Origin of the sequence: Scandinavium tedordense (assembly GCF_024764965.1) — a bacterium.
In the GTDB taxonomy this organism is placed as follows: domain Bacteria; phylum Pseudomonadota; class Gammaproteobacteria; order Enterobacterales; family Enterobacteriaceae; genus Scandinavium; species Scandinavium tedordense.
The window spans coordinates 1-55,416 of sequence record NZ_JALIGG010000046.1 but is presented as its reverse complement, the minus strand read 5'-3'; the positions used below and the strand labels follow the sequence as shown (position 1 = coordinate 55,416).

General features: G+C 53.2%; 62 protein-coding genes and 1 pseudogene (1 of these 63 only partly in view). 23 read left to right on the top strand and 40 right to left on the bottom strand.

What is annotated here, in order from left to right; translation table 11 throughout:
- The 11 genes from MUU46_RS02035 to MUU46_RS01985 form a co-directional block, all read right to left on the bottom strand.
- On the bottom strand, positions 1-1,318 hold the 5' portion of the coding sequence (locus MUU46_RS02035) for a phage tail tape measure protein (protein WP_258964626.1). 1,124 nt of this gene lie to the left of the window's left edge; only the first 1,318 of its 2,442 coding nucleotides appear in the window; the start codon lies at positions 1,316-1,318; its stop codon lies beyond the left edge, outside the window.
- On the bottom strand, positions 1,311-1,430 hold the full coding sequence (locus MUU46_RS02030; protein WP_258964625.1) for a GpE family phage tail protein: 120 nt from the start codon (positions 1,428-1,430) through the stop codon (positions 1,311-1,313). The genes MUU46_RS02035 and MUU46_RS02030 overlap by 8 nt, the downstream gene beginning before the upstream one ends.
- 32 nt (positions 1,431-1,462) lie before the next feature.
- Complete coding sequence (locus tag MUU46_RS02025) at positions 1,463-1,747, bottom strand: phage tail assembly protein (RefSeq protein ID WP_258964624.1); 285 nt, start codon at positions 1,745-1,747, stop codon at positions 1,463-1,465.
- Positions 1,748-1,808: 61 nt separating this feature from the next.
- On the bottom strand, positions 1,809-2,327 hold the full coding sequence (locus MUU46_RS02020) for a phage major tail tube protein (RefSeq protein WP_258964623.1): 519 nt from the start codon (positions 2,325-2,327) through the stop codon (positions 1,809-1,811).
- A gap of 12 nt (positions 2,328-2,339) precedes the next feature.
- Positions 2,340-3,530, bottom strand: coding sequence for a phage tail sheath protein (locus MUU46_RS02015; RefSeq protein ID WP_258964622.1), 1,191 nt, complete (start codon positions 3,528-3,530; stop codon positions 2,340-2,342).
- Between the two features lie 124 nt (positions 3,531-3,654).
- On the bottom strand, positions 3,655-4,074 hold the full coding sequence (locus MUU46_RS02010) for a tail fiber assembly protein (protein WP_258964621.1): 420 nt from the start codon (positions 4,072-4,074) through the stop codon (positions 3,655-3,657).
- A 1-nt stretch (position 4,075) separates the two neighbouring features.
- Positions 4,076-5,989 carry a phage tail-collar fiber domain-containing protein gene (locus tag MUU46_RS02005; RefSeq protein WP_258964620.1) on the bottom strand — a complete coding sequence of 638 codons (1,914 nt, stop codon included), beginning with the start codon at positions 5,987-5,989 and terminating at the stop codon, positions 4,076-4,078.
- Between the two features lie 11 nt (positions 5,990-6,000).
- Positions 6,001-6,531 carry a phage tail protein I gene (locus tag MUU46_RS02000; RefSeq protein ID WP_258964619.1) on the bottom strand — a complete coding sequence of 177 codons (531 nt, stop codon included), beginning with the start codon at positions 6,529-6,531 and terminating at the stop codon, positions 6,001-6,003.
- Positions 6,524-7,432, bottom strand: a complete 909-nt coding sequence (locus tag MUU46_RS01995; protein ID WP_258964618.1) for a baseplate assembly protein — start codon at positions 7,430-7,432, stop codon at positions 6,524-6,526. The genes MUU46_RS02000 and MUU46_RS01995 overlap by 8 nt, the downstream gene beginning before the upstream one ends.
- 4 nt (positions 7,433-7,436) lie before the next feature.
- A complete protein-coding gene (locus tag MUU46_RS01990; RefSeq protein ID WP_258964617.1) occupies positions 7,437-7,784 on the bottom strand; it encodes a GPW/gp25 family protein in 348 nt (115 codons plus the stop codon).
- The gene (locus MUU46_RS01985; RefSeq protein ID WP_258964645.1) at positions 7,781-8,422 is read right to left on the bottom strand and encodes a phage baseplate assembly protein V; all 642 of its coding nucleotides are present in this window, start codon (positions 8,420-8,422) and stop codon (positions 7,781-7,783) included. Before MUU46_RS01985 ends, MUU46_RS01990 begins: the two co-directional genes overlap by 4 nt.
- A 132-nt stretch (positions 8,423-8,554) precedes the next feature.
- Here MUU46_RS01985 and MUU46_RS01980 point away from each other — a divergent pair, with 132 nt between their 5' ends.
- The gene (locus tag MUU46_RS01980) at positions 8,555-9,319 is read left to right on the top strand and encodes a hypothetical protein (RefSeq protein ID WP_258964616.1); all 765 of its coding nucleotides are present in this window, start codon (positions 8,555-8,557) and stop codon (positions 9,317-9,319) included.
- Between the two features lie 98 nt (positions 9,320-9,417).
- On the opposite strand, the gene MUU46_RS01975 is transcribed toward MUU46_RS01980, so the two are convergent.
- The 12 genes from MUU46_RS01975 to MUU46_RS01920 form a co-directional block, all read right to left on the bottom strand.
- Positions 9,418-10,764, bottom strand: coding sequence for a DUF4062 domain-containing protein (locus MUU46_RS01975; RefSeq protein WP_258964615.1), 1,347 nt, complete (start codon positions 10,762-10,764; stop codon positions 9,418-9,420).
- 58 nt (positions 10,765-10,822) lie between these two features.
- On the bottom strand, positions 10,823-11,269 hold the full coding sequence (locus tag MUU46_RS01970; protein WP_258964614.1) for a phage virion morphogenesis protein: 447 nt from the start codon (positions 11,267-11,269) through the stop codon (positions 10,823-10,825).
- Positions 11,262-11,729: a phage tail protein gene (locus tag MUU46_RS01965; RefSeq protein WP_258964613.1), complete on the bottom strand. Its 468-nt coding sequence runs from the start codon at positions 11,727-11,729 to the stop codon at positions 11,262-11,264. Before MUU46_RS01965 ends, MUU46_RS01970 begins: the two co-directional genes overlap by 8 nt.
- The gene (gene lysC / locus MUU46_RS01960; protein ID WP_258964644.1) at positions 11,692-11,934 is read right to left on the bottom strand and encodes an Rz1-like lysis system protein LysC; all 243 of its coding nucleotides are present in this window, start codon (positions 11,932-11,934) and stop codon (positions 11,692-11,694) included. Before lysC ends, MUU46_RS01965 begins: the two co-directional genes overlap by 38 nt.
- Positions 11,837-12,250, bottom strand: a complete 414-nt coding sequence (gene lysB / locus MUU46_RS01955; RefSeq protein WP_258964612.1) for an Rz-like lysis system protein LysB — start codon at positions 12,248-12,250, stop codon at positions 11,837-11,839. The genes lysC and lysB overlap by 98 nt, the downstream gene beginning before the upstream one ends.
- Positions 12,247-12,756, bottom strand: a complete 510-nt coding sequence (locus tag MUU46_RS01950; protein WP_258964611.1) for a lysozyme — start codon at positions 12,754-12,756, stop codon at positions 12,247-12,249. Before MUU46_RS01950 ends, lysB begins: the two co-directional genes overlap by 4 nt.
- Positions 12,740-12,961 (bottom strand): phage holin family protein, encoded by a 222-nt coding sequence (locus MUU46_RS01945; protein ID WP_258964610.1) that lies wholly within the window; start codon positions 12,959-12,961, stop codon positions 12,740-12,742. Before MUU46_RS01945 ends, MUU46_RS01950 begins: the two co-directional genes overlap by 17 nt.
- The gene (locus MUU46_RS01940; RefSeq protein WP_258964609.1) at positions 12,952-13,155 is read right to left on the bottom strand and encodes a tail protein X; all 204 of its coding nucleotides are present in this window, start codon (positions 13,153-13,155) and stop codon (positions 12,952-12,954) included. The genes MUU46_RS01945 and MUU46_RS01940 overlap by 10 nt, the downstream gene beginning before the upstream one ends.
- Positions 13,155-13,655 (bottom strand): head completion/stabilization protein, encoded by a 501-nt coding sequence (locus MUU46_RS01935; protein WP_159757868.1) that lies wholly within the window; start codon positions 13,653-13,655, stop codon positions 13,155-13,157. The genes MUU46_RS01940 and MUU46_RS01935 overlap by 1 nt, the downstream gene beginning before the upstream one ends.
- A gap of 96 nt (positions 13,656-13,751) precedes the next feature.
- The gene (locus MUU46_RS01930) at positions 13,752-14,513 is read right to left on the bottom strand and encodes a phage terminase small subunit (RefSeq protein WP_258964608.1); all 762 of its coding nucleotides are present in this window, start codon (positions 14,511-14,513) and stop codon (positions 13,752-13,754) included.
- 3 nt (positions 14,514-14,516) lie between these two features.
- On the bottom strand, positions 14,517-15,698 hold the full coding sequence (locus MUU46_RS01925) for a phage major capsid protein, P2 family (RefSeq protein WP_258964607.1): 1,182 nt from the start codon (positions 15,696-15,698) through the stop codon (positions 14,517-14,519).
- Between the two features lie 29 nt (positions 15,699-15,727).
- Positions 15,728-16,594, bottom strand: a complete 867-nt coding sequence (locus MUU46_RS01920) for a GPO family capsid scaffolding protein (RefSeq protein WP_258964606.1) — start codon at positions 16,592-16,594, stop codon at positions 15,728-15,730.
- Between the two features lie 166 nt (positions 16,595-16,760).
- On the opposite strand from MUU46_RS01920, the gene MUU46_RS01915 reads away from it, so the two are divergent.
- The 3 genes from MUU46_RS01915 to MUU46_RS01905 all read left to right on the top strand — a co-directional run bounded on the left by MUU46_RS01915 (position 16,761) and on the right by MUU46_RS01905 (position 22,432).
- Positions 16,761-18,530: a terminase ATPase subunit family protein gene (locus MUU46_RS01915; protein WP_258964605.1), complete on the top strand. Its 1,770-nt coding sequence runs from the start codon at positions 16,761-16,763 to the stop codon at positions 18,528-18,530.
- Positions 18,530-19,576, top strand: coding sequence for a phage portal protein (locus MUU46_RS01910; protein WP_258964604.1), 1,047 nt, complete (start codon positions 18,530-18,532; stop codon positions 19,574-19,576). Before MUU46_RS01915 ends, MUU46_RS01910 begins: the two co-directional genes overlap by 1 nt.
- A 372-nt stretch (positions 19,577-19,948) precedes the next feature.
- Positions 19,949-22,432, top strand: coding sequence for a DEAD/DEAH box helicase family protein (locus MUU46_RS01905; protein WP_258964603.1), 2,484 nt, complete (start codon positions 19,949-19,951; stop codon positions 22,430-22,432).
- A gap of 63 nt (positions 22,433-22,495) precedes the next feature.
- On the opposite strand, the gene MUU46_RS01900 is transcribed toward MUU46_RS01905, so the two are convergent.
- The 10 genes from MUU46_RS01900 to MUU46_RS01855 form a co-directional block, all read right to left on the bottom strand.
- Positions 22,496-23,068, bottom strand: a complete 573-nt coding sequence (locus MUU46_RS01900; RefSeq protein ID WP_258964602.1) for a DUF2975 domain-containing protein — start codon at positions 23,066-23,068, stop codon at positions 22,496-22,498.
- A 41-nt stretch (positions 23,069-23,109) separates the two neighbouring features.
- Positions 23,110-23,580, bottom strand: coding sequence for a Panacea domain-containing protein (locus MUU46_RS01895; RefSeq protein WP_258964601.1), 471 nt, complete (start codon positions 23,578-23,580; stop codon positions 23,110-23,112).
- A 263-nt stretch (positions 23,581-23,843) separates the two neighbouring features.
- Positions 23,844-26,114 (bottom strand): replication endonuclease, encoded by a 2,271-nt coding sequence (locus MUU46_RS01890; RefSeq protein WP_374684981.1) that lies wholly within the window; start codon positions 26,112-26,114, stop codon positions 23,844-23,846.
- On the bottom strand, positions 26,104-26,379 hold the full coding sequence (locus MUU46_RS01885) for a DUF5405 family protein (protein WP_258964600.1): 276 nt from the start codon (positions 26,377-26,379) through the stop codon (positions 26,104-26,106). Before MUU46_RS01885 ends, MUU46_RS01890 begins: the two co-directional genes overlap by 11 nt.
- Positions 26,376-26,600, bottom strand: coding sequence for a TraR/DksA C4-type zinc finger protein (locus tag MUU46_RS01880; RefSeq protein WP_258964599.1), 225 nt, complete (start codon positions 26,598-26,600; stop codon positions 26,376-26,378). Before MUU46_RS01880 ends, MUU46_RS01885 begins: the two co-directional genes overlap by 4 nt.
- A 13-nt stretch (positions 26,601-26,613) precedes the next feature.
- Positions 26,614-26,901: a DUF5405 family protein gene (locus tag MUU46_RS01875; RefSeq protein ID WP_258964598.1), complete on the bottom strand. Its 288-nt coding sequence runs from the start codon at positions 26,899-26,901 to the stop codon at positions 26,614-26,616.
- A complete protein-coding gene (locus MUU46_RS01870) occupies positions 26,901-27,122 on the bottom strand; it encodes a DUF2732 family protein (protein WP_258964597.1) in 222 nt (73 codons plus the stop codon). Before MUU46_RS01870 ends, MUU46_RS01875 begins: the two co-directional genes overlap by 1 nt.
- Positions 27,123-27,187: 65 nt before the next feature.
- Positions 27,188-27,688, bottom strand: coding sequence for a phage replication protein B (gene repB, locus MUU46_RS01865; protein WP_258964596.1), 501 nt, complete (start codon positions 27,686-27,688; stop codon positions 27,188-27,190).
- Entirely contained in the window at positions 27,679-27,858 is a 180-nt protein-coding gene (locus tag MUU46_RS01860; protein ID WP_258964595.1) for a hypothetical protein, read from the bottom strand. Before MUU46_RS01860 ends, repB begins: the two co-directional genes overlap by 10 nt.
- A 2-nt stretch (positions 27,859-27,860) precedes the next feature.
- Entirely contained in the window at positions 27,861-28,133 is a 273-nt protein-coding gene (locus MUU46_RS01855) for a Cox family DNA-binding protein (protein WP_258964594.1), read from the bottom strand.
- A gap of 181 nt (positions 28,134-28,314) precedes the next feature.
- Here MUU46_RS01855 and MUU46_RS01850 point away from each other — a divergent pair, with 181 nt between their 5' ends.
- Both MUU46_RS01850 and MUU46_RS01845 read left to right on the top strand, forming a co-directional pair.
- Complete coding sequence (locus MUU46_RS01850) at positions 28,315-28,608, top strand: helix-turn-helix domain-containing protein (RefSeq protein ID WP_258964593.1); 294 nt, start codon at positions 28,315-28,317, stop codon at positions 28,606-28,608.
- Positions 28,609-28,677: 69 nt separating this feature from the next.
- Positions 28,678-29,658, top strand: a complete 981-nt coding sequence (locus MUU46_RS01845; RefSeq protein WP_258964592.1) for a phage integrase — start codon at positions 28,678-28,680, stop codon at positions 29,656-29,658.
- A gap of 190 nt (positions 29,659-29,848) precedes the next feature.
- On the opposite strand, the gene cpxP is transcribed toward MUU46_RS01845, so the two are convergent.
- Entirely contained in the window at positions 29,849-30,355 is a 507-nt protein-coding gene (gene cpxP / locus MUU46_RS01840; protein ID WP_159761584.1) for a cell-envelope stress modulator CpxP, read from the bottom strand.
- Between the two features lie 150 nt (positions 30,356-30,505).
- Here cpxP and cpxR point away from each other — a divergent pair, with 150 nt between their 5' ends.
- Positions 30,506-31,204 (top strand): envelope stress response regulator transcription factor CpxR, encoded by a 699-nt coding sequence (gene cpxR, locus MUU46_RS01835; RefSeq protein ID WP_159761585.1) that lies wholly within the window; start codon positions 30,506-30,508, stop codon positions 31,202-31,204.
- Complete coding sequence (gene cpxA / locus MUU46_RS01830; protein ID WP_159761586.1) at positions 31,201-32,574, top strand: envelope stress sensor histidine kinase CpxA; 1,374 nt, start codon at positions 31,201-31,203, stop codon at positions 32,572-32,574. Before cpxR ends, cpxA begins: the two co-directional genes overlap by 4 nt.
- A 47-nt stretch (positions 32,575-32,621) precedes the next feature.
- On the opposite strand, the gene yiiM is transcribed toward cpxA, so the two are convergent.
- Positions 32,622-33,296, bottom strand: a complete 675-nt coding sequence (yiiM, locus tag MUU46_RS01825) for a 6-hydroxyaminopurine reductase (RefSeq protein ID WP_258964591.1) — start codon at positions 33,294-33,296, stop codon at positions 32,622-32,624.
- A 145-nt stretch (positions 33,297-33,441) separates the two neighbouring features.
- Between yiiM and MUU46_RS01820 the strand changes: the two genes are divergently transcribed.
- The gene (locus MUU46_RS01820) at positions 33,442-34,335 is read left to right on the top strand and encodes a dihydrodipicolinate synthase family protein (RefSeq protein WP_258964590.1); all 894 of its coding nucleotides are present in this window, start codon (positions 33,442-33,444) and stop codon (positions 34,333-34,335) included.
- Between the two features lie 70 nt (positions 34,336-34,405).
- Here the strand turns inward: MUU46_RS01820 and kdgT are convergent, their stop codons facing one another.
- The gene (kdgT, locus tag MUU46_RS01815) at positions 34,406-35,389 is read right to left on the bottom strand and encodes a 2-keto-3-deoxygluconate transporter (protein ID WP_159761589.1); all 984 of its coding nucleotides are present in this window, start codon (positions 35,387-35,389) and stop codon (positions 34,406-34,408) included.
- A gap of 263 nt (positions 35,390-35,652) precedes the next feature.
- Entirely contained in the window at positions 35,653-36,273 is a 621-nt protein-coding gene (gene sodA / locus MUU46_RS01810) for a superoxide dismutase [Mn] (RefSeq protein WP_159761590.1), read from the bottom strand.
- A 288-nt stretch (positions 36,274-36,561) separates the two neighbouring features.
- Here sodA and rhaT point away from each other — a divergent pair, with 288 nt between their 5' ends.
- Positions 36,562-37,596 carry an L-rhamnose/proton symporter RhaT gene (rhaT, locus tag MUU46_RS01805; protein ID WP_258964589.1) on the top strand — a complete coding sequence of 345 codons (1,035 nt, stop codon included), beginning with the start codon at positions 36,562-36,564 and terminating at the stop codon, positions 37,594-37,596.
- Here rhaT and rhaR read toward each other — a convergent pair whose 3' ends face one another.
- Entirely contained in the window at positions 37,597-38,445 is an 849-nt protein-coding gene (rhaR, locus tag MUU46_RS01800) for an HTH-type transcriptional activator RhaR (protein ID WP_159761592.1), read from the bottom strand.
- Between the two features lie 74 nt (positions 38,446-38,519).
- Complete coding sequence (rhaS, locus tag MUU46_RS01795) at positions 38,520-39,356, bottom strand: HTH-type transcriptional activator RhaS (RefSeq protein ID WP_258964588.1); 837 nt, start codon at positions 39,354-39,356, stop codon at positions 38,520-38,522.
- A 300-nt stretch (positions 39,357-39,656) separates the two neighbouring features.
- Here rhaS (MUU46_RS01795) and rhaB point away from each other — a divergent pair, with 300 nt between their 5' ends.
- The 12 genes from rhaB (at position 39,657) to MUU46_RS01735 (ending at position 53,753) form a co-directional block, all read left to right on the top strand.
- Positions 39,657-41,123, top strand: a complete 1,467-nt coding sequence (rhaB, locus tag MUU46_RS01790; protein WP_258964587.1) for a rhamnulokinase — start codon at positions 39,657-39,659, stop codon at positions 41,121-41,123.
- Positions 41,120-42,379 carry an L-rhamnose isomerase gene (rhaA, locus tag MUU46_RS01785; protein WP_258964586.1) on the top strand — a complete coding sequence of 420 codons (1,260 nt, stop codon included), beginning with the start codon at positions 41,120-41,122 and terminating at the stop codon, positions 42,377-42,379. Before rhaB ends, rhaA begins: the two co-directional genes overlap by 4 nt.
- A gap of 99 nt (positions 42,380-42,478) precedes the next feature.
- Complete coding sequence (rhaD, locus tag MUU46_RS01780; RefSeq protein ID WP_159761596.1) at positions 42,479-43,309, top strand: rhamnulose-1-phosphate aldolase; 831 nt, start codon at positions 42,479-42,481, stop codon at positions 43,307-43,309.
- A gap of 217 nt (positions 43,310-43,526) precedes the next feature.
- Positions 43,527-44,513 (top strand): rhamnose ABC transporter substrate-binding protein, encoded by a 987-nt coding sequence (gene rhaS / locus MUU46_RS01775; protein ID WP_159761597.1) that lies wholly within the window; start codon positions 43,527-43,529, stop codon positions 44,511-44,513.
- A gap of 655 nt (positions 44,514-45,168) precedes the next feature.
- Positions 45,169-46,680, top strand: a complete 1,512-nt coding sequence (locus MUU46_RS01770) for a sugar ABC transporter ATP-binding protein (RefSeq protein ID WP_258964585.1) — start codon at positions 45,169-45,171, stop codon at positions 46,678-46,680.
- Positions 46,680-47,684: an ABC transporter permease gene (locus MUU46_RS01765; RefSeq protein ID WP_258964584.1), complete on the top strand. Its 1,005-nt coding sequence runs from the start codon at positions 46,680-46,682 to the stop codon at positions 47,682-47,684. Before MUU46_RS01770 ends, MUU46_RS01765 begins: the two co-directional genes overlap by 1 nt.
- Entirely contained in the window at positions 47,681-48,685 is a 1,005-nt protein-coding gene (locus MUU46_RS01760) for an ABC transporter permease (RefSeq protein WP_159761600.1), read from the top strand. The genes MUU46_RS01765 and MUU46_RS01760 overlap by 4 nt, the downstream gene beginning before the upstream one ends.
- Before the next feature lie 56 nt (positions 48,686-48,741).
- Positions 48,742-49,890 (top strand): lactaldehyde reductase, encoded by a 1,149-nt coding sequence (gene fucO, locus MUU46_RS01755; RefSeq protein ID WP_258964583.1) that lies wholly within the window; start codon positions 48,742-48,744, stop codon positions 49,888-49,890.
- Positions 49,887-50,201, top strand: coding sequence for an L-rhamnose mutarotase (gene rhaM / locus MUU46_RS01750; RefSeq protein WP_159761602.1), 315 nt, complete (start codon positions 49,887-49,889; stop codon positions 50,199-50,201). Before fucO ends, rhaM begins: the two co-directional genes overlap by 4 nt.
- A 156-nt stretch (positions 50,202-50,357) precedes the next feature.
- Positions 50,358-51,671, top strand: a complete 1,314-nt coding sequence (locus MUU46_RS01745) for a 6-phospho-beta-glucosidase (RefSeq protein ID WP_258964582.1) — start codon at positions 50,358-50,360, stop codon at positions 51,669-51,671.
- A 29-nt stretch (positions 51,672-51,700) separates the two neighbouring features.
- Positions 51,701-52,954 (top strand): PTS sugar transporter subunit IIC, encoded by a 1,254-nt coding sequence (locus MUU46_RS01740; RefSeq protein ID WP_258964581.1) that lies wholly within the window; start codon positions 51,701-51,703, stop codon positions 52,952-52,954.
- Between the two features lie 70 nt (positions 52,955-53,024).
- Positions 53,025-53,753, top strand: a complete 729-nt coding sequence (locus MUU46_RS01735; protein WP_159761604.1) for a GntR family transcriptional regulator — start codon at positions 53,025-53,027, stop codon at positions 53,751-53,753.
- Between the two features lie 39 nt (positions 53,754-53,792).
- On the opposite strand, the gene MUU46_RS01730 is transcribed toward MUU46_RS01735, so the two are convergent.
- Entirely contained in the window at positions 53,793-55,160 is a 1,368-nt protein-coding gene (locus MUU46_RS01730; protein WP_258964580.1) for a carbohydrate porin, read from the bottom strand.
- A gap of 141 nt (positions 55,161-55,301) precedes the next feature.
- Between MUU46_RS01730 and MUU46_RS23080 the strand changes: the two are divergent.
- Positions 55,302-55,416 (top strand): annotated as a pseudogene (locus MUU46_RS23080) (hypothetical protein); the annotation flags it as partial.

The window sequence follows — 55,416 nt, the reverse complement described above, 5'->3', positions numbered from 1 at the left end:
CGAAAATGGTTTTCATGTACTCGGCACGCTGGCCCGAGCCGAGGTTATTTTTCTCGAAGCTGCCCTGCATTTCTTTCAGGATGCTGAAAATCGGCCGGGTATTGCCCTTGCTGTCGGCCGTTTTGACGCCTAGCTCTTTGATAGCGTCAAAGGCTTTACCGGTTGGCGCCTGTAAACGACTGAGCACCGCCCGGCTTCCGGTCCCGGCCATCGAGCCGGTGATTTTGGCATCGTGCAGCGCCCCCACCATCGCGGCAGCTTCTTCGATACTTACCCCGGCATTTTTCGCCACCGGTGCGGCATAGGTCAGCGCATCACTCAGCCCGTCAAAATCAGCGGCAGTTTTATTCATCACCGTCGACAGCACGTCGCCAATGTGCGCCACTTTGTCGTTTGAAAGCTGGAAGGCCGAGCGCATCCCCATCAACAGCGCGGCGTTCTCTTCCATTGTGCGACGGTTGGCGAGCGCCATATCCAGCGTGACCGGTGTCACCGCCTGAATGGCCGCAGCATCACCGCCGCCCTTCGCAATGATAATCTGCGCCCCGGCAGCATCATCCGCAGACGCGGCCGTATTATCCCCGAGCTGTCGGGCCTGCTGACGTAACGCCTGCATTTCAGGGGATTGTTTGTCTGCCCCAAGCACCGCCTGAAGCTCAGAATTTTTCTGTGCGAAGTCATAACCCGGACGCAAAAGAGTCACCCCGGCCAGCGTGCCCGCCGTTGCCACACCAACCCCGGCCATACCTTCATTTCGCGCCCCGGCAGCGAGCGCCTGCCCGGACTCATAGCGGGCTTTCACAGCGGATAATTTCGCCTGCTGCACACTGACCCGCGCCAGTGCTTCACGCTGGCGGTTTAACTGCGCCGTCGTTTGGCTGATGGAATTTTTCAGACGCAGCTCATCGCTCGCCAGTGTCCGGGTATTAATCCCCGCCTGCCCGAGCGCCTGCCGCTGACGCTGCACGGACAGACGCAGCCCGTTATATTTGAGCTGTAAGTCAGCCGCATTCTTTTGGGCAAGCTCCATTGCGCGGGCCTGCGCTTTCGTCGGATTTTCGGTGTTTCTAAAGGCCACCGACAACGCGGTCGCTTCCTGCTTCGCTTTGGCGAGTGACTGCCCCGTGACGGCCAACTGGGCGCTGCTCTTACGAAAACCGTCGATTTTCGATGCCTGACCGTTCAGGTCGCGTAACGACTGCTGCGTCGAGCGAATATCACCCGACAGCGATTTGCTCGCTGTCTGGATGGATTTAAAAGGTCGGGATGCCTGGTCGACAGCTTTCAGCAGCACTTCGAGTTTGAGGTTATTACTCATTCGTGTTTCCGCTTCGCTGTAGCGCCTTGTCGCGCCATGTGATGAGCTCGGGAATACTCAGGGGATACAGCTCTGATGGCCCCCAGTGAAAAATCACTGCGACGTCGGCCATCAGGTCATCAACCGAGAAATTTTTCGGGAAAGTTACGCCGCCGAATTCGGTGACAAAAAACCGACCACCTCACCGGCAAAACTCAGCAGGTCTGGCAACTCCAGCGCGGCGACTTCCTGCTCGGTCAGTGATGGCATCGTCATGCGCGGCAGTACCTTAATCAGCGCATCTACGTCCGAGTTTGCCACCGCCGCCAGCCCGACACCGCGCAGGGTTCCGGCAGTCGGTTTCAGGAGGGTCACCTCTTTAATTTCGGTCTCGCCGCGTTTGATAGTTTTTACCAGGTTGATAACGTGTTGGTTTTCAGCTTTTTTCATGATGTTTCTGTCTCATTCAGTATTCAGGGAAGACCGGCCAGCGGCGCTGACCGGGTGAACATTACATACCGATGTTTCGGCGGTGCTCCTCGAGCTTGTCGACGCCGTTCACCTTCTCAATCAGGTTCAGGGTGTCGATTTCGACCAGTTCCTTTCCGTTGAGGGTAAGCCTGTAATAGGTGCAATCCATCGAGATTTTCGACTCGGTGTCCTCACCCTGTTTGGCGTCGCCGGTGTCGATTTCTTTCTGGCGGCCACGCAGCACCACTTCGACCGGTACCGTCTCGCCGGTGTCGTCGCGCTGGTAAGAGCCCGCAAAACGCAGCGGCACCGCCGAGGCTGTCGCAGCAGCGTAGAGCGACCAGATAACGTCATCCGGAAATCCGCCGAGGGAAAACTCCGCCGCCAGCGCATCATCATCGAGACCGAGGTCGACCGGGGCCGCGCCGTTCATCCCGCCGCCGCGATATTTTTCGAGTTTGCGGGTCAGCTTTGGTAGCGTCACCGACTGGACGATACCGAGATAGTTCGTGCCATCAATAAACAGATTCATGAGCTTTAACTTGCGAGGTAATGCCATGTCTCTGGCTCCTTATTTGCTGTTCACTGACGAGATGAGATTCGCCAGGTATTTGTCGGTAATGCGCTGGCGCAGGGTCAGGTTTTCGAGCGGCGGTACCGGCGTATAGTCGTAATCCAGATACAGCTTCCCGGCCTTCATCGACTCCTTATCGTTGGCGCTGTCGTCAAACCAGCAGGTCGCATCAACGATATAGCCCCCGGTTTTCAGCTCACGGAATTTGGCATTGATGCCGTCAACGATGTCGCGAATGAGTGTGGCGGTCACCGGTTTATCGACTGCCCACATGTGAGCCTCAGCCATCGTGTCAGCGATAACCTGCGCGGTGCGGGTGTAGTTTTCAAACAGGAAAAGCGGGTCATCTGAGCAGGTGCGGTTCCCCCAGAAGCGGAAACCGTCTTTGCGGATCAGCGTGGTGATGCCTGCCTCGTTCAGCAGATCGGCATCGGTGCCGGGCTCCTGCAAATCCCAGAACACAGACGCACTGATACCGGTGACGCCATTCACGCCGACGTTAGAGAGGGTTTTGTGCCAGCCGGTGTCATTGTCGATTTTGGCACGCAGGCCGAGCGCTCGCGCGGTGGCATATGCCGTTTCCGTCGCGTTAGCCGTGGTATCCCACGACAGGAAATCCGGCCAGATAACCATCAGCTCGCGGGCGCTGAAGTTGTCGCGGTATTTGATGGCATCAGAAATAGTTTTACAGCCCCAGGCGCTGACATAGCCGAAAGCCCGCAACTTTTGCGCCACCGGTACAAGTGCGGTCGCGACCTCCAGTGAATCGAGACCCGGCACACCGAGAATGCGTGGCTTAACGCCGGTCACCGCCTGCGCGGTCAACAGTGCTTTCAGCCCGGTGTATTTCCCGTTCTCATCGGTGGTGCCGATGATGTTAGAAATCGTCTGCGCCTGCGCCGCTTCCTCATCGTCGCCGGTGCCTTCTTCCACACGCACGACAATGGTCACCGGCTTTGACTGGTCAGCGATGGCCTGTAGTGAACTGGCAAGCGTGCCTTTGGTACCGGCTTTCCCGATGACGCTTTGCGGGTTGGTAATTAACACCGGTTCATTGAGCGGGAAGGTCTCGACGTCAGCATCGCTGGCCGTGCAGACCATGCCGACAATGGCGGTGGAAACCGTGGAAATGATGCGCGTGCCGTCGTTGACTTCGACGACCTGCACGCCGTGATGAAAATCACTCATCCGTTTAACTCCGTTGGGTTGGGGTGCAACCATTTTCTGTTGTGTGTGCAACAGGTGCGACGGAATGGCGTTGGCGGGGATCTAACACAACAAACAAAAAGCCCTCCGGGTGGAGGGCTACGATTTATTCGGGCATCACCGGCCAGTCGACCGGGCCGGTCACTGACACCGTACTGATTTTTTCAATGTCATCGATGTGATCCAGTACTGCGGCCAGTTTTGCCGATTCGGCCTCACTTAACGCCCGACCGGCCTGTAACTTGAGCTGAATAACCCCGACTGACTGCATCGCGTCACTGATGAGGGTTTGCTTTTGTGCTTCGGCAATGGCCGGGTAATCAGTCTCAATGGCTTTCAGCACCGGCTGACCGTACTCATCAGACACAATAGAATGACCTTTGGTTTGCCCTTCGATTAGATGCTGATACCAGCGGTCAGAGATTGCCTGCGCATCAGCAGGCCAGCTTCCCGCCGCTTCATAAAGCGACCGGTCAGCTTCAAAATAAAAGCCCGACATTTCAGCGCTGTAGTAAATCATATTCATATCAGTACCCCACCGCATGAATGAGTACCGCGACCTGCCCGACGCTACCGTACGCCCTGTTTGCCATCACCACGCAGCCGGTCTTCGTTTTAGACACAAGCTGGAACATCCCCTCGGTGCCGGTGTTGTTATTCACGTTTAACGTGCTGACTGAAATCGACAGACACGCCGACGGGAAAGCTTTCGGGAAGGTGATTGCCTGCGTCTTTTCACTGGTCATGGTCGCCCCCTGAAGCCACTGCTCAATGATGCCGGTACTGCCGCACTGCCACCAACCGTTCGCCGCTTTAGATGCGGAGTTAGGTGCGCCATAAGAGCCTTTAGGCTGGAATCGCCCGTCGCTTTCGGCTTTGGTATATGCGCCCGAGCGAGGCATATAACCCGCATCCGATTGCGCTTTGGTGTAATAGCGCGCATCAAAGTTGGCAAAATTGACCAGACCTAATTTATTAATGGTCACATCACCGTTTGTCAGATTGACCGAAAATGGCCGGAGGCTGTTATACCCGCCGTACCAGTCACCGGAGTTGGTCAGCATGAGATAGAGGTTAGAGCCGTCCTGCCGCCAGAACGAGCCATAATTGCCGTACACCATGCGGAAACTGTTAGAGGATGTGGTTTGCACCTCTGCGGCCACCTTCAGCGTGCCGCTGACGGTATCACCTCCTTTTGACACTGCGCCAATGTCAGCCGGTGTGGGCTTGTTTGCCGCGTCATACTGTTTAGTCCAGGCTGACCAGGCTCCGCTGTACATCGTGCGGATGTAAGAGCGTGAATGGTTATACATCCGGTAAATCTGCGTGACGCCAGCGTGTTTATACACTTCGAGTGACCCGGCATTCGGTTCCGGGTAGTTCTTCCCGCTTACCGCCTGCGCGTTAGCCGCCTGGTAATACAGCCCCGGCGTGGTGTATGCGTTCAGGTCAATTGCATTACCGATGCTCACCGCCTGACCGTTAAAGATATCCTGCGCAGTAATACTGATATCTCCCGTCAGCGCCCGGCCGTTCACCTTGCGGCTGCCCGGTACGCGCCCGTTAGCATTGTCATTCGCGGCTTTCACCGCCTTCAGGGTTGCAGCGAGTGTTTCAGACGTGCTGTCGGTCGCACTGCTGAGCTGCACAATACCTTTTTGCGCTGTGGTCGCGTCCTGAGCCGTGTATTTGCCTTTAGCGAGGTCATAGGTCGCTTTCACTGCCTTCGGGGTTGCAGCCAGAATCTCAGACGTGCTGTCGGTCACGCTGCTGAGCTGCACAATCCCTTTTTGCGCCGTGGTGGCGTCCTGAGCCGAGTATTTCCCTTTAGCAAGGTCATACGCTGCTTTAACTGCTTTCGGCGTCGCAGCGAGCGCCTCAGACGCGCTGTCGGTGGCGCTGCTGAGTTGGGTAAACCCTTTCTCTTTCAGCGTGGCGTCAGGGTGGCGGCGAGACTGTTCGTGCTTCGCGATTTTGTCGTCAACGTAGTCCTGCGTTGCCATCACCATTGATGAGTCGATGGCGAGCTCGACCGACTCGAGGTCAGACAGGATGATAACCATGCGCAGGGTCTGCGCCCGGCCGGAACCTTCTTCGAGTTTTGGCTTGTAGCTCTCAGCCATATTACCGACGGCGACCAGCGTGCCGGTGTCGTCATATAACCCCATTTCACGCAGCCAGAAGCCGCCCGTTTCCGGCGGGATGACCAGCTCGGCCACCACATAATTTTTCTTCTTGTTGTCCTGGCTGATTTTGTTCAGCGGATGACGCCAGACCTCATTGATGAGTTTTGTCTGGCCGGTGTTCGGCTCGGGCAGCGTACCGCCCCCGTCACCGACGGCCATCGCAACGATATTGACCTTTTTGCCACCAGGCGTCAGTGCGGCCGCAAATTTTGCTGCCCCGGCCGTGGTGACCACTGTTTTATATTTCACTGTCATTCTGCTCTCACTTAGCCCGGATACACGGTAATGATGTCGCCGTCATAACTGACGCCACCGGCGAAGAGATAACCGGCCACGTCCTGAATAATGTTGAGCCCTAGAAGGTGACGACTGGCCGGTTTGGCATCGGCGATGAGACGCTCCATCTCGAGATACATTTCCTCGGTGATGCCGGTTTCCAGCACGCCAATATCGAGGCGAAAGGTGCCGGGCGGGTCACTGGTTTCCCACCACTCCGTCACGTTAATCACATACCCCAAAGGCTCGACCACGCGCCGCACTGCGCCGATGGTGCCTTTGCGCCGGTGAATGTAAAAAGCCGCCCGAATAACGTCGCGTTTGGTCTCTTCCGGCCAGTCGCTATCCCAGCGGTCGACGGAATACGCCCAGGCGAGCCACGGCAGTAGATTCACCGGGCAGTCGGTCGGGTTCCATAAGCGGCGTAACGGGATCGGGGTGTTTTCGATTTCCGCACAGGCGCGGGCGGCGGCCACCTCCAGTGGCGATGAGCCGACCGGCAGCAGTCGTGCCTCACTCATCCGAGCCCCCGAGCCTGATTTGATAATCTGAGCAGAAAGACGCCTGCGTTTTATCGAGCACGATGTCAACGGCCGGGGCCGCCAGCTCGACTCGCTGCACCCCTTCCACATGCAGGGCGGCGTAAATGGCAGACTGCCGAATGTCACGCCCGAGCCGGTGCTGAGCGCTGATATAGGCTTTCAGTTTTGCCTCAGCAGCAGCGCGGATGGGTTCGCTTTCCGGGCCGGGGAAAATGAAGAGCGTCGCGTCTATGGTGTAGTGAATAATCTCCGCTGACTGGACGGTCACCCGGTCAGCAACCGGCCTGACGTCTTCGCCGTTAAGCGCGTGACGTACCACCGCCAGCAGCGCATCAGAGGCAGCACCGTTATCCTCGCGGGAAAGCACGGAAATGGTCACGCACGCAGGCTCAGGACTGATGACGGAAATGTCAGCGACGCGGCCGTCGGCGCTGCGGCCGTGAAATTCATACGCCCCCACCGGCCCCGCGACGCTCAGGCCCTCGAAAGCCTGTTGCGCCCGCAGACGAAAATCCGTGTCGGACTCCATGACCGCCGGTGTCGGTGGGATGGTGCTGTCGTCGGCCGGGGTGATAATCAGGCGGGCGGTATTGGTGTTCGCGGCCATCACATCGAGGTCGTTGTTTTCGGAATACGCCAGCGTGACAGCCAGCGCGGCTTCATTCACACGCTGACGCCACAGCACTTCGCGGTATGAATTTTCTTCCAGATATTTCACCAGCGGATCGGACTCCAGCGTGAGCGTGCGGGCGATAGCCTCCTGCTGGTCTTCCGGGTAGAGCGAAATCAGGGTCGCCTTACGTTCGGCGAGGATGGATTCATAATCCAGCGTTTCCACCACGTCGGGCGCGGGGAGCTGGCTCAGGTCGATAATGGCCATAGGTTCAACTCACTGGAATGGTCAGGGATAAAGGGGCGGCTGAGTCTTTAATTTCACCGGTCAGGTCAACCATCATCTGCCCGTTAAACTGACGCTCAATCGTCAGCGACGTGATGGTGATGCGGGGCTCCCACTTCAGCAGCGCCATGTAACAGGCACACATCATCTGAAGGTTCAGCGCATCGTTTTGCGGCATATCAATCAGGGAAGACAGCAGCGAGCCGTAATCACGACGCATCACCCGCGACCCGACCGGCGTGCGCAGGATATCGCTCACGCTCTGGCGGATATGGTCGGCATCGGTAATGGCCCGGCCGGTCTCCCGGTTCATACCGAGATAGCGGACCGTCATTTCGTACCCTCCGTCCGGCTGTTCCCGCGTTCGACGCCGCCGTGGTCATGGTCATCCACCTGCACGCCGTTGGAGGTAAATTTCCCGCCTGCGTGCTCAATGTCACCGCTCATCTTTCCGCCCTTCTGCACTTCGAGCGTACCGGTGATGAGCTTGTTGGTACACACCACCTCCGGCGTATCGAGCGTGACGCGAGTCGACGCCTTAATCATCACGATCGGCACCGTGGCGGTAATGGATTTCGAAGCAGTGACCTCGGCGGTGGTGATGCCGGTAACCGAAAGCGCCCCGGTCTCGGGTTCGTACTCGATGACCGCACCGTCAGGAAAGGTGATGTGAAATGCATCAGCGGATACCGACGGGGCAGGATGGTCATCAGAGAAAATGGCGGGCAGGACAAACGCCGTATCGAGTTCACCGCCGACGGACAGAATGAGCACCTGCTCCCCCACCGAGGGAGCCCACCATGTGCGCGAGCGCCCGGCGCGGGAAGTCAGCCACTGAAGCCAGTCGGTAACGATACCGCCGGTTTGGACGCGACAGCGACCGGCATCGAGGTCAGTCTCGATGATGACCCCGGTGCGGATCAGATTGCGCAGCAGGCGCAAAATATCTTGAATTGAAGAGAGATTGTTCATGACATGAGAATGTAGCAATATAATCTCAGTAGCCATTAAACATGGTTGGATAGTGTTTGACACAATACCGGTTTAATTCAGTGCTAGAAAAATGCATTATCAATCGAACATTTCAACAAAAAGGGATCAAAAATGAATGAATTTGTTTCTGGGATGCTTGGCGAGTATAAAGTTTACTTCTTAATCCTATGTCTTGTTATCATTTTCATTAAACAACCAAGTATTAGTTTTTTCATCGGGCTTTTACTCAAGTTATTTCGAGTAAAATACAGTGATAGTCACTACATGGAATATGATGAAAAAATTTACAACCAGCAATTATTCAGACTAAAGCGAGGCGTCAGAACTGTTTCCCCTGAAGATGCCAAACTAATATCCGATGCGCTAAATGATGGCAGGATAGATCGTTCAACATTGCGTTTTACAAGTTTTTTTGGCCCCATCGGTGTTAAGCGCACTATTCGACTCCAGTTGGTGAACGCTATCTTTTTTGGCCTATTGTTAATGAGTATAGCCTTTGAAATCATATACAATGCACCATATATGAAGCCAGGCTATGTTACCTACAACACCGATAGCAAAGAAGAGTTATATATATCAAAGCATCGAGTTTATAACAAAACTAACAATCAGTCCTACAACAAACTCGACTGCTTGAATCTCGTAAAAAAAGCAGAAACCACTCCAGACCTCAAAAATGCTTGTGTTTATATAACGACTGACGATCCTGACATGCAGTCAGAATTACAGACTGCAATTTCTTCCGAAAGACACGCAAAAAAATGGTTGATTATTGCTGTCGTTGCATTGTTTGGCTTTGGCGCATGGTTAATAATTGGGTTTAATAACTTTGTCAAACTTAATAAATCAGTATGCGATTTAAAAAACATCAGATAACACTAGTTCTTAGCATAAGTATTTACACAATTAAGAATGCCGCCTAAGGAAGAAGACGGCAATTCTGAATGGATTATTCAGCTATACATAATGATAATCTAACTGACAGTAATCTCTCGCGTGTAATAAATAGGCTCTACAAACTCCTCGCAAATGATTTTGACTTTAATCAATCCTGAACCAGTGCCTGTTGGGACTATCACTACCGAGTCAAAATCTATTTTTAGACTTTGAAGTAGTTTTTTTGCACGCAATGTAATTGAATGCTCTTCACAATTTACCCACGAATTTCTATTGGGTGAAAATCCAGTCGATACACTAGATATTCTATTCAGCCTACCAAGAAGGAGATCATCATTGAAAACATGCTGATAATCTCTTAAACCATCGATTAAGTTCCCAATAGGTGCAAAAATTGTAGGGAGGTCTTTCTTTTCTCGTGCTTTTATTAATGGAGACACAGGAAGTTTTAACTCAGGCTCTATGATGTACTCCGATTCATTTGAGCTATCCAGCACGGTGATGAATTCAGGAAATTCAATCTCCACATATATATCTGTTGCAAGTCGCCTTCCCGAGTTTACTATTACTGGATTTAGCTCTAATGAATTATGTGTGTAGTTAGAGTATCGAAATAACTTATGATTATATTTATCAACTTCATTATCTGATGGTATGTTTTTATTATAGCCATCAATCATTTCCTGAGTCACATAGATACTCAAATCGGATGGGATATCTTCCAGTGTGATTTTTTCAATGTATTCCTGCTGGCATTCAAAAGGAGTAAATTTCATTTGAATGTTCGATTCAATTACTGAAACATTTAGTATAGGTTTATCACCCTGAGTCTGACTTTCGAAATCGCGCACGCGTTCTCTTAAATTTCTATTTTCTAAGGAAAGCTCAGCTAGTTCCTCTGAAATTTCCTTGCTAATAGATTGGTTTCCTCTAACCCATCCTGTCTGAGGTTTTCGCATCATTATTTTGGGGAGCGCGATTGCAACCTTAGTAGCCAAATCATCTATCGAGTCCCAAAAGTCGCACATTTTGTTTGACTTGGCTTTTTCTACAAATTTTTCAAGACGCTCATTCTTTAATGAATCGCTTTCCCTTTCGCTAGGTGTGGTCCCAACATTTCGGTTACGAATAAATGCGAGAACAGGTACACCAAGTGACTTCGCATAATCATACTCCATTTCAGTGTAGCTCACACCAGAGGGAGCAATTGAACCATATTTATGGCCAATGATTACAACGTAATAATCAGTACCATCAATCATTCCTTTAATAATGTCCCACTGGTCAGAATCATCGGCACTAAACATTTCCATGCCCACTGGGAAGTGGTACAAGCTCAATACGGTTTCAATAATTTTCTTGCGTGCCAGGAACAAATCTTCATAAGTCGAGCTTACAAAGACCTGATACTTTTTCTCATCCATAGTCACCTCTCTGTTTTGCCAAATAAAATACCTCAATTACAGAGGGAAGATCTATGATCTAATCTAAAGTCTTACTGATAATATTTTCAATGGCATCAAGGTCAGTTTGGGTGAATCCAATCAGCTGGCGCATCTGGTACTGTACCGGCTTGCTGTTTCTTCCTGGCTTGTCTTTCAGTCCGTACTGGTGCACCTTCGCCATACGCTGAACCTTCCCGGTAAACTCCACGACAGCAGCATCATCGCGTCCGCTAGCTTTCATAAAGCGGTTAGTGCGCAGCTTCACGAACATCTCACGCTTAACCCTGCCTTTTTTGCCCCTGACCGGCTGGCGCTTTCTGGCGGCATATGGGGTGCCGTCCGGGGCTTTCTGCGTTTTGATACGGCGCTGCTGTCGGGTGCGCAGCGTCTTCGCGATATCTGCGGCCATCCGGCGACGCCCCGCCGGTGAGAGTGCCGCAATCAGCCCGGCCAGCCGGTCATCAAAGGGTTTGAACTCATTCATCCCATTCGCTCACAAGCTCGCCGTGAACATACAGCTTCATCGGTCGGGTCACCGGCTCTGGCGGCTGCGGTTCGGGCGCGTGCTCGATGTGCAGCTCGGCCCCGACTTCTTTGACGATGGTGCGCTCGGTCAGTAACAGACTGATGCTGAGGTCGATGCTGTCGTCGTTGTTAATATCTGCCTCGTAGATGAAGCCACGTTTACGCCCTTCATCCGTAGTCATGATGTCGGCCTGCTGGACCCTGAGCCACGCCTGAATCGGCACGAGGATCAAATCAATATCGCCCGGAAAATCGGTCACTACCACGTTGAGCGTGTACTGATTTTCAAACGACAGCGATGTCGCAAGCGTGGAGGCCAGCTTCCCGTTATCGATAAAAATGCGCATCATGTCGGGGTTCGCTCTCAGCACCGGCACGGCATCAGTTAAGGCGTTGCGCAGACTCTTCGGTTTGAACATCGGTTTTATCCTGACAGGCTTTAATCGTTTCGACCTGAAGCGCACAGCTTTCGAGCGCGGTCTCGAGCTGGCGAATGTCGGCGCTCAGGTCACCATTGGTTAACGGGTCACTGCCCGGCATCGGACACAGGCTGACCCTCGGGCAGGCGTTCAGCACAACGACCGGCTGTGATGCAGGGGGCGCGTCGGTGCAGGCTGCGCACAGCAGCAGGCAGCTCAGCGCTGTACCAGCGGCGTAAATCCTCGTTTTCATTGAGTAGCCTCATAATGGTTCGCTCCCGACGCGCGGCCCGCGACCCGGCCGCGGCGAGTTTCTGGCGCAGTTGCACCTGCGCCCGGTCATTGTCCGCACTCAGGCGCTGCGCGGTGAGTAGCTGGTCTTTCAGCATGGTGATAGTGTGTTTCTGGTCACTGGCGACGTCATTCGCACGGGTAAACGCGCGGCTGAGCTTGCTGTTTTCATGCTTCAGCCAGACCAGCGCCAGCCCAGCCATCACCAGTAAAATCATCAGTGTTTTCATTTTGCCCCCTGCATACAGCGCGACCACTCCCGGGCGCGACGGTTTTCAAGTCCGGTATTCCTGACGCCGTTCACGTACACCCAGCGGGCGAGCTGGTCGCAGGCCTGCGACCACTGCTGACGCTTAATAAACGAGACCAGCGTCGAGTGACAGGCCGCGCCGGCCCCGACGTTAAAAGCGAAACTGACGAGCGAGTCATAGACCGGCTGCGGCATCTTCCCCGGCACGCACACCGCCAGCCGTCGCTCAGTATTGAGCACGTCGGCGACCAGATTCGCCGCCGCGTCGTGTTCGGTGATATTGCGTTTGGGTACCACCCCGGCAGTGTGGCCGATACCTGATGTCCACACGCCCGCGCTGCACTGGTAGGGGCGCAGACGGCACCCCTCAAGGTCTGCAATCAGGGCGAGACCGTCCGGCGAGGTTTTCAGCAGACGAAAATCAGGCACCAGTGCCGCCAGCGCCAGCACGACGGCCACACTGCAACGTTTAACGACTGAGGCCACGGATCCCCCCCTTATCGATTCCGGCCGCAACGAGATAGCGGTAGGTCTGGCGGCGGTACCAGAAATTCACCAGCGCGGTGAAAATGGCACACCCACCGCCGACATACAGCGCGAGTTTTTCCGGGGTCTGCGTGCCGAAATAGGCCAGCGCCACGGAAAACCAGTACGTCAGAAACGTTGTGATTTTTTCCATCGTTAATCCCACAGGTTAAGGGTCTCCGTGACGGCGGCGGTGTCGACGACCGGCAGGCTGACGAACGTGCCGTGCGGCAGAATGGCCCCCCGCTCAGCCAGACCCGGATTAGATGCGAGCACCGCCTCGACAACCCCCTCAGTGCGGCCGTAATGGCGATGACACAAGGCGTCGAGGGTGTCGCCCTGCTGTGCGATGACGTTCATCAGATTTGCCCCACGATACAGCGGGCTTTGTCCTGGATACGGGCCACGGACCAGCGCATATCCCGCCACAGCTCATCGATGGTGCTGTCGATGCTGTCGGCCTTTTTGTCGCCTTTGGCGCTCGCATCCACCCCGCGATAACGCTCATAGAGCGTGGCGGTGGTCATGGCACACACGGCGTTGAAATAGTGGAAAACACGCACGCTCTCACCGTCGAGCTCATCGGTCGGCACCTCCGCGAGCGTGGCATGACCGGCCCCGAGCTGAAGGTCGCGCCAGTCGCGCAGCTCGGCGTTGGTTTCGGCCATCCCGGCCTTAATTGCCCGGCGCAGGCGCACAGGAGAAACCGTCTGCTCGAGGCGCATTTCTTCCCGCACACGCTTCGGGTCAACGTCCGGGAAAAAACCGGTATTTTTTATTACCGGTTCATCGTCCGGCACCGGCGGAATGACCAGTGGCTCTCGCGGTCGTGCCGGGTTACTGACTACAAGCGTCGTCATGACTACCTCTGAAATAGGTGGGCGGTGGACGCGGGCCTCCGCTCAGGTGAAACACCTGCCTCAGCCAGCGTGCCGCCCGGCGCGGGGCGCATTCTGTTAACCGGCGACTTTCCTCGGGCGACCTCGCCCCCGTTTCGCCGGTGAATCGGTTGTTTTTTTGGTGGCCTTTTTCGCAGGCTTCGGCGGGGTTTTCTTCGCCGGGGCGACAGGCTTCGGCTTCAGCTCCCGACCGAGGCGCTCGATGTCTTTTTTCACCCCGCAACTGTCATCCAGCTGAATGGCGCGTTGCAGGTGCGTCATCGCCTCAGTCAGCAGACCGGCATCGCGCAGGATAAGACCGGCGACCTTATGCAGGCGGGCGCGAACCTCGTCAGGCATGTCAGCGGTGCGGGTCATCTCGATAACGGTCAGGAGCGGCTGCACATCCACCGGCTGACTGGCCGCGCGGGCGCGAAGTGCGGCCAGCGCCACCTCTTCGGCCAGCATGTACGGCGCGGTGCGCGCGTGACCGTCGGGCATCGACAGGCCAAAACGCAGCGCGTAGCGGGCAATCTCAATCGCGCCGGGAATATCCCCGGCATCGAGACGCCACAGCAGCACGGTCATCAGGATGTCATCCTGCGCCCCGGTGCCGGTCTCGAGCACGCCGGTCACCCACGGCAGGTAAAACGGCAGCAGCTCGCGCTTTTTCTCTGCCTTGCGTTCCCGGGAATGGATTTGTGAAAGCGTCCTGCGGTCTGCGGCCAGCTTCACGAGCATTTGCTCATAAGCCGTGGCATGGCGCAGCGGGCGCTGTTCCCGCTGCGATGCCTGTTCGGCCGAGACCCGCATCGCGTGACGCCGTGCGGGGCTCGCCATCGGTTACGCCTCCCCGCCGTCGGTATGCGCGTCAGCCTTTGGGGCGTCTGCATGTTGAGTGACGACCCCGGCGGTCAGCGCCTGCATAGCTTTCACCATTTCGGCCGCAAACACTTTCGCGCTCGCCGCTTCCGGGGTGGCCTCTTCGTCCTGCTCGAGGATTTCGATGTTTTCAATCAGGCAACCGGCCGCGTAATCCTCGATAACGAAATCGACTTTTACCTGCTCGTAGTTTTCCACCTGGTCGAGTTTCGGGTTTTCGACGATATGGCGGCGGTGGCCGTCTTCGTACAGGTAGATGGAAATGTTATCCAGCGTGGTGATGAAGACGCTGTTCGCCGGGAAGAACGGCGCACGCACCGCCTGAAGCTGACCGATGGTTTTCTGGCTGACAATCAGCTCTGCGGCGAGCTGTTCGCTGTTGGCCTGGAATTTGTTAATCATCGGGAAATATTTGTCGGTCAGGATACGACGGCCGCAGATGACCACCATCTCCGGGTTTTCGCGGTGAATTTCTTCAATCAGGGATTCGTGCGCATCCATCACCAGCGCATCGAGGTTGGCGTAATGCCCGCCTTTGCCGACTTTAATCGTGTCGGAAATGACGGTGCCGTCATCATCGACGACGTGCGCCATCACGCGCTCTGGCGCATCGTTGCGATACTTTTGCAGCCAGCCGACCGCCACGTCCTGAAGCAACGGGTTTTTCGTCCGGTCGGAGGTGGGGGCGCGGCTCGTGCCGTTAAACCCGATAGTGATGTAATCCAGCGCCTGACGCTTGATGATGGCGTTACGAATACGGATCTGAAAATCTTCAAATCGCGCCCACAGGTCGAGCTTGTTGTACTTCAGGTTGTAATCGAAGTTTACCGGTTTGCAGAAGTAGCGGAACGCATCCAGCTTCGAGAAGTCCGCCGTTTTGCGCTCGGTACCGCCGTCAGTGTCGGTGGTGCTGGCGATGGTGCCGGTGACATCGATGCCGACTTTTTCCTCGGTCAGCTCACCCACGGTCACCATGTTGATGAGTTGCAGGAACGAGGACGACAGCTGGATTTTGTCGAAGAGTTTCTGCGTGACGGACGGCTCGACGTTGAATTTTTTATCGAGGTCCGGCACCTCCACACCGTTCAGCTCGGCGAGGCGGGTCAGGTATTTGTTGAATTTAAAACGGGTCTCTTTACGCATTGATTTTTATCCTGTTTGAAATGGGTCAATCAGCAGTCGGTCAGCGTCACATCCGCCGCATCACCGCCGGTGCTCAGCAGGCGACGCGGCTGTTTAATGCTTTCGGTTTTGTCGAGGGTGGTTTTAATGGTGCTGAACTGCTGCGCCGCTTCATCTCCCTGCGCGGCGACGTCCTGCTTCAGGGTCACGAGTTCGGTTTCCAGTGCGGCAAAACGGATCTCCAGCGCCTCATCACCGGTCTGCACACGTTCGGCGATGGACGTCACCGCCTCATGCACATCGGCGAAACGGGCGTCATCGCTCTGTTGCTTGCGGCTGAAAATGGTTTTCACGGTGTCGGTCAGCTTATTGAGCAGGGTCTCAGGCTGGTCTTCAAACTCCAGCTCGGCGAGGGTCGCCACCGAAAACAGGTCGCCCGGCTGCTCTTTCTTGCCGTTCAGCGGGTTCGCCGTGGCGCGGCTGCAAAATTCGAGGTACTCGGTGCCGAGGCTCGCCGGGTCATCGGTGACGGCCAGCCCGGTGAGGTAGCACTTGCCGGAGTTGGCGAAGTTCGGGCGAATCTCCATCGAGGTGTAAACCTTCTGGCCTTTCGCCACCATGTCGATGAGGTTATCGAGCGGGGTGATTCTGCCAAACAGCGCCAGCTTGCCTTTCAGCACTGAGTCATCATCGATAACGTCGGCCTTCACCTCGGCAACGTCGCCATAGCGGCCGTACTGGCCGTCGGGGTTGATACTGCGGATATGTTCGAGATTAATGCGGCAACCGTAGACGCGCGGGTCAAAGGTGTCGGCCATTTCCTGAATGTCGGAAGCGCTGATGACGCGACCGTCGCAGGTGTCACCCTCGACGCCGATGCGAAACCATTTCGAGATTTTGGAGGCTTTTTTTGCCATGAGTCAGGTGTCCTGAGGTTGGGTTTTCGGGTCAGGCTTAGTTTCCCGACTCACCCCCGCAGCGGCTATCGATTGCGGATGGCGTACCCCTGACACAACAGGGCGTTAGCGATTCACCGCCCCTGTTTCTTTAGCCTTGCCCTGTATCAACCACGGCGAGGCAAACATGACCATCACCACTGAGACAACACTCCTGAGTGACCCGCGACGACAGGCGGCGCTGCTGTTCTGGCAGGGCTTTTCCGTGCCGCAAATCTCGGAGATGTTGCAGACTAAACGCCCCACGGTGCAGAGCTGGAAACAGCGCGACCAGTGGGAAGCGACCGCGCCGCTGACGCGCGTCGAAACCACGCTCGAAGCACGGCTGATTCAGCTGTATGCAAAGCCCGACCTGACGGCACACGATTTCAAGGTCGCTGATTTTCTGGCGCGACAAATGGAGCGCCTGGCACGCGTTAACCGCTACGGCCAGACCGGCAACGAGGCGGATTTAAACCCCAACGTCGCCAACCGCAACAAGGGCGAGAAGAAGAAGCCGAAAAAGAACTTTTTCAGCGATGAGGCTATCGAAAAGCTCGGGGAGATTTTCCTCGACCAGTCATTCGAGTATCAGCTCGACTGGTACCGCGCCGGGCTGGCGCACCGTATCCGTCACATCCTTAAATCCCGCCAGATTGGCGCGACGTTTTATTTTGCACGTGAAGCACTGATGCGGGCGCTGAAGACCGGCAATAACCAGATTTTCCTGTCGGCCAGTAAAACGCAGGCTTACGTGTTTCGCGAGTACATCATCCAGTTTGCGAAGCTGGCGGAGGTCGAGCTCACCGGCGACCCGATTGTCATCGGCAACAACGGCGCGAAGCTGATTTTTCTCGGCACCAACTCCAACACCGCGCAAAGCCATAACGGTGATTTGTACGTCGATGAAATTTTCTGGATCCCCAACTTCCAGCAACTGAAAAAAGTCTCATCGGGGATGTCTTCGCAGGAGCACCTGCGTACCACCTATTTTTCGACGCCTTCCTCACTAGCACACGGGGCTTATCCGTTCTGGTCAGGGGAGCAATTCAACCGCGGCCGGTCAAATGCCAGCGAGCGCGTCGACATCGATATCACGCACGCGGCACTGGCGAAGGGCGTCGCCTGCCCGGACGGCCAGTGGCGACAGATCGTCACGCTTGAGGACGCGCTCGCCAAAGGCTGCACCCTGTTTAATATCGACACCCTGCGCCGGGAAAACAGCGTCGATGACTTCCGCAACCTGTTTATGTGCGAGTTCGTCGACGATAAAGCGTCGGTATTCCCGTTCGAGGAATTACAGCGCTGCATGGTCGACAGTCTGGAGAAATGGGAAGACGTCTCCCCGTTCGCTGACCGGCCATTCGGTCACCGTCCGGTCTGGGTCGGCTATGACCCGTCATTACGCGGCGACAGTGCCGGATGTGTGGTTATCGCGCCACCAGTGGTCGCCGGGGGCAAATTCCGCATCCTTGAGCGTCACCAGTGGAAAGGCATGGACTTCGCGCAACAGGCCGAATCCATCCGCGAGCTGACACTGAAATATAACGTCGAGTACATCGGCATCGATGCGACCGGGCTCGGTCAGGGCGTTTTCCAGCTCGTGCGCTCGTTCTACCCGGCCGCGCGTGAAATCCGCTACACCCCGGAAATGAAAACCGCGATGGTACTGAAAGCCAAAGACACCATCACGCGCGGTTGTCTCGAGTATGACGTCGGCGCAACCGATCTCACGCAGTCGTTTATGTCCATCCGCAAAACCATGACCAGCAGCGGGCGCAGCGCCACCTATGAGGCCAGCCGCACTGAGGAAGCCAGTCATGCCGATCTGGCCTGGGCGACCATGCACGTCTTAATTAACGAGCCACTGACCGCCGCCAGCGGCCAGCCTTCATCCTCGATCATGGAATGGAACTGATGAGCAAACGTCACAGCAACAAGAAAAACTCGTACACCGCGAAGCCACGCCAGCATACCGCCGCGCCCGCTCAGAGCATGGAGGCGTTCACCTTCGGTGAGCCGACGGCGGTGCTCGACCGGCGCGATATTCTCGATTACGTGGAATGCGTCGATAACGGCCAGTGGTACGAGCCGCCGGTCAGTTTCTCGGGGCTGGCGAAAAGTATGCGAGCCGCCGTGCACCACAGCTCACCGATTTACGTGAAGCGTAATATTCTGGTGTCGACCTACATTCCGCACCCGAAATTATCCCGGCAGGACTTTAGCCGCTTCGTGCTCGATTTTCTGGTCTTCGGTAACGCCTTTCTCGAAATGCGCCGGAGCCTGAGCGGCAAGGCTGTCAAATTTGAAACCTCACCGGCCAAATACACCCGGCGAGGCGTCGAGGATGATGCTTACTGGTACATTCAGTCTTTCACGCAGGCGCATCAGTTCGCCCCCGGTTCGGTGTTTCACCTGCTGGAGCCAGACATCAATCAGGAGCTCTACGGCCTGCCGGAATATCTGAGCGCACTCAATTCCGCCTGGCTGAATGAATCCGCGACGCTATTTCGCCGCAAGTATTACCAGAACGGGGCGCATGCCGGGTACATCATGTACGTGACCGACGCCGCGCAAAGCAGCACCGATGTTGAAGCACTGCGCAAGGCGATGCGCGATTCGAAGGGGCTCGGGAATTTTAAAAATCTGTTTTTCTACGCGCCGAACGGCAAAGCCGACGGGATTAAAATCGTGCCGCTGAGCGAAGTCGCGACGAAAGATGATTTCTTTAACATCAAGAAAGTCAGCGCCGCCGATATGCTCGATGCACATCGCATCCCGTTCCAGCTCATGGGAGGCAAGCCGGAGAATGTCGGCTCACTCGGCGACGTTGAGAAGGTCGCGAAGGTCTTTGTGCGTAACGAGCTCAGCCCGTTACAGTCGCGCTTTATGGAGCTGAACGAATGGGCGGGCGAAGAGGTTATTCGCTTTAAAAAATACTCGCTTGAACCCGAGGACGAGTAACGATCGCAGCCGCCGAAAGGCGGCTTTTTACTGCCCCGCATCAGACGCCCACAGCAGCGCCACACGTCGACAATACACCGCGACGCCTTACGGCTCATCCGCACAGGTTACGAACTCACAGCGACGCGCTCAGACGCGAGAAAATAATTATCAGTACCACGCCGGGCGCGCAATGCTTTCCCCGCCACGCCTGCCCGCTTCAGAGGTCTGTTTTAATGCATCATTGCAATCGAGGAAAGCCACGGCCCATCAATCATCAAACTCCGTACCCAAGTAACATTTATGAATGCGATTTAATGCAACCTCATGCAAGTTGTGATAATGATCATTCAATGCGTACTACTAAGCTAATGCATAATAAGGAGATTAAAAATGTCTGGTTTTTCCCTTGACTTAACCAAGCTTACCCCTGGTGTAAATAGTGACACAGCAATTCCACCTAGAGATATATTCACAGCTCTTCCGAGCAAAGATACAAAGTTTCAATACCCCCGAGATGTGCAATCTGAGGTTTGGGAAAAATGGTATGACGCAAGGAAAAACCAAACCAATATAATCAAAATGAACACCGGAAGCGGTAAAACATCAGTTGGGTTAATAATACTTAAAAGCTGCATAAATGAAGGAGAAGGCCCGGCTGTATATGCAGTTCCTGACAACTACTTGGTTGAACAAGTTGTATTAGAAGCTAATCAACTTGGAATACCAGTAACTCAGGATGAAAGATCTCCTAAATTCATTGCAGGCAAAGAAATTCTAGTCACAAATATATTCAAACTGGTTAATGGACGTTCAGTATTTGGTGTTGGAGATGAAGGACCAAAAATCCCAATAGGCGCCATAATAATTGATGATGCTCACGCATGTCTTTCATCAATCGAAGATCAATTTTCCATTAACATACAGAAAAATAATTCTGCATACGATAGTCTTTTCAGGATATTCGAAAATTCTTTAATGACACAGGCCAGTGCAAAGACTCTAGAGATAAAATCAGGAGATAGAAATGCCTATGTCAGAGTTCCATTTTGGAAATGGCAAGAAAGTATAAATGAAATAACCAGAATATTGCTGGAAAATAAAGAACATGACGATTTAAGCTTCAAATGGCCATTAATCAAAGAGAACCTAACATTATCGAAATGTGTTGTAAGCGCTTCTAAGATTGAAATATCGCCTCACTGCATACCCATCCAAATGATACCAAGCCTATCAAATGCAAGAAGAAAAATATTCATGACCGCTACCCTGGTCGATGAGTCTATTCTCGCGAGCCACTTCGGAATCACAGATGAATCATTATCGAACCCAATCACACCCAAAACCATTGGCGATATTGGCGATAGAATGATTCTTATGCCTCAAGTTATCAATCCCAGTCTTTCCGATGTAGACATTAAAGCTATGTGTAAGGAGATATCTACCAAGCATAATGTTGTTGTAATTGTGCCCTCCGAATACAGGGCTGGATTTTGGCAAGATGTTGCAGATAGGGTATTAGATAAGGCTACGATATATCGAGGCGTACAGGAGCTGAGAGCACAGCATGTTGGTTTAGTAGTCCTCGTTAATAGATATGACGGCATCGATTTACCTAATACCGCATGCCGTCTATTGGTAATCGATGGACTTCCTGACGTTCGTAGATTGGTAGATAAAGTCACGCAAAGTTTATTGTTAGGAAGTGAAAAAACCAAAGATGAGATAATCCAAAAAATCGAACAAGGAATGGGTCGTGGAGTACGGTCAAGTGACGACTTCTGCGGTGTAATCTTACTTGGTAAGGCATTAAATGGTGCCGTTTTCCTTGGTTCCTCTTTAGATAAATTCTCTCCTGCAACAAAAGCACAAATTCAACTTTCTCAGAAATTAGTGCCCATATTACCCGATACTACAATTGATTCAATTAAAGGCGCTCTAGATTATTGCTTATTACGAAAACCAGAGTGGGCTTCCATGAGCAAAGGGGTGTTGGCTGGCTTAACAATGGAAAAAACCCAGATTGATCAGCATATAATAAACAAAAGATTGGCGTATGATTTAGCATCGCGAAATATAATGCAGCAGGCAGCATCAACATTAATAAGCGACAGTAACACAGCAGATAAAATATACAGAGGTTATTTAAAGGAACATGCAGCAGAATATGTAAACCTCTATGACAAAGCAGAGGCTCAAGTATTACTACAGTCTGCATCGAGTGATAACTACAGGGTATTAAAACCACTAATCGGCGTAACTTATAACAGGCTCAATGGTGCGGCGTTAGAACAAGCTAAAGAATGTAGCTCCTATCTCAGAAGTAGTTTTAAAACAGCGAATCAGGTCGTGGTTTATACTAATTCAATATTAGAGAGTCTTATTTTCTCTGAGGGCACATCGAACCCCTTCGAAGATGCTATTGATAAAGTGGCATATTTGATCGGATTCCGCAGTCAACGGCCAGAAAATGATACAGGGAAAGGACCTGATAACTTATGGGCAATGGGAGAAAATCATTACCTCGTAATTGAATGCAAAAATGGGGCAACCGCCGAAAGAATAAGCAAACATGATTGTAACCAATTAAATGGTTCTGGAGCATGGTTCCGAAGCATGTATGATCAAACAGCCACTTTCGACCCTGTGATGATTCATCACTCTAACTTCCCTGAATATGCAGCAACACTAAATGAAGGCTCTAGAATAATGACCATCAGAGACCTTGATAATTTTAAAGCATCTATTGTTAGCTTTATCACTGCCATTTGTACAAGTGACAAATTGCACGATGAAATATTTATAAGGGAACGTTTAATATCTTGTAAATTACGTGCATCGGATATAATTAACACCTACACACGTAAATTCCGATAAATAATGTAAAAGCCAGTACTTATAAAGTACTGGCTTTTATTTCTAGTAAATTCATGGAAGTCATTACTCTTTTTTATCACTGCCAGGCTTGACTCCACTTTTAAAAAGCCCGCTAACAACAAACCCCACCAGACCAACAATACTTACTGTCGTTGTTCCCATTAATGCGATAATGACTGTTTCTGGTGGTTCGAAATTTTTCTTAAGAACATAGAGAAATATCATACATCCTACAAAGGTACACCAGACTTTCATAAATGAGTATGTTTTGTCTGCCATTGACTTACGCAACTCATTGTCGGTGAGTACACCATCTGTTTCTGCATTTTTTCTTGCTGTTTCTGCCTGCACATCCTCAAGATTAGTTTTAAGCGCATTAACACAATGGCTTAACTCAGCAATCTGAAAATTAAGACTAGAAAGATCAAGGCGTTGCATTGCCTTACTATCTTCTTCTTCAGTTTCAATATCATCGACGACATCCTGAATAGTTTCAGGCTCGTCATCACCAAGAGGGGTTTCCTCTGCACCAGACTCTAACGCAGCGGACGCCGTGCGTAAATTGCCTTCGGCTGTTTGCAGTCGCTGGAGCAAATCAAAGTTTAGTGACGCGGAATTGTTGTTATCTTCGGACATAAAAAAACCCCATCAACAGATGGGGTTATGATAAATCGTAGTTACAACCCAATGCAATTACTATCACCTGCCAGAAGCTTTTGATAGTAATTCTGAATTAGGCCATCAGGTATGATATCGGAACTGGCTGCCATAGTTTGCTTCCAAGGAGTACCTTCACGGTGAGTAAATTCAGAAAGCTGCTCCGCTGAGTACTTCCCGTAAATGTTGAAAACATTCCCTACAAGCTGCTCAGCCCAAGGGTCTAACTCTTCAGTCAAAACCGATGGCAAAAGTATAGGCTGCTGAATTGGCGAACGGCCAAAACCTTTCAAGGAGTTGTACAACACAGGAACCACTGGTCCATAGCGCCATGCGCAAACAGGCGTAGATAGAAGCGGTTGCCCCTTATAGCCTAAGCTTATGCCATGAGCGATGTATACCAGTTTTTGTGCCTGCATTTGGGTGATTGGCGTACCGGCCTCGCAAGCAAGCTTTATAAACTTATTCGCGATATTCAACGGGCTGTACATACTCAACCTCCTTATGTTTCACAGAAACATCTTTACCAGTATGATGCTGCGAACTCTCAAATTATATCTATTCATATCAACTTATAGAGCGATGCTTGACCTGTCAATGCAATCGCGTGCGGAGTATATGTTCGATAAACCCTACAATCAATCAGCATTATCAAAAACTGCGCATTAAGCATGTATACAACGAGCAATTAACAACCAAAATACTGATCATTTATACAGTATAGCACATATTGTCTTTCAATCAACATACACCCTCAGAAACCCGGCCAATCATATGTAAGCTGATACTTGTAACTGTTTTTACCGTAGATACTCATGGCACCTCTGGCCAGAACCTCAATCTCCCAACATAGTGGAACAATGCCATGTTGCGCGAGTTCGAAACGGATTCTAGGCATTTGCTCCCGTTCAGCTTTGGTCATCCGACCCGATGGTGCAATCTGATTCTGTTTAAGCGGTTCACCGCTTCTTTGCTGCCGCATTGGTTTCGGCGCATCATGCCTTAGTGCGCCCCTGAGCACCGTCACGACTTCCGGGTCATCCCATCCAATAACTCCACTATCAACCAGATTTAACACCGCTGCGGCATGCTCAGACGGTGTAGGGGTCATAACTGGATCATCCCCGACTTTCAGCTTTCCACAGTTATTGACAGGACTCCGAGGCGCGGTGATACCGCTTTTTAAAGTCAAAGGCTCAACGGCCAAAAGCTTTGGAACAATGCGCCAGTCTGCTGACCGGGTAACGTGAATGTGATTAGCGCCGATATGCGGGGCATAAATCCCGACGATGCGCTCGATGTCTTCTTCGTAGTCGTTGACCTCATCAGTTACGTTACGGGCTACCCTGACGGTCTGGCTGTCGCGTGGCACATTCGCCCCACCCTGCGCGGCAATATATAAATCAAACTCCCCCTCATCGGCCGCAGCACGAGCCGCTTCGACGCGCTCGTCAAATTCAGAAGCGATACTGATGCCACGAGGCAGTTTGCGCAGCTCGCGATAAGCGCCCATTGTCGGCAAGCCAATCGGTTTAAATTGAGGTATGCGCCACGTCGACGCCCACGCCGTTACAGCGGCAGCGGTATCCTGTAGTGGTTTGCCGGTGTCATGATCGAGCTGGCCATCGAGGGCGTAACCGTCGATATTTTTCGCGATGTATTTTGCGATATAACCTGCCGCGCCCCCCTGATTGAGATGCTTTGCCTGAAAGCGCTGTTTCGCAGCGCCCCGCTCATCACCATCTTCTTTCAGGGCATAGCGCCGCATGATGTCGGTAATTTCTTTGCGCTGGCCGGGTTTGCAAAACAGCATCATGTGCCAGTGTGGCGTGCCGTCATGATGCGGCTCAACCACGCGCATTCCGTAAACCTGTAAATCGTTATCCTTAAACGCCGTGCGCATCAGGCTCCAGATATGGCACAGATAGCGCTGCGTATCTTTCGGGGTGTACGCCTCATCATTCCAGCCATGATTAAGCTGAACGGTTTTACTTTGCCCTTTGCCGACCTGACGAGTCGGGTGATATTTCGACGGCGCGGTCAGCGTGATAAACATCCCGACATCACCCTCACTGGCGGCATAACGCTCGATACCGGCGATAGTATTCATGAGCTCCATACGGCGGATCTCAGGGTTAGAAATACTCCCCATCACCTTACTGATGAGATCGATTCGCTCACCGGTGACTTTATTTTCGAGTTCGCAGGATTTCAGATATTCGAGGTTAGCCAGACGGCGAGAATGCACATCACGAATGGCGCTTTTGCTGGCATACGGTGAGCGGTCTTTATTCACTTCACCGGCGGCAATTAGCAACGATTCATGCCAGCGCATACGCTGCGCCTTGAATTGGTTAACCCACCACTCGTCATTGATGAGACGCGCCACGGCGGAAAATGCCTGGCGGATTGTCATCTGACCTTTGCGGTATTTCTTCCAGAAAAGTGGTGTGATATTGAATGCACGCGCCGCGCCAGCCACATGACCATAAAGGTGAGCCTGCGCCTCATCAGTAAATAGCGATTCTTTGCCGTCGTGCGCTTCCGCCCAGGCATCGCTTAATTCCTCATACATGATGAAAAGCTGCGCGGCGATGCGGGCCGCGAATTTCTTCAGCTCTTTGTCATTCATTCCCGGCAGTCGGGCGTAGTTCTCGCGCTCGGTCAGGAACAGCAGCGAAGCATCAGCATTCATTTCGTTACGCTGGTTGACGCGCTCGATGCGCGGCCATAACCGGCGCAGGAATGTCGACTTGAGGAAATACAGCCCATGCACCGGGCTTTTGTTCCGGCGTATGTAGTCATAGCGCGAGGTAAAGAGCGAGCTCAGGAAATATGGCAGGTAGTCAATCTTTGATAAAACACCTTGCACCTGACGCAGTTCGTCACGTGTAAGAGGTCTCTCGCGCCCGATGGCCTCGCGGGGCGCGTTGAACGGGTAAGCACCGACAAATGATTTGTCGGTGCTTTTGGAAAATGGCGGTGGAGGTGTAGGGGCAATGCGCCCCATTCTTTCAGCGGTCATTAACGCCAAACGCCTCCGCACACGCCTGACCGACTCGCTCAATCTGCGCCGCCAGTTCAGCGAAAGCGCGGGCTTCGCCCGTTAATGCATCATGCAACATCAGAGTCTTAACGAGCTGATCCAACTTAGTGTAATAGCCGACGACATCCAGCCATTCATTACCGGCATTTTTCCCGGTTTTGGCTATTTTCTTCTCCTGCAAAATAAACTGAAACGGGTCACTAGTGACGACATAGCGGTCGCCAATCTCGATGCGAATGCTCATGCCTGCCCCCGGTAGTGTCTGGCGTTGGCTTCCAGTAGCGATTGACAATGAACGCAGCGCAGAGCTGTCGGGTGGGCGGCGCGACGTTCAGCCGGAATTGACCGGTCACAATCAACACAAACCAAAACAGCAGCGCCACCCGATTTCAGACGTGCGGCATCGACATGACGGGCCAGTGATTCGGCCTGTAGCTCCTGAACGTGATCCATATAATCTGGCATTGTCCTGACTCCTTTATGCATTCAGCTTGTTGAGCTCAGTCCGACAGGCGGCGCTCAACTCTTCGGTTAATGTGGCAAACTCATCAAAACTGGTTATCTGCTTTAAATAGATGGCGCGTTTAAGAAGCAAATTGACCATGTCCGACAAGAGATGTAATTGGTTCGCGTAGATAGCAATAACAGCCTCGATTTTTTCGCCGGTGCCTTTATCGCGTTTAATATCCTTCAGTGCTAAATCACCGTTATCCATTACAGTGACCTTTAGCCAGTTATTCAGTAATACGGACTTGTGCGTAGCCATTAGCAGCACTCCCCACGCAACAGCCCCGCATTATGAAACTGAGTTGATTCCTGACTGAGTAACTCGACAATCTCAACCTTGTTCAGCTCACGCTCGGCGATGTGGCGAATCAGCCCGTCAAGATGAGATGAGAATTTCGTCGCAGCATCCGCCTGCGCCTCAGCTCTGGCCTGCTGTAACAACAAAGAGAACTTAGCGCACTGCTTTCCTGTTTTAGTCATAACGACTTTCTCCAGATAAAAGGAAGCCCCGCACAATCAAGTGCGTTAAAAATACGGGTAATTAATTAATGCAGATATTGCTCGGGCTTAACCGATGTCAAAATTGTTGGAGCATGTTCAAACAAGCTGAATAATTCACGCAATGCGCGGAATAACTTCTCGCGCCAATAACATGAATCCTCATCAATACGCCAGTAAGGCTGATTAAATTCTTTCTCGGTTAAACCGGCATGCATAAATAAACTGCGACGCTGGCTTACAGTTAAATAACTGATATAGGCAATTTCACTCGCCCCCACCTGACGACGTTTTGAAAATGCTGCACGCAGCTCATCAATCGCACAAGCCAAGCGTTCTCGGTCCACGTCCCCCATCTCTTCAAATCGCATAGTTGCGTGGCGCTGTTTTAACTGCGCATGAAAACAAACGGTCAGGCGCTCACGCTCCATCATCTTGTTGAAAAAATCGCAGCTTTCCTGCCAGCGCGGAGCTGCAAGATATCGACCGACCAAACCGCGCAAACCTTCCGGCTGCTGAGCAACCACAGCGAGCGTCATCACAGCCATTTCCAGAACCTCCGGGTTTTCATGAGTACGATAGCCGTGCTGATCACACTCGGCTTACGAGTGCGGATAATGATTCCTTTACGACCTCGACCGTGGGTGATGGTGAAATTAATCGGGGTTAGGCTCTGCTGGTTACGCAGAAGCTGAGCAATGCAACGAGGCTCTTTCATAGTTAGAGGCCCATCCACAAAAGCCAAGCGTCACGTTGTTCAGGCGGGCGATTATAATAGGCCTCGCGAACCCCTCGATTAAATTCCGGCACATATACCAACTTGTCACCAGCGCGAGCATTTGGCTTTGCTGGATCGCGAAGCTCAATAATTGGCAGCTTGTTAGCTTTAAGCATTTCAACCACTGCGGTGCGTGGTTTTCCTAGCAATTCCGCGAATTTATCAGGATGAACCGCATCTAGCGGATACTGGATTAAGTATTCTTTTGCTTCCATCGTTAAACCCTCATTTTTGCGCTGCCGCCGTTGTCTGGTGCCGACTTCGTGCTAACCTTTCAAGATCCAGCCCTTTAGAAACCGCTTGAGAACGCTCACGGCGGCTGGTTTCATGCCCCAAAAGGTTCTGAATGAATGACCTTTTGGTGTGAATATAGTCATTGAGTCAGGACCGTGTCAAATGAATCTTGCACAGAAGCTACGTGCCATAAGGAAAGCTGAGGGATTAACTCAAGCTAAATTCTGCGAAATCAGCGGGATTGCATTAGGAACATTAAAAAACTACGAAGGTGGTCATCAAGAACCTGGCATACAAGTTGTAATGCAAGTAACTAACTCGAAGCAGTTTGAAAAATATACGCTTTGGCTAATGACAGGTAATACCGCCCCGCAAGCTGGTCAAATCTCACCGGCTTTCGCACACATTGGGCAAGATCCAACAAAATCAGGCCAATCCGAAAAACAGACTGGCTAACACTATATAAACATTACATTTTCACCATTTGTTACCAAGACGAGATAAACAGTGCCGGAGGGCTTTCTTATGTCAATTAAGAAGCTCGATGATGGTCGCTATGAAGTGGACATTAGACCGCGCGGGCGCGAAGGACGTCGCATTCGCCGGAAGTTTGATAGAAAGGCTGAGGCTGTCGCGTTTGAGCGTTACACGCTGGCAAATGCAAGCCAAAAAGAATGGGCAGGGCAACGGGCTGATCGCCGTTTGCTGACTGAATTGCTGCAAGTGTGGTGGCAGTATCACGGGCAGAACCATGAACACGGTAAGAAGGAATTTAATCACCTGCTGAAGACGATTAACACCCTAGGCGATATGACCATCAATAGGCTGAGTAAACGAATTTTGATGGATTATCGTTCCGCCCGGCTGAGTGATGGCATCAGCGCATCAACAATTAATCGTGATATGTACCGTTTTTCAGGCATGTTCACGAAGCTGATCCAGTTGGAGGAAATGAGAGGAGAGCATCCGGTCCACGGTTTACCACCACTGGCGGAAACCAACCCAGAAATGACGTTCCTGGAAAGGTTTGAAATAGGCAAATTGCTAGATGCATTAAGCGGCGACGCTCGCCTGATAGCATTACTTGGCATAAGTACAGGTGGACGCTGGTCAGAACTGGTCACGTTAAAACCTTCTCAGGTGGTCAATTGCCGCATTACGTTCCTGAAAACGAAAAACGGCAAAAAGCGTACGGTACCGATATCGCCAGAATTGGAAAAAATGATTAAGAAGGAGGCAAGCGCGAAGTTGTTCAAAGTGGACTATGAGAAATTCTGCAAGGTGCTGCGGATGGTTAAGCCAGACATCCCGCCAAATCAGGCAACGCACATCCTGCGCCACACCTTCGCAAGTCATTTTATGATGAACGGAGGGAACATAATTGCGCTTCAGCAAATACTGGGTCACGCGAACATACAGCAAACGATGGTTTATGCGCATCTGTCGCCAGATTATCTACAAAATGCTGTTGCATTAAATCCGCTGGCCGGTGGTGTTTCGTTGTAAGAGGTTGAGCGACCCCGAGTGTCCACATCGTGTCCACACTTGGGAAACCATGAGACCCTTCAAGACCTTTGCAGCTTTTTCTAAGTGGCTGTTTTCACTTAGATTGAGAGGTAAGTTATTGATAAAAAAAACCCCCTCATCATGAGGGGGAAGACAGGGATGGTGTCTATGGCAAGGAAAACAGGGTTTATTACTGGTTACTACGGGTATTGCTACTGCTACTAAACAGCGTCGACATTGAGCCTTGCTGCATCTGTGCAACCTCCCGCAACTGATCCATTCGTTGCTGGTGTCGTTCATTTAAAATCGCTTGCTGTTCTGGCGTTAACAGACGAAACATCTGGTTGCGAACCCGGGCCATTTCAACCTGGCGGACAACTTGCTCCTGCGCCATTTTCTCAGCCTGTGCCTGCACAGCGATTTCATCAAATTTATCTGCGGTGACAAGCTTATGCATTGTCTCCATTTCGCTAACATTAACAGGGGGCTGCTGTCGCCGAGCCTGTTGCATCAGATCACGCATCTGTTGACGCTGATATTCGGTTAAACTAATGCCGTCAAACATATGGCCCTGATGACTGCTCTGCGTCGCCCCGTCATTAGGGGTCCAGTTAACGCTGGTGACGACTTCAGCAGCCTGGCTATTCGCACTTAGCGCCAGCGTTGAGGCCATGACGGCAGCGATAACATTGCGCATCAATTGCTCCCAAGTACTTTTGTTTCGCGATTCAACGAGAGACAGTCTACGATTCAGGCTGCAAACATGCGTCAGGGGGTGTAAAACAACGTAAAGTCATGGATTAGCGAGCCTTGATGACGTAATTTCTGCCTCGGAGGTATTAAATTAATGAATAAAATCCTGTTAGTTGATGATGACCGGGAGCTCACCTCCCTGTTAAAGGAGCTGCTCGACATGGAAGGCTTCGATGTGCTGGTTGCCCACGATGGGGAACAGGCACTGGCGCTTTTAGATGACAGCATCGACCTGCTTTTGCTCGACGTAATGATGCCGAAGAAAAACGGTATTGATACCCTTAAAGAGCTGCGACAGACACACCAGACACCGGTCATTATGCTGACCGCACGCGGCAGCGAACTCGATCGTGTACTCGGCCTTGAGCTGGGCGCAGACGACTATCTGCCAAAGCCGTTTAACGACCGCGAGCTGGTCGCTCGTATTCGCGCAATTCTGCGCCGTTCCCACTGGAGCGAACAGCAGCAAACCAGTGACACCAGTTCACCGAACTTAGAAGTGGATTCCCTGAGCCTCAATCCTGGCCGTCAGGAAGCGAGCTTCGATGGTACGACGCTGGAACTGACCGGCACCGAGTTCACGCTGCTTTACCTACTGGCGCAGCATCTCGGCCAAGTGGTTTCCCGTGAACATCTGAGCCAGGAAGTGCTGGGCAAACGCTTAACTCCGTTTGACCGTGCTATCGATATGCATATTTCCAACCTGCGCCGTAAATTGCCAGAGCGGAAAGATGGTCACCCATGGTTTAAAACCTTACGTGGCCGCGGCTATCTGATGGTTTCCGCTTCATGATAGGAAGTTTGACCGCACGCATCTTTGCCATTTTTTGGTTAACTCTGGCACTGGTGTTGATGCTGGTACTGATGTTGCCCAAGCTTGATTCGCGCCAGATGACAGAACTGCTGGACAGCGAACAACGCCAGGGGCTGATGATTGAACAGCACGTCGAAGCGGAACTTGCGAACGATCCGCCCAATGATTTGATGTGGTGGCGTCGGCTGTTTCGCGCCATCGACAAATGGGCACCTCCGGGACAACGCCTTCTGCTAGTGACCAGCGAAGGCCGGGTGATCGGCGCAGAACGCAACGAAATGCAGATCATTCGTAACTTTATCGGCCAGTCCGATAACTCTGATCATCCGCAGAAAAAACGCTATGGCCGACTGGAAATGGTAGGGCCCTTCTCCATTCGTGACGGGGAAGATAACTACCAGCTCTACCTGATTCGCCCGGCCAGCACCTCGCAATCTGATTTCATCAACCTGTTGTTCGACCGTCCGCTGCTGTTGCTGATTGTCACCATGCTGGTGAGTTCGCCGCTACTGCTGTGGCTGGCGTGGAGTCTCGCCAAACCCGCACGTAAGCTGAAAAATGCCGCCGACGAAGTGGCTCAGGGCAACCTGCGCCAGCATCCGGAGCTTGAATCCGGACCGCAGGAATTCCTCGCCGCCGGTTCCAGTTTTAACCAGATGGTGACGGCGCTCGAAAGGATGATGACCGCCAACCAGCGCCTACTTTCTGATATTTCCCATGAGCTGCGTACGCCGTTAACGCGTCTGCAGTTAGGCACCGCACTGCTGCGTCGCCGCACAGGGGAAAGCAAAGAGCTGGAGCGCATCGAAATGGAAGCGCACCGCCTGGACAGCATGATCAACGACCTGCTGGTTATGTCGCGTAATCAGTCGAAAAACGCCCTGCTCAGCGAAAACCTGAAGGCCAATCAGCTGTGGAGTGAAGTGCTTGATAATGCGGCATTTGAAGCGGAACAGATGGGCAAATCGTTCACCGTGGAATACCCGCCAGGCCCGTGGCCGCTGTACGGTAACCCGAATGCGCTTGAAAGTGCATTTGAGAATATCGTGCGTAACGCGCTGCGCTATTCGCACACCAAAATATCGGTGAGTTTCTCGGTGGATAAAGACGGCATCACGATTAACGTCGACGATGACGGCCCGGGCGTGAGTCCGGAAGACAGAGAGCAGATTTTCCGTCCGTTCTATCGCACCGACGAAGCCCGTGACCGTGAATCCGGCGGAACCGGTCTTGGCCTGGCGATTGTCGAAACCGCAATTCAGCAGCACCGCGGCTGGGTCAAAGCCGACGACAGCCCGCTGGGTGGTTTACGTTTGACCTTGTGGTTGCCATTGTATAAACGGGGTTGATATTTCAGCCCTCTCCCTACAAAGGAGAGGGTCTGGATGAGGGGAATCTACTTCCCCCATAACCGCCGTGAATTATCCTCGATATGCCCGCTCAAGCGCCGCTTCTGCATCGTCCTCGTCCAGCTCACCGATAACCCCGCCGCCGACAGCAAACGACGATACTCCTCATCGTCATAGGGCGTATGCCACGCAATCGCCGCCGCGTCATGCACTGACACATCGCTCAGGCGCGAAACCACCTCCAGCGGCTGCTCGCTCGACACCTTTCCCGCCATAATCACCCGATACAGCCAGCCCATTTTGCCGCTGCTTTGCATCAGGGAAGACATATCGCTAATGCCGAAATGATAATTGAGCTTAAAGCACGGCGAACGCGGCTGCGTGACCTGAATCAGCGCGTCTCCCCAACGGAAAATATCGCCGATAAACACGTTTTTTTCCGTCAGCCCAAGCGTAGATAAATTCTCGCCAAATGCCGGAGCGCAAAATAATTCCGCCTGCTCGGGAAACTCTCGCGCCCAGTCGGCATAATGTTCGCGCGGATAATGACAGAGCGCACGATCGGGACCACCGTGAATTTTCTTTTCCGCCTGCTCATCACCCACCAGGCCGCACTCGGTCAGCTCAAGCTCGCCATCCACCTGCAACTTTGCAATCGCGCTTGGGCGACTGCCCTCGTACTCCCGTACGCTGCCCGTAAATACATTTACCGGATATTGCATCTTCCCTCTCCTGTTCCCGACCCTCGTTACCGCTATTTTTGCACGTAAACTGCGCAAAATGCGACATGCGTAAAGCCGTTGCTGGACGATTCATGTTATCCATTAGTTAAATTGAAACACCATTTCACTATAAGGAGTCAACGATATGACCCAGCATCTTCGTTTTACCGGCGTCTGGTGCCCCTCGATTACCCCGATGGACAGTGAAGGACAAATTGATTACGACGGGCTGAAACAACATTTCACCCGCCTCACCGACGCACGCATCGACGTCATTCTGCTCATGGGCAGCATTGGTGAATTCGCGTCGTTTTCGCTGGAAGAACGCCTGACGCTTATCCGCAAAGCGCGGGCGATGTCATCTCTGACGATGGTCGCCAACGTCTCATCCACCTGCCTTAGCGACGTTTTCCAGATGGCGAAAACTGCTTACTCTTCGGGCTACGATGCGGTGATGGTGCTGCCGCCGTACTACTACGGCCAGACGGCAAATCAGGTGCTGAGCTATTTCCGTGAAATTGGCCAACGCCTCGACGGTAAATGGTTCGCCTACAATTTCCCGGCGCGAACCGGCTGCGATATCACTCCCGAAATTGCCGCTAATCTTGCTGCTGAATTTCCGCACTTCGAGGGCATTAAAGATACGGTCGATTGCCAGTCGCACACCCGCAACATGATCCATGCCACCAAAGCCGTACGAGCCGATTTTGCCGTGCTGTCAGGCTACGACGAATACTTCATCCCGAACCTAATGGCGGGCGGCGCTGGGGTGATTTCTGGGCTGAACAACGTCATGCCTGAGTTATTTGTTCAGGCACGGGAAGCGTGGCAGAAAGGTGATTTAACCGCATTGACGCACGCACAACGGGAGATCGGCCGCTTCATGTCAATTTACGCCATCGGCGATGATTTCGTGACCACGATTAAAACCGTCGTCTCACGCAAGTTCGGTTACTGTACACCCGTTTCTCGCAACGCGGGCGGGGCGCTCAACGCTGAACAGCTGGCAACTGTCGACCGTCAGTTCAGCATTCGCTAAAAACAAAAAAAGCCCGGTTACGCCGGGCTTGTTATGGTAGGCCCGGCGTAACCGGGCAGAATCATCGCCACTATTTCACCGTATTACGCACATCGATTGCCACCGACCTGGCTTTCACTCTGCGTGACCAGACAGACGTAATAATCGGCACCAGAATCGAGGTAACAATCACCGAGGTCGCCACCAGCGACGTCGCTGCCGGGGCCATCGGTTTAAACGCGGGCACCATTTCCGCAATTAACACCGGCGTGGCAACCGCAGCTCCCGCAGAACTGGACGCCGCAATCCCGGCGGTACCGTCACCGCCGCCAATCAGCCTATCGGCAATGATCAGCGGGATTCCCGTCACGACAATCACTGCCAGACCCAGTACAACACCCAGCACGCCGGTTTGGGCAATCACGCCTAAATCGATGGTATTACCCAGTGCGAAGGCGAAGAACGGGATCAACGTTTGCACCGCTTTGCCGAAGAACTCCCGCAATTCAGGATCAAGATTACCCAGCAGGAAACCGACCAGGAATGGCAGCACCGCACCGACAAACACGTGCGGCTCGAACGAGGCAATACCCGCCGTGCCGAGAATAATCATGGTCATCAGCGGGCCGGATTCCAGCGACATCAGCACGAACGCGCCAGCTTCTTCTTTGGTGCCGTACTGCTGCATGATAGAGGCGTACAGCCCGCCGTTGGTCATGTCCATACACGCGACAAGCGCCAGCGTGGATAGCCCGGCGAAGAACCCAGCCTCAACGCCATGCTCAGGGATAATACGTGATGCAATGGCGGCAACCACCCACGCCACAGCAATTTTGGTGACGACCAGCGTGCCGGATTTACGCAGAACCGTACCTGTCGCACTCAGCTTGATGGAAGCGCCCATACAGAAAAACCACACCGCCAGAATCGGCACCGTACCGGTGATCATCCCGTTGGTGAACGAGCCGAAATACTTACCCGCATCAGGGGAAAAGGTATGACACAGCGCGCCGATAAACAGCGGAACCAGCATCATGCCACCGGGGATTTTTTCAATGGTACGTTTGATTTGCATGTCACCACCCGTAAAAACCTGTTGTATTGGCTATGTTTTTAGCGTTTTCGTGCACTCGAGAGCGCCGCAGCAGGCAAAACAATAGTCCCTACGGGAAGAGAGAACAGTGATCTCACGAACAAATTAAAACGCAGTTTTACATTTATAGGATCAATGTTTTTATTTTTGACATTAATCACATCTCACGGCTGCAGGCATAAAAAAACCCTGCTAATCAGCAGGGTTTTTGTGCTACCAGAAGGCAACAGAGGCGCGGGGTCGCCTTATTTTTTAGCCGCGAAACGTGCAGCAGCTTCGTCCCAGTTCACCACGTCCCAGAACGCTTTGATGTAGTCCGGGCGACGGTTCTGGAATTTCAGGTAGTAAGCGTGTTCCCACACGTCCAGGCCCAGGATTGGGAAACCGGAGGTGCCAGAAACAGCTTCACCCATCAGTGGGGAATCCTGGTTAGCGGTAGAAACAACGGCCAGTTTGCCGTCTTTCAGTACCAGCCACGCCCAGCCAGAGCCGAAACGGGTAGCAGCCGCTTTCTCGAACTCTTCTTTGAATTTATCAACAGAGCCGAAGGTGCTTTCGATAGCCGCTTTCAGGTCGCCCTGCAGAGTGGTACCGGTTTTCAGGCCTTTCCAGAACAGGCTGTGGTTTGCGTGACCGCCAGCGTTGTTACGCAGAACGGTTTTCTTGTCTGCTGGCAGCTGATCCAGTTTGGTGATCAGTTCTTCAACAGGCAGGTTTGCAAACTCAGGCAGGCTTTCCAGCGCAGCATTCGCGTTGTTCACATAGGCCTGGTGGTGTTTAGAGTGATGGATTTCCATCGTCTGCTTGTCGAAGTGCGGCTCAAGGGCATCGTACGCGTACGGCAGGGATGGCAGGGTATAACTCATATTCATCTCCAATTATCATCGGGCGGCAGAGGTGTTACGCCGCGTAAGCAGTTGGTCCATTATAGTTAATTAAATGATATTGAAAATGTTTATCAATGCCGTAGTTTTAATAAGGTTATAACTTTTAGGTATGTGGCTGATTTTGTGAGCCTGCTCAAGAGGAACACGCGCTTTTTGCCAGGTATGGGGCTTGGACGGCAGCGGTCTGAAGGTTAATTAATTGACTAATTTTTACACTCGTTACGTCAGATGAAAGATTCATCGATGTAAAACATTGAGGGTAAAAAAATGAGTCACGCGATTACGATGGGTATTCTTTGGCATTTGATAGGTGCGGCCAGTGCAGCCTGTTTCTATGCCCCGTTCAAGAAAGTTAAAAATTGGTCCTGGGAAACCATGTGGGCGATTGGTGGTTTTGTCTCATGGTTGATTCTGCCCTGGGCAATAAGCGCCATGTTGTTGCCTGATTTCTGGGCGTACTACCGTTCCTTTAATGCCTCTACGCTGCTGCCGGTGTTCCTGTTCGGCGCGATGTGGGGCATCGGGAATATCAACTACGGCCTGACCATGCGCTATCTCGGCATGTCGATGGGGATTGGTATCGCTATCGGCATCACGCTTATCGTCGGCACCCTGATGACGCCCATCCTCGACGGCCAGTTCCACGTGCTGGTCGGCACCGAAGGCGGGCGAATGACGCTGCTGGGCGTGCTGGTGGCCGTGATTGGCGTGGGTATCGTCACGCGCGCCGGTCAGCTGAAAGAACGCAAAATGGGCATCAAAGCCGAAGAGTTCAACCTGAAAAAAGGTCTGATTCTGGCGGTAATGTGCGGCATTTTCTCGGCGGGAATGTCCTTCGCCATGAACGCGGCCAAACCGATGCATGAAGCGGCGGCCGCCCTCGGCGTCGATCCCCTGTACGTGGCGCTGCCAAGCTATGTCATCATCATGGGCGGTGGCGCGGTAATTAACCTCGGCTTCTGCTTCTTCCGCCTGGCAACCAAGCCAAACCTGTCGGTAAAAGCAGACTTTGCGCTGGCAAAACCGATGATCATCGGCAATATCCTATTTTCCGCCCTCGCGGGCCTGATGTGGTATTTGCAGTTCTTTTTCTACGCCTGGGGCCACGCCAGCATTCCAGCACAGTACGATTACATGAGTTGGATGCTGCACATGAGTTTCTACGTGCTGTGCGGCGGTTTGGTTGGGCTGATTATGAAAGAATGGAACAATGCCGGTCGTCGTCCGGTCGGTGTGCTGAGTCTGGGCTGCGTGGTGATTATCATCGCCGCGAATATCGTGGGCTTAGGCATGGCGAACTGATTACGCTGCTGTCTTATTACGATGACGCCACTGTCCTGGCGTCATCCCCACTTCCCGGTTAAACACCACCGAAAAGTAGTTACTGTCCTCAAAACCGCAGTGCATCGCAATTTCCCCGATCATCAATTCTGAATGCTGCAGCAGATATTGCGCGTGGCAAATCCGCAACTGGCGTAAATAGTGGTTGATGGTCATCCCCGTCTGGCTGCGGAACTGCTGACGTAGCGTGCGTTCACTGCAAGTTTGCTGTTCGCAGAATTGATCCAGCGCGAAAGTCCGGTTCAGGCTACCCGCCAGCGCGGTGAGCAGTTTATCGAGCAGCGCTTCGCTCTCCGTCGCGGCCAGATTATCCGTGGCGTATCGATGACGGCGCAGCGCCACCACCAGCTGTGCAAACAGCAGCTCAGCCATGTCGTTCGCGTGGCTGCAGGTTTTATGGCTCTCTTGTTCCAGGGCGGTGATCACCTGCCGTACCTGAGCCATGCCGCTGCTGCCAATCCGCCAGTGCGGCGTCCAGACAGTGCCATGCAGGCCGGGAATGTGCGCCGCCCAGTCCAGATTGAGCTTCAACCGTTCCGGACAATAGATAATATTCTGCAGCACCAGGTCATTCACCGAGGCGTAGGAGTGCTTGTCTTCCGCGCGAATGTAAAACAAATCGCCCCGCGTTATGCGGTACGGGCGATCGTTGAGGATGTGCAGCCCGTTGCCGCGCCACACCAGCACCAGCTCACAGAACTCATGCGTGTGCTCAGCAAACACGTTTTGCGGGTAGCGATCGGCCACCGCCACCGCTTGCTGCGGCGACGTAAAAAATTCGGCTTTTCGAAGAATGAGTGGAGCAGGCACAGCGAAACCTCAAACAGCGGATAACCGGATATTATTAGCTGTTTTTACAGCAAAAAACGGTGACTGGTCTCGCGTTACTGAAGTACGGTGTCGCGCCCCTGACGAATGTCACGCGGAGACCATTGAAACTCGCGGCGAAAAAGCGTCGAAAAGTGGTTACTGTCGCCAAAACCACAGCGAAATGCAATATCTGTGACGCTTTCGTCACTGTGGCGGAGAAGGTGACGCGCTTTGGTCAGACGAATGCGATTGAGGTAGCGCTGCGGCGTCATACCGGTATGTTGTTTGAGTTGGCGATGCAGGGTACGCAGCGACAGCGAAAATCGGTCAGCAACCTCTTCCCAGCACACATCATCGGCGAAATGGTCTTCCAGCCACGCCATCAGCAAACTCAGGCGAGCATCGTTATTGGTCGCCTCTGCCGCCAGGCTGCCTTTACGCAAATGCACCAACAGCTGCATAAACAGAATTTCGCGGTTGGCGATGGCGTGCATGTCATCCCCACTATCGAGCGCTGCCATCTGCTGTACAACCTGCCGGACTTGTTGCAACACCGCCTGATTCACCCGCCAGTGCGACGGGTATACGCCATCCTGCTCCTGCGGCAGCAGCTGTTGCAGGCCGGACAGAAACCGGAACGCGTCCGGAGACCGGTATAGCACATTGGTCAGACACAGATTGTCGGTGTGCTCATACAGATGCCGGTCGTGATCGCGCACGAAACAGACCGTACCGCCAGTGATGGTATACGGCTGGCCGTTAAATACGTGAATACCCGTGCCGTGTTCGACGATCACAATCTCATGAAAATCATGGTGATGTTCCGGGAATTCAGCCTGTGGAAGCCGTGGCTCAATGGCAACAGGTGCATGTCCTGACGGAAAAAAATCCACGCTGTGCAATACGGTCATGACGGCCCCACTAAATGAGAAAAGTTATCAGGATAATAAGCAGCCCCCGCCATTCTCACCTTGAATTTTTGACAGCAAAGCGCGCAAACCCTGTTCGTTTTTCAAGAAACGACAGGAAAAATCAGGAAATGCGTCCAGCGTCACACCCGTATGAAACGGCATCATTACTGGAAACTGTGAAGCCCCTCACGTTCATCTTTGCTTTCTTGCCAGCCACCATTTAGAGCTGTCAGTGGCGAGAAGGTAGCAAATTCGGCGGTGACCCAGACTGTCAGCAATGACTATTAGAAGGACCCTGCCATGAGTTTTCGCCATTGTGTGGCGGTGGATTTAGGAGCCTCAAGCGGACGCGTAATGCTTGCCTGTTACGACCGCAAAGAAAGGACTCTGACACTGCGTGAAATCCACCGCTTTATGAATACGCTCCAGAAAGTGGACGGCACCGACTGTTGGGATATCGACAGCCTGGAAGCTGAAATCCGCTGCGGGCTGAAGAAAGTTTGCGACGACGGCATTCTTATCGACAGCATCGGCATTGATACCTGGGGCGTGGACTATGTGCTGCTGGATAAAGACGGCAACCGTGTCGGGCTGCCGATTTCCTACCGCGACAGCCGCACGCAGGGCGTGATGCAACTCGCTGAGAAAGAGTTCGGACGCGCCGATATTTACCGCCGCAGCGGCATTCAGTTCCTGCCGTTTAATACCCTTTACCAGTTCCGCGCCTTCGCGGAACAACAACCGGAAGCGGCAGCCAGCGTCGCCCATGCGCTGCTGATCCCCGACTATTTCGGCTACCGCCTGACCGGCAAAATGAACTGGGAATACACCAACGCCACCACCACCCAGATGGTGAACATCAACACCGATAACTGGGATGAAGACCTGCTCAACTGGGCGCACGCCCCACGTAGCTGGTTTGGCACGCCAACGCACCCAGGCAATGTGGTCGGGCACTGGATTTGCCCGCAGGGCAATCAGATCCCGGTAGTTGCCGTCGCCAGCCACGACACCGCCAGTGCAGTGATTGCCTCACCGTTGGCAGGCAAACACGCGGCCTATCTCTCTTCCGGCACCTGGTCACTGATGGGCTATGAAAGCAAAACGCCGTGTACTAGCGATAGCGCGCTGGCGAACAACATCACCAATGAAGGCGGGGCGGAAGGCCGCTATCGGGTGCTGAAAAACATCATGGGCCTATGGCTGCTGCAACGTGTTCTGAAAGAGCAAAACGTCAGTGATATCGCAAGGCTTATCGCCCAAACACAGACGCTGCCTGCCTGCCTGTTCGTTATCAATCCGAACGATGACCGCTTCATTAATCCCGACAACATGAGCGCCGAAATTCAGGCTGCCTGCCGCGAAAGTCAGCAGCCGGTGCCGGAAAGCGTAGCCGAACTGGCGCGCTGCATTTTCGACAGTCTGGCGCTGCTGTACGCCCGCGTGCTGCACCAGCTCGCTGACCTTCACGGTCACCGCTTTTCACAGCTGCACATCGTAGGCGGCGGCTGCCAGAACGAACTGCTCAATCAGCTCTGCGCCGATGCCTGCGCCATTACGGTTATCGCCGGGCCGATTGAAGCCTCCACGCTTGGCAATATTGGCGTGCAGTTGATGACGCTTGATGAACTCAAGGACGTCGATGATTTTCGTCAGGTGGTGCGCGGCAACCACGCCCTCACCACCTTTAATCCGGATCCGAACAGTGAAATTGCACGCTACGTCGCGCAGTTTCAGCCACAACAAACGAAGGAGCTTTGCGCATGACCACTCAACTTGAACAAGCCTGGGAACTGGCTAAACAGCGTTATGCCTCAGTGGGTGTCGACGTCGAGGAGGCGCTGCGTCAGCTCGACCGTCTGCCAGTCTCAATGCACTGCTGGCAAGGCGATGACGTGGCCGGGTTTGAAAATCCAGGCGGCGCACTGACCGGCGGCATCCAGGCAACCGGTAACTATCCGGGCAAAGCGCGCAATGCGACTGAACTGCGAGCCGATCTGGAGCAAGCCCTGAGCCTGATCCCTGGCCCAAAACGCCTGAACCTGCACGCCATTTATCTGGAATCAGACCAGCCGGTTGGCCGTAACGAAATCAAACCCGAGCATTTCAAAAACTGGGTACAGTGGGCGAAAACAAACAAGCTGGGTCTGGATTTCAACCCGTCCTGCTTCTCACACCCGATGAGTGCCGACGGCTTTACCCTGGCCCACGCCAACGATGAAATCCGCCAATTCTGGATTGATCACTGCAAAGCCAGCCGCCGCGTATCCGCGTATTTTGGCGAGCAGTTGGGCACCCCGTCGGTGATGAACATCTGGATCCCGGACGGCATGAAAGACCTGACCGTCGACCGCTTCGCTCCGCGCCAGCGTCTGATGAACGCGCTGGATGAAATTATCAGCGAAAAACTGAGCCCGGCGCATCACATCGATGCTGTAGAAAGCAAACTGTTCGGCATTGGGGCTGAAAGCTACACCGTCGGCTCTAATGAGTTTTACATGGGTTACGCCACCAGCCGCCAGACCGCGCTGTGCCTGGACGCGGGCCATTTCCATCCGACCGAAGTGATTTCCGACAAAATCTCAGCCGCGATGCTGTTTGTGCCGCGCCTGCTGTTACACGTAAGCCGCCCGGTACGCTGGGACAGCGACCACGTGGTGCTGCTGGACGATGAAACTCAGGCTATCGCCAGCGAAATCATCCGTCACGACCTGTTCGACCGTGTACACATTGGCCTCGACTTCTTCGATGCCTCGATTAACCGCATCGCCGCGTGGGTGATTGGCACACGCAACATGAAAAAAGCCCTGCTGCGCGCACTGCTGGAGCCGACGGCGGAGCTGCGCCAGCTGGAACTCGACGGCGATTACACCGCGCGTCTGGCGCTGCTCGAAGAGCAGAAATGTCTGCCGTGGCAGGCAGTATGGGAAATGTACTGTCAGCGTCACGATGCGCCAGCAGGCAGCCAGTGGCTCGTCAACGTTCGCGCTTACGAGAAAAACGTTTTAGCGAAGCGTAAATAACAGAGATGCCCGGCGATGCTTTTTGCTTGCCGGGCATCTGCGTGAAAGAAAGGTCGGGTCAGCACAGCGCCACCCGGCAACATGAAGGAAAAGAGAAAAATGCAGACCATTACCGACTCCTGGTTCGTCCAGGGCATGATCAAAGCGACCACCGACGCCTGGCTGAAAGGCTGGGACGAACGCAACGGTGGCAACCTGACCCTGCGCCTCGACGACGCCGATATCGCACCGTTCGAAGCGGATTTCCATGCGAAGCCACGCTATATCGCTCTGAGCCAGCCGATGCCTGCTTTGGCCAATACGCCGTTTATCGTCACCGGTTCCGGCAAATTCTTTCGCAACGTGCAGCTCGATCCGACCGCCAATTTAGGCGTGGTGAAAGTGGACAGCGACGGTGCGGGTTACCACATTCTTTGGGGGCTGACCCACGAAGCGGTGCCAACCTCTGAGCTGCCAGCGCACTTCCTTTCCCATTGCGAACGCATCAAGGCGACCAACGGTAAAGACCGCGTGATCATGCACTGCCATGCCACCAACCTGATTGCCCTGACCTACGTGCTGGAAAATGACTCAGACCTTTTCACCCGCAAACTGTGGGAAGGCAGCACCGAGTGTCTGGTGGTATTCCCGGACGGCGTCGGCATTCTGCCGTGGATGGTGCCGGGCACCGATGAAATCGGCCAGGCAACCGCCACCGAAATGCAGCAGCACTCACTGGTGCTGTGGCCGTTCCACGGCGTGTTCGGCAGCGGCCCGACGCTCGATGAAGCGTTTGGCTTAATTGATACCGCCGAGAAATCGGCAGAAGTTCTGGTGAAGGTCTATTCGATGGGCGGCATGAAACAGACCATCACCAGAGAAGAACTGATTGCACTCGGCAAACGTTTTGACGTAACCCCGATGGCATCAGCATTAGCGCTCTACGCATAACGAAAGATATTGACCCTAAATAATTCGAGTTGCATCGAAGCGGCAAGGTTGTGAAGCCCCAGAAGCATAGATAACTATGTGATTGGGGTGAACAAACGTAGCCAATGAAGAGGCCGCTTGAAGTATGCCGGGTATAACAACATCGCGCCCCGCTCTTTGAGACGGGGCGAACACACACCTGCAATCCCTACAACTAACTCGAAGTGGAGTAAAAGCAATGAAAATAAAACTAAGCTTGATCCTCACCGTTGCCGCACTGGCGTTTTCCGGTTCTGCTTTAGCTGAAGTTAAAATCGCCCTGGTGGCAAAATCGCTGGGAAATGGATTTTTTGAAGCAGCCAACGTTGGCGCGCAGGAAGCGGCAAAAGAGTTAGGTGACGTCAAAGTCATTTATACCGGCCCCACCACCACCACCGCCGAAGCACAGATCGAAGTGCTGAACGGGTTGATCGCGCAGGGCGTCGATGCGATCGCCATTTCCGCCAACGATCCGGATGCACTGGTGCCGGTACTGAAAAAGGCGATGCAGCGTGGTATCAAAGTGGTTTCATGGGATTCCGGCGTGGCGCAGGCAGGCCGCCAGATCCACCTGAATCCTTCCAATAACGCGCTGATCGGTGAAACCAACGTCAAGCTGGCCGCCGATGCGCTGAAGGCACTGAAAGTAGACAAAGGCGATGTCGCCATTCTGAGCGCCACGCCGACCTCCACCAACCAGAACATCTGGATTGCGGAGATGAAAAAAGTGCTGCCGCAGTATCCGTCGATCAATCTGGTGACGGTCGCCTACGGCGATGACCTATCCGATAAAAGCTACCGCGAAGCGGTCGGTTTGCTGAAAACCTATCCTGACCTGAAAGTGATTGTGTCGCCGTCATCGGTCGGCATCGTGGCCGCGGCGCAGGCCGTAAAAGATCAGGGCAAAATCGGTAAAGTGTACGTCACCGGTCTGGGCCTGCCGTCTGAAATGGCAGGGGCAATCAAATCCGGCGCCAGCAAAAGCTTTGCTATCTGGAACCCTATCGATCTGGGTTATGCGGCAACGTACTTAGCGGACGATCTGGTCAAAGGCAGCGCCACTAAAACCGAAGCGAGCATGGGTAAACTCGGCAAAGTGACGCTGGATGCCGACGGCAACGGCGCGATGGCGAAGCCGTTCGTTTACGATGCCAGCAACATTGATAAGTTCTCCAAAATTTTCTGATCCTAATACCCTCACCCCGGCCCTCTCCCTAAAAGGGAGAGGGGGAAAAACGCACCGGACAATCCCCTCTCCCTTGTTGGGAAAGGGGGAAAAACGCATCGGACAATCCCCTCTCCCTTTTAGGGAAAGGGGGAAAAACGCACCGGACAATCCCCTCTCCCTTTTAGGGAAAGGGGGAAGAACGCACACCGGACAATCCCCTCTCCCTTGTTGGGAAAGGGGGAAAAACGCACACCGGACAATCCCCTCTCCCTTGTTGGGAAAGGGGGAAAAACGCACCGGACAGTCCCCTCTCCCTTGTTGGGAAAGGGGGAAAAGCGTTCCGGACAGTCCCCTCCCCCTTGTTGGGAAAGGGGGAAAAGCGTTCCGGACAGTCCCCTCCCCCTTGTAGGGAAAGGGGGAAAAACGCACCGGACAGTCCCCTCTCCCTTGTTGGGAAAGGGGGAAAAGCGTACCGGACAGTCCACTCTCCCTTGTTGGGAAAGGGGGAAAAACGCACACCGGACAATCCCCTCTCCCTTTTTGGGAAAGGGGGAAAAGCGCACCGGACAGTCCCCTCTCCCTTGTAGGGAAAGGGGGAAAAGCGCACACCGGACAATCCCCTCTCCCTTTTAGGGAGAGGGTTAGGGTGAGGGTAATCTTGCGGAGAACCATCATGAACGAATCCACCCCATTGCTCCAGCTCACGGGCATCAGCAAATTCTTCCCCGGCATGCGCGCCCTGGAGAATGTGCAACTGAGCCTGTGGCCCGGAAAAGTCACCGCGCTAATTGGCGAAAACGGTGCCGGAAAGTCCACGCTGGTCAAAGTGATGACCGGTATTTATCAGCCCGACGAGGGCGACATTCTCTATAAAGCGATCCCCATTCAGCTGCCCACGCCGGATTCTGCCCACAAAGTGGGGATCACCGCGATTCATCAGGAGACCGTGCTGTTCGATGAACTGTCGGTCACCGAAAACATTTTCGCCGGGCAGTACGTCTGTAAGGGTTTACTGAAGACACTCGACTGGTCGGAAATGCACCGTCGCGCCCAGGCACTGCTCTCTCGGCTTGAAGTGCAGATTGACCCACGCGCCACGCTGAAAACGCTGAGTATCGCCCAGCGTCATATGGTCGCCATTGCACGCGCATTGTCGTTTGACGCGCAGGTGGTGATTCTCGACGAACCGACTGCGGCCCTGTCTCAGCATGAAATTCTGGAGTTTTATCAAATCGTTGAGCGCCTGAAACAGGACGGTAAAGCTATTCTGTTTATCTCGCACAAATTCGACGAAATCTTCGAATTGGCCGATCACTACACCATTCTGCGCGACGGCATGTTCGTCGGGGCAGGCAACATTCATGACATCACCGAAGAGCGGATGGTCGCCATGATGGTGGGCCGCGCCATTACCCAGACCTTCCCAAAAGTGGCGTGCGAAACCGGCGACACAGTGCTGGAAGTGAAAGACTTATGCCATCCGACTGAATTTGCGCATATCAATTTCACCCTGCGCAAAGGCGAAATTCTCGGCTTTTACGGACTGGTCGGCGCAGGACGTACCGAGTTAATGCAGGCGCTGTCCGGTGTGACGCAGCCGTCGTCCGGCGAAATTGTCCTGAACGGCCAGACCGTACACTTCCACCAGCCCGCCGATGCTATTCAGGCCGGGATTGTTTGCGTGCCAGAAGAACGGCAAAAACAGGGGGCGATCATTGCACTGTCGATCGCGCAAAATATCAGCCTGCCACAGCTGCGGAAGCTCAATCCGAATGGCGTGTTACACGAAGAAAGGGAATGGAGACTCGCGGACGACTACGCTAAACGCTTGCAGGTCAAAGCCTCCAGCTGGCATCAGGCGGTGGAAACCCTCTCCGGCGGTAATCAACAAAAAGTGGTGATCGGCAAATGGCTCGCCACGCATCCCGAGGTGATCATCCTCGACGAGCCGACCAAAGGCATTGATATCGGCTCGAAGGCCGCCGTGCATCAGTTTATGTCTGAACTGGTGGGGCAAGGTCTGGCGGTGATCATGGTGTCATCCGAACTGCCTGAAGTGATGGGCATGGCAGACCGCATCATCGTGATGCATGAAGGTCTGATGGTCGCGGAATACCGCGCGGGCGACGCGACGGCGGAAGTGATTGTCAGCGCCGCCAGCGGTGCAGGCAGGGAGGCGGCGTAATGTTGAAATCTCTGCTTAAACACCGCGAGGCCCTGCTGGCTGCGGTGATTGTCCTGTTGGTCGCCGCCATCGGCAGCCGCACGCCGTCGTTCATCGCCCCGGGTAATCTGGTGGAAATGTTCAATGACACGGCAATCCTGATCATTCTCGCACTCGGCCAGATGATGGTGCTGCTGACCAAAGGCATCGACCTGTCGATGGCTGCCAATCTGGCGCTCACCGGTATGATTGTGGCCCTGCTCAATTTCCACCATCCGGACATTCCGGTTGTTGCGCTGCTGGCGCTGGCCACCCTGCTTGGCCTGCTAATGGGCATCATCAACGGGCTACTGGTGTGGAAACTGGGTATTCCGGCAATTGTGGTGACGCTCGGCACGATGAGCATTTATCGCGGGGTTATTTTTCTACTGTCCAACGGCGGCTGGGTGAACTCCAACCAGATGAGCACTGATTTTCTCGGCCTGCCGCGCGCCGCTTTTCTCGGGCTACCAGTACTGAGTTGGTGTGCCATCGCCGCGCTGTTTGTGGTCGGCTATTTCCTGCGTTACAGCCGAACGGGACGTTCACTTTACACCGCGGGCGGCAACGCTACTGCGGCGTATTACACCGGCATCAACGCCGGAAAAATGCAGTTCGTCAGCTTCTGCCTCTCTGGTGCGCTCGCCGGTTTCTGCGGCTATTTGTGGATTTCACGCTTTGCGGTGGCGTACGTCGATGTCGCCAACGGCTTTGAGCTACAGATTGTCGCCGCCTGCGTGATCGGCGGGATCAGCACCATGGGCGGCACCGGGCGCGTGCTCGGCTGTCTGTTTGGCGCGCTGTTCCTCGGCGTTATCAACAATGCCTTGCCGGTCATCGGTGTATCGCCGTTCTGGCAGATGGCGATTTCCGGCGCGGTGATTGTGATTGCGGTGGTGCTCAACGAGCGCGGCAACAAACGCAAAGGTCGCCTCATCCTGCGCGATGCGGCGCTAGCCCGGCAAAAACTGGCGGTGAAACCATGAGCAAAATGCTGACTTCTGAAGCTGTGCAAAACGCGTCACCCGCCCCGTCATTTTTCCAGCGCCTGGCGTGCTGGGAAGGCTTTCTGCTGGCGGTCACCCTGGCGGTCTTTGTGGTGAACGCGTTCGCCTCGCCCTATTTTCTCAACATCTGGAACCTGTCGGATGCCACCTTCAACTTCACCGAAAAAGCGATCATCGTGCTGCCGATGGCGATGCTGATCATCGCCCGTGAAATTGACCTCTCGGTGGCGGCGATTATCGCGTTGAGTTCCACGGCGATGGGATTTTGCGCCGTAGCGGGAATGGATACGCCGCTGTTGGTATGCGTGGGGCTGGGCGTGGGCGTGTTGTGTGGATTAGTGAACGGGCTGTTGGTCACCCGACTGAATCTCTCTTCCATCGTTATCACCATCGGCACCATGAGCCTGTTCCGCGGCATTTCCTACATCTTGCTCGGCGATCAGGCACTGAATCACTATCCGGCGAGCTTCGCATGGTTCGGTCAGGGCTACGTCTGGGGCGCGCTGTCGTTTGAGTTCGCGCTGTTTATCGTGCTCGCCGCGGTGTTCACCTTCGTGTTGCACAAAACCAACTTTGGTCGCCGCACCTTTGCCATTGGCAATAACCCGACCGGCGCGTGGTTTTCGGGCATTAACGTCAAACGCCACAACCTGATGCTGTTTGTGCTGGTCGGGCTGATGTCCGGCCTTGCTGCGGTGCTGCTGACGTCGCGCCTGGGCAGCACGCGACCGACTATTGCGCTTGGTTGGGAATTATCAGTGGTGACGATGGCCGTACTCGGCGGGGTCAATATTCTTGGCGGTTCCGGGAGTATGGTCGGCGTGATTATCGCCGCCTTCCTGATGGGGCTGGTGACCTTTGGTCTGAGCCTGCTCAACGTGCCGGGCATCGTGATGTCGATCATCATCGGCGCGATGCTGATCGTGGTGATTTCACTGCCGATTATCACCCGCAGAGTGCTGCAACGAAGACGGAATTAACGCCAGATGGCGGGTGCCATCGGGCAGTAAAATCAGCAATATTAAGGAGAATAAGCATGAGTTTTATGTTGGCACTGCCGAAAATCAGCCTGCACGGCGCGGGCGCAATTACAGATATGGTTGAACTGGTGGCGGGGAAACAGTGGGGTAAAGCGCTGATTGTCACCGACGGACAGCTGATAAAAATGGGCCTGCTCGATTCCCTGTTTATCGCGCTGGATGCGCACCAGATGTCCTATCACCTGTTCGATGACGTGTTCCCTAACCCGACGGAAGCGCTGGTGCAAAAAGGCTATCAGGCCTATCAGGACGCCAGTTGCGATTTCATTATCGCCTTTGGCGGCGGCAGCCCGATTGACACCGCCAAAGCAGTCAAAATTCTCACCGCCAACCCAGGCCCTTCCACAGACTATTCCGGCGTAGGCAAAGTGAAGAACCCCGGCGTGCCGCTGGTGGCGATTAACACTACAGCCGGAACCGCCGCCGAAATGACCAGCAACGCGGTGATCATCGACAGCGAGCGCCAGGTGAAAGAGGTCATTATCGACCCGAATATCATCCCGGATATCGCCGTGGATGATGCCAGCGTGATGCTTGATATTCCGGCGTCCATCACGGCGGCAACCGGCATGGACGCGCTAACACACGCCGTTGAAGCCTTTGTTTCCGTGGGCGCGCATCCGTTGACCGACGCCAACGCGCTGGAAGCGATTCGTTTGATCACACTGTGGCTGCCAAAAGCGGTAGATGACGGGCATAATCTCGACGCGCGTGAACAGATGGCGTTCGGCCAGTATCTGGCAGGGATGGCATTCAACAGCGCCGGGCTGGGGCTGGTACATGCGCTGGCGCACCAGCCGGGCGCAACGCACAACCTACCACATGGGGTGTGCAACGCCATTCTGCTGCCAGTTATCGAAAACTTTAACCGTCCGAACGCCGTCGCCCGTTTCGCTCGCATAGCGCATGTTATGGGCGTCGATACCCAAGGCATGAGCGACGAAGCTGCGAGCATGGCAGCAATTCAGGCGATTCGGGACCTGAGCACTCGCGTCGGCATTCCGTCTGGTTTCAGTCAACTCGGCGTCACGAAAGCCGACATTGAAGGCTGGCTGGACAAAGCCCTTGCCGACCCGTGCGCACCGTGTAACCCACGCACCGCCAGCCGCGACGACGTGCGCGAGCTGTATCTGGAGGCATTATGATCCGTAAAGCGTTTGTCATGCAGGTTCACCCGCATGCACACGAAGAATATGAACGTCGCCACAACCCGATCTGGCCCGAGCTGGAAGCGGTGCTGAAAGCCCATGGCGCACACCATTACGCCATTTATCTCGACAAGGCCCACAACCTGCTGTTTGCGACGGTCGAAATCGAGTCAGAAGAGCGCTGGAACGCTGTCGCCAGCACCGATGTGTGTCAGCGCTGGTGGAAATACATGGGTGAAGTGATGCCATCGAATCCGGATCACAGCCCAGTGAGTGCGGAACTGAAAGAAGTGTTCTGGCTGGAATAAGCCCCTCTCTAAGCCCTGGCATCTATATTCCAGGGCTTTTCAAACTTCCCTTTCCCGATAGTCAATTCTGTGATTAATCTCGCGCTGCGCGATTTCTCTATTATGTTATGTTTTTCATTAACTGGCATATGCCAGTTACACATGGAGAACAAAGCAATGGAAAGACTCAAAGTGGTCACGCTCGGCGGTGGCTCAAGCTATACGCCGGAATTAATCGACGGTTTTATCAAAAGACATGCTGAATTCCCGGTCAGTGAATACTGGCTGGTGGATATTGAAGAGGGTCGCGCAAAACTGGAGATCGTCGGCGGGCTGGTACAGCGGATGGTCAAAAAATCGGGTATCCCGATGACAGTCCATTTGACAACCAATCTGGATGAGAGCCTACAGAACGCGGATTTTGTTACCACTCAAATCCGTGTTGGGCAGCTTGATGCCCGTATTCAGGACGAAAAGATTCCGCTGCAATACGGTGTGCTGGGACAAGAAACGACGGGGCCAGGCGGATTTATGAAGGCCCAACGCACCATTCCCGTTTTGCTCGATCTGTGCCGCAAAATGGAAAAGGTATGCCCTGACGCCTGGCTGATTAACTTCACCAATCCGGCCGGGATCGTGACCGAGGCTATCGAAAAATATAGCAGCATAAAATCATTGGGCATTTGCAGCGGTGCTAATAGCATGATGATGGATATTGCCAATACTTATGGCGTGGAACGCCAGGTCGTTTCCGCCCGGGTAATGGGGCTAAACCATCTTATTTTCGCCGATCGGATTACGCTCAACGGCGAAGATATAAGCGCTGATTTTATTGCGCGCCTGGCAGACGGCAGCGGTAAACACGCGCTAAAGAACGTGCCGGACTTAGGGTTACCCGCCGAATTTATTAAGGCACTGAATTTATATCCGCTGTCCTATCTGAAGTATTTCTATCTTAACCGCGAAAGCGTGGCCAAAGAGATAGCCGAAATGCAGCAGGACGGCACACGTGGGGAGCGGTCTAAATCCATCGAAAAGCAGTTATTTGAGGAGTACAACAACCCCGACCTTGCAGATAAACCCAAGGCGCTGGAAAGCCGCGGCGGAGCTTGGTATTCCGATACCGCCTGCTCCATCATCAGCTCAATTTACAACGATAAAAAAGAAATTCACGTAGTGAATACGGTGAATAATGGCACCACGCGGGATCTCCCGAACACCAGCGTGATTGAAACCAACGCAGTGATTGATAAGCAAGGTGCGCACCCACTGACCTATGGCCCACTTCCGACGCCTGTCCGCGGCCTGATTCAAAGTGTGAAAGCCTATGAAGAACTCACCGTAGAGGCGGCCGTCACGGGCAACTATCATACGGCACTGCTGGCGCTTGCGACACATCCTCTGATGCCCTCGGTCGATATTGCAGAGAAAATCCTCCAGGACTACCTGGCAGCTAACCGCCATTATCTGCCTCAATATCAATCAAGATAATGGGCCTGATCCGATTCAAGGATAACGTCATGATAAAATTTCTGGAGAGTCGTATTGTCCCGATATTAATTAAAGTCGGAGAGAATACTATTCTGGTTGCCGTGCGCAACGGGATTGCCTTTACCTTACCGTTTATCATTGCAGGAAGTATTTTCTTAATTATCGCTAATCTGCCTGTTCCAGGCTGGAATGAACTGCTGGGCGATTTTGGCAGTGAATTGAGCGTCCCCGTGGCGGTCACCTTTGGCGCAATAGGGCTTATTGCGGCGATGGGGATTAGCTACAACCTGGCGAAGCAGTTAAATCTGGATGGGTTAAGCTGTTGCTGTATCACGGTGGCGGTTTTTTTAATGGCACAACTGGATGACGCCGGGCATATCAGTACCGAGCATTTCGGCGCTTCGGGGCTTTTTTCGGCCATCATTCTGTCGATATTTACGGTCTATGTGGTCCGTTTTTTTATTCGGCACAATATTTATATCAAACTGCCGGACAGCGTGCCTTCTGCCGTATTGCAATCCTTTGTCAGCCTGATCCCGGCGACCGTGTGTCTGGCGCTGGTGTGGTTTGTCAGGGTTATCCTCAACTTTGACATCAATGCGTTTTTCACACTATTACTGAGCCCTCTTGTCATCGGACTGGACACGTTGCCAGGCATGTTGTTACTGGTTTTATTAATTTCCCTGCTGTGGTTTTGCGGCATTCATGGAACCAATGTGTTGTCAGGGATCACCAGCCCGATATTTTTGAAATTTATCGCGGAAAATACTGAAGCCTTCGTGAATCATCAGCCTGTCCCGCATATTACCGCCGAAGGGTTTTACACCTTCTTTATTTGCGCGGGTGGATCGGGTGCGACCATGGGCCTGGTGCTGGCGATGATGTTATCCCGCAGCCGTTATTACCGTTCGCTTGGAAAGATGTCATTTGCTCCGGCTATTTTTTGCATTAACGAGCCGGTCATTTTCGGTGTGCCGGTGGTACTCAATCCGCTAATGATGCTGCCGTTAATCGCCACGCCGCTGGTGCTGTGTACTTGCTCTTATCTGCTGATGGACCTGAATATTATTGGCCGACCGGTGTTTCAGATCCCCTGGACGATGCCGCCTGTCCTGAACGCGTATTTCGCCACTGCAGGCAATATCCCGGCCGCTATCTGGTCTGGCTGTATGGTCATTATCTCGACGGTGATTTACTACCCCTTCTTCAAAATGATGGAGCGTACACAACTGCTAAAAGAGGCTGAAGAGCGCGTCAGCCTGCACGCAGCCACCCACCCGTAAGGCCTGCGGATGACAGATGCCAGTAACATGTTACACTGACATCTGTCGTTTTCCGGGAACCAACCAGACCATGGTCGCTCGTTATATTGAAATAAAAAACAGTATTAAAGAGGCAATCCAGCAGCAACACTACCTGCCCGGCAGTAAAATCCCCTCAGAAAGAGAACTGGCCACCCGCTATAACGTCACCCGCGTCACACTCCAGAAAGCAATGCATGTGCTAGAACAGGAAGGGTTTATTGAGCGCATTCATGGGAAGGGCATGTTTGTCTCTGGCGCGATAGCGGATAATGTTTTTCTGCTCAATAATGGTGCCAGTGATTCGATTCTTGGGTTTTCCCGCGAGTTTGGCCAACAGGCAAAAATCACCAGCCGGCTTGTCAGCCAGAATATCATTCCCGCCCCAGCAAGCGTCGCGCAGGCGTTGAATTTGGCACAAGACCAACCGGTTCATGCCATCCGTCGCGTGCGTTACATTGATAATGAGCCGGTGCTGGTCGAAGATTCATGGGTCATTTGCGCCGTGATCGCGACTATCCCTGATGTCGTGCTCGATAAGGGCTCGCTTTATGAATACATTGAGCGCGTCACTGCCAAGAAAATTAAATTCTACAATTCGGTTATTGAAGCCGACTTATTTGATGAAACCTTCACGGCTTTATTGTCAGTCGCCCCTGGCACGCCAATGCTCAAGGTCACTGGCATCACCAAACTCGACGATGGCACCCCATTTAACTACTCGTGTAGCTATAACCGGGCGGATAAATTCAAAATTAAGAATAACTGGGTTGGAAACTAAAAAGCGCCTGATATCAGGCGCTTGATGGCGATTAACAACTTAGAAGAAGTATTTAAACCGCACGCGGCCACCGTAACGATCGTCATCACTGCCGATATCGCTATCCCCTTGCAGTTTCGACCAGTAGGCCCCAAGGTAGATATTAAAGTTCTGCATATTCATGACATTTGGGATCTGATACGAGGCATGAATGGTGTGAATATCGTAGGTGCCAGCTTCATCAATCCAGCAGTCGTCATCACAGATGACACCGGAATATTCGTCAATCTTGTTATGCGCATAGATGTAGCCCAATTCGAATCGATGCCATAAGGCATTCACCCCGGCGCTGAAATCTTTTTCATCGGAAGCATCGAGATAAGCGGTATTAAGATTAAATACCACGCCATCATCTGGATCATTCTTCAGGCCGTTCCAGGTCATGGTCATGCCATAGCCGGTCCGGCTGGACTGGTCGACAAACTGACCGTCAGTATCGTAATAGCCGTAGGCATTATTGACCAGGTTACTTTCCATTGCTGCCGCCATGGAAAATGCGCCTTCAGACCAAGAGACAACCGGGCGCAGATAAGCCACGTTCTTCTCTTGCTCCATATCGCGGCCGTGATACTGCGTGTCGGAAAATAGCGCAGTACCGTCTTCAAGCAGGGTGTTCAGTTCGAAATACCAATTATCAATCTGTTTGTTCATCAGGAAGTTGCCGCCGGAGTCCGAACGACCACGCCCTTCTTTCATCATGTAAATATACCCATGACCGTCGTCATACAGATCGTTGGCGGTATTTCCGGAGTGCTCAACAAACGTATCCTGATTTAACGGGAACATATCGTAGGCTTCGAAGCGGCCGACTTTAATTTTCCAGTCATTTTCACGACCAAAGAAGAAGACGGCATCATCGAGATCCATGGAACCGGTCATATCGGCCAACGGTTGGGCACTAAACCCGGCAAAATAACCGTTATCCAGTTTTCTCATTCCATCAAGGCCTAACAGGATACGGCCATTTAAATCCCAGCGTTCATTACTGTCATCACTATTCGAAATTAAAGCACCCTTGCGGCTTTCTGCGTCCATATTGAATTCGACGTCACCGTAAATTTTCAGGTCACCATAACCGGAAAGCGATAATGCAGGGCTGGCGGTATTTTTTGCGGTTTCCGTTGCCGGGGTCTCGCTTTTGACCACCACGCGTTCCTGTACCTCTTTGATCTCCTTGCGGTCTGTGGTTTGCTGGGCTTTCAATACCTGGACTTCTTGCTCTGCTTTTTCAGCCCGGTTTTCAGCAGAAACAAGTCGGTCTTCAAGCAGTTGAAGACGTTGTTCAACGGAGAGCGGGGTTGATTTTGCCGTAGCCGAATTTGCCACCAATAAGCATCCGATAGCAACTGCGATTGCCGTTCTTTTCATATACATCGTTCCTTGAGAAAATAATAAGGCGGGTATATCTTTCCGCCATGAATATATAGCTGCGATTGATTGTTTATATTTATAATTTATCGATTCAAGTAAATAACCTGCCTTCATTCAGCTTGATTTCGGCTTTGTTGAATAAATCGAACTTTTGCTGAGTTAAAGGATCAGATCACGCATCATCCGGCAACACGGGTCGTCCCATGGCAAAACAGAAGTTTAAAGTCACTAACTGGCGCAATTACAACAAAGC

What these genes read in the sequence shown, in the direction of transcription:
- MUU46_RS02030 (WP_258964625.1), bottom strand. Translation starts at nt 1,430, where the DNA reads ATGGCCGACGTCGCAGTGATTTTTCACTGGGGGCCATCAGAGCTGTAT.
- MUU46_RS02025 (WP_258964624.1), bottom strand. Translation starts at nt 1,747, where the DNA reads ATGAAAAAAGCTGAAAACCAACACGTTATCAACCTGGTAAAAACTATC.
- MUU46_RS02020 (WP_258964623.1), bottom strand. Translation starts at nt 2,327, where the DNA reads ATGGCATTACCTCGCAAGTTAAAGCTCATGAATCTGTTTATTGATGGC.
- MUU46_RS02015 (WP_258964622.1), bottom strand. Translation starts at nt 3,530, where the DNA reads ATGAGTGATTTTCATCACGGCGTGCAGGTCGTCGAAGTCAACGACGGC.
- MUU46_RS02010 (WP_258964621.1), bottom strand. Translation starts at nt 4,074, where the DNA reads ATGAATATGATTTACTACAGCGCTGAAATGTCGGGCTTTTATTTTGAA.
- MUU46_RS02005 (WP_258964620.1), bottom strand. Translation starts at nt 5,989, where the DNA reads ATGACAGTGAAATATAAAACAGTGGTCACCACGGCCGGGGCAGCAAAA.
- MUU46_RS02000 (WP_258964619.1), bottom strand. Translation starts at nt 6,531, where the DNA reads ATGAGTGAGGCACGACTGCTGCCGGTCGGCTCATCGCCACTGGAGGTG.
- MUU46_RS01995 (WP_258964618.1), bottom strand. Translation starts at nt 7,432, where the DNA reads ATGGCCATTATCGACCTGAGCCAGCTCCCCGCGCCCGACGTGGTGGAA.
- MUU46_RS01990 (WP_258964617.1), bottom strand. Translation starts at nt 7,784, where the DNA reads ATGACGGTCCGCTATCTCGGTATGAACCGGGAGACCGGCCGGGCCATT.
- MUU46_RS01985 (WP_258964645.1), bottom strand. Translation starts at nt 8,422, where the DNA reads ATGAACAATCTCTCTTCAATTCAAGATATTTTGCGCCTGCTGCGCAAT.
- MUU46_RS01980 (WP_258964616.1), top strand. Translation starts at nt 8,555, where the DNA reads ATGAATGAATTTGTTTCTGGGATGCTTGGCGAGTATAAAGTTTACTTC.
- MUU46_RS01975 (WP_258964615.1), bottom strand. Translation starts at nt 10,764, where the DNA reads ATGGATGAGAAAAAGTATCAGGTCTTTGTAAGCTCGACTTATGAAGAT.
- MUU46_RS01970 (WP_258964614.1), bottom strand. Translation starts at nt 11,269, where the DNA reads ATGAATGAGTTCAAACCCTTTGATGACCGGCTGGCCGGGCTGATTGCG.
- MUU46_RS01965 (WP_258964613.1), bottom strand. Translation starts at nt 11,729, where the DNA reads ATGTTCAAACCGAAGAGTCTGCGCAACGCCTTAACTGATGCCGTGCCG.
- lysB (WP_258964612.1), bottom strand. Translation starts at nt 12,250, where the DNA reads ATGAAAACACTGATGATTTTACTGGTGATGGCTGGGCTGGCGCTGGTC.
- MUU46_RS01940 (WP_258964609.1), bottom strand. Translation starts at nt 13,155, where the DNA reads ATGAACGTCATCGCACAGCAGGGCGACACCCTCGACGCCTTGTGTCAT.
- MUU46_RS01935 (WP_159757868.1), bottom strand. Translation starts at nt 13,655, where the DNA reads ATGACGACGCTTGTAGTCAGTAACCCGGCACGACCGCGAGAGCCACTG.
- MUU46_RS01930 (WP_258964608.1), bottom strand. Translation starts at nt 14,513, where the DNA reads ATGGCGAGCCCCGCACGGCGTCACGCGATGCGGGTCTCGGCCGAACAG.
- MUU46_RS01925 (WP_258964607.1), bottom strand. Translation starts at nt 15,698, where the DNA reads ATGCGTAAAGAGACCCGTTTTAAATTCAACAAATACCTGACCCGCCTC.
- MUU46_RS01920 (WP_258964606.1), bottom strand. Translation starts at nt 16,594, where the DNA reads ATGGCAAAAAAAGCCTCCAAAATCTCGAAATGGTTTCGCATCGGCGTC.
- MUU46_RS01915 (WP_258964605.1), top strand. Translation starts at nt 16,761, where the DNA reads ATGACCATCACCACTGAGACAACACTCCTGAGTGACCCGCGACGACAG.
- MUU46_RS01910 (WP_258964604.1), top strand. Translation starts at nt 18,530, where the DNA reads ATGAGCAAACGTCACAGCAACAAGAAAAACTCGTACACCGCGAAGCCA.
- MUU46_RS01905 (WP_258964603.1), top strand. Translation starts at nt 19,949, where the DNA reads ATGTCTGGTTTTTCCCTTGACTTAACCAAGCTTACCCCTGGTGTAAAT.
- MUU46_RS01900 (WP_258964602.1), bottom strand. Translation starts at nt 23,068, where the DNA reads ATGTCCGAAGATAACAACAATTCCGCGTCACTAAACTTTGATTTGCTC.
- MUU46_RS01895 (WP_258964601.1), bottom strand. Translation starts at nt 23,580, where the DNA reads ATGTACAGCCCGTTGAATATCGCGAATAAGTTTATAAAGCTTGCTTGC.
- MUU46_RS01890 (WP_374684981.1), bottom strand. Translation starts at nt 26,114, where the DNA reads ATGACCGCTGAAAGAATGGGGCGCATTGCCCCTACACCTCCACCGCCA.
- MUU46_RS01885 (WP_258964600.1), bottom strand. Translation starts at nt 26,379, where the DNA reads ATGAGCATTCGCATCGAGATTGGCGACCGCTATGTCGTCACTAGTGAC.
- MUU46_RS01880 (WP_258964599.1), bottom strand. Translation starts at nt 26,600, where the DNA reads ATGCCAGATTATATGGATCACGTTCAGGAGCTACAGGCCGAATCACTG.
- MUU46_RS01875 (WP_258964598.1), bottom strand. Translation starts at nt 26,901, where the DNA reads ATGGCTACGCACAAGTCCGTATTACTGAATAACTGGCTAAAGGTCACT.
- MUU46_RS01870 (WP_258964597.1), bottom strand. Translation starts at nt 27,122, where the DNA reads ATGACTAAAACAGGAAAGCAGTGCGCTAAGTTCTCTTTGTTGTTACAG.
- repB (WP_258964596.1), bottom strand. Translation starts at nt 27,688, where the DNA reads ATGGCTGTGATGACGCTCGCTGTGGTTGCTCAGCAGCCGGAAGGTTTG.
- MUU46_RS01860 (WP_258964595.1), bottom strand. Translation starts at nt 27,858, where the DNA reads ATGAAAGAGCCTCGTTGCATTGCTCAGCTTCTGCGTAACCAGCAGAGC.
- MUU46_RS01855 (WP_258964594.1), bottom strand. Translation starts at nt 28,133, where the DNA reads ATGGAAGCAAAAGAATACTTAATCCAGTATCCGCTAGATGCGGTTCAT.
- MUU46_RS01850 (WP_258964593.1), top strand. Translation starts at nt 28,315, where the DNA reads ATGAATCTTGCACAGAAGCTACGTGCCATAAGGAAAGCTGAGGGATTA.
- MUU46_RS01845 (WP_258964592.1), top strand. Translation starts at nt 28,678, where the DNA reads ATGTCAATTAAGAAGCTCGATGATGGTCGCTATGAAGTGGACATTAGA.
- cpxP (WP_159761584.1), bottom strand. Translation starts at nt 30,355, where the DNA reads ATGCGCAATGTTATCGCTGCCGTCATGGCCTCAACGCTGGCGCTAAGT.
- cpxR (WP_159761585.1), top strand. Translation starts at nt 30,506, where the DNA reads ATGAATAAAATCCTGTTAGTTGATGATGACCGGGAGCTCACCTCCCTG.
- cpxA (WP_159761586.1), top strand. Translation starts at nt 31,201, where the DNA reads ATGATAGGAAGTTTGACCGCACGCATCTTTGCCATTTTTTGGTTAACT.
- yiiM (WP_258964591.1), bottom strand. Translation starts at nt 33,296, where the DNA reads ATGCAATATCCGGTAAATGTATTTACGGGCAGCGTACGGGAGTACGAG.
- MUU46_RS01820 (WP_258964590.1), top strand. Translation starts at nt 33,442, where the DNA reads ATGACCCAGCATCTTCGTTTTACCGGCGTCTGGTGCCCCTCGATTACC.
- kdgT (WP_159761589.1), bottom strand. Translation starts at nt 35,389, where the DNA reads ATGCAAATCAAACGTACCATTGAAAAAATCCCCGGTGGCATGATGCTG.
- sodA (WP_159761590.1), bottom strand. Translation starts at nt 36,273, where the DNA reads ATGAGTTATACCCTGCCATCCCTGCCGTACGCGTACGATGCCCTTGAG.
- rhaT (WP_258964589.1), top strand. Translation starts at nt 36,562, where the DNA reads ATGAGTCACGCGATTACGATGGGTATTCTTTGGCATTTGATAGGTGCG.
- rhaS (WP_258964588.1), bottom strand. Translation starts at nt 39,356, where the DNA reads ATGACCGTATTGCACAGCGTGGATTTTTTTCCGTCAGGACATGCACCT.
- rhaB (WP_258964587.1), top strand. Translation starts at nt 39,657, where the DNA reads ATGAGTTTTCGCCATTGTGTGGCGGTGGATTTAGGAGCCTCAAGCGGA.
- rhaA (WP_258964586.1), top strand. Translation starts at nt 41,120, where the DNA reads ATGACCACTCAACTTGAACAAGCCTGGGAACTGGCTAAACAGCGTTAT.
- rhaD (WP_159761596.1), top strand. Translation starts at nt 42,479, where the DNA reads ATGCAGACCATTACCGACTCCTGGTTCGTCCAGGGCATGATCAAAGCG.
- rhaS (WP_159761597.1), top strand. Translation starts at nt 43,527, where the DNA reads ATGAAAATAAAACTAAGCTTGATCCTCACCGTTGCCGCACTGGCGTTT.
- MUU46_RS01770 (WP_258964585.1), top strand. Translation starts at nt 45,169, where the DNA reads ATGAACGAATCCACCCCATTGCTCCAGCTCACGGGCATCAGCAAATTC.
- MUU46_RS01765 (WP_258964584.1), top strand. Translation starts at nt 46,680, where the DNA reads ATGTTGAAATCTCTGCTTAAACACCGCGAGGCCCTGCTGGCTGCGGTG.
- MUU46_RS01760 (WP_159761600.1), top strand. Translation starts at nt 47,681, where the DNA reads ATGAGCAAAATGCTGACTTCTGAAGCTGTGCAAAACGCGTCACCCGCC.
- fucO (WP_258964583.1), top strand. Translation starts at nt 48,742, where the DNA reads ATGAGTTTTATGTTGGCACTGCCGAAAATCAGCCTGCACGGCGCGGGC.
- rhaM (WP_159761602.1), top strand. Translation starts at nt 49,887, where the DNA reads ATGATCCGTAAAGCGTTTGTCATGCAGGTTCACCCGCATGCACACGAA.
- MUU46_RS01745 (WP_258964582.1), top strand. Translation starts at nt 50,358, where the DNA reads ATGGAAAGACTCAAAGTGGTCACGCTCGGCGGTGGCTCAAGCTATACG.
- MUU46_RS01740 (WP_258964581.1), top strand. Translation starts at nt 51,701, where the DNA reads ATGATAAAATTTCTGGAGAGTCGTATTGTCCCGATATTAATTAAAGTC.
- MUU46_RS01735 (WP_159761604.1), top strand. Translation starts at nt 53,025, where the DNA reads ATGGTCGCTCGTTATATTGAAATAAAAAACAGTATTAAAGAGGCAATC.
- MUU46_RS01730 (WP_258964580.1), bottom strand. Translation starts at nt 55,160, where the DNA reads ATGAAAAGAACGGCAATCGCAGTTGCTATCGGATGCTTATTGGTGGCA.